This is a genomic window from Sulfitobacter sp. 1A12779 (assembly GCF_043557315.1).
GTDB lineage: Bacteria > Pseudomonadota > Alphaproteobacteria > Rhodobacterales > Rhodobacteraceae > Sulfitobacter > Sulfitobacter faviae.
Genome location: NZ_JBIFFU010000014.1, coordinates 1 through 54,851 on the forward strand (window position 1 = coordinate 1; position 54,851 = coordinate 54,851).

53 protein-coding genes, 1 tRNA gene, 1 pseudogene and 1 riboswitch (1 of these 56 running past the window's edge) are annotated in these 54,851 nt (G+C 63.5%); of the genes and pseudogenes, 21 read left to right on the forward strand and 34 right to left on the reverse strand.

Annotation, left to right across the window (positions count from 1 at the left end; translation table 11 throughout):
- Positions 1-205 precede the first annotated feature (205 nt).
- Positions 206-1,066, reverse strand: a complete 861-nt coding sequence (locus ACGYLQ_RS14965; protein ID WP_394443637.1) for a mechanosensitive ion channel family protein — start codon at positions 1,064-1,066, stop codon at positions 206-208.
- A 186-nt stretch (positions 1,067-1,252) separates the two neighbouring features.
- Here ACGYLQ_RS14965 and ACGYLQ_RS14970 point away from each other — a divergent pair, with 186 nt between their 5' ends.
- Complete coding sequence (locus tag ACGYLQ_RS14970) at positions 1,253-1,411, forward strand: YqaE/Pmp3 family membrane protein (RefSeq protein ID WP_394443638.1); 159 nt, start codon at positions 1,253-1,255, stop codon at positions 1,409-1,411.
- Between the two features lie 61 nt (positions 1,412-1,472).
- On the opposite strand, the gene ACGYLQ_RS14975 is transcribed toward ACGYLQ_RS14970, so the two are convergent.
- The 7 genes from ACGYLQ_RS14975 to ACGYLQ_RS15005 form a co-directional block, all read right to left on the reverse strand.
- Complete coding sequence (locus tag ACGYLQ_RS14975; RefSeq protein WP_082852044.1) at positions 1,473-1,646, reverse strand: CsbD family protein; 174 nt, start codon at positions 1,644-1,646, stop codon at positions 1,473-1,475.
- A 118-nt stretch (positions 1,647-1,764) separates the two neighbouring features.
- Positions 1,765-1,839: transfer RNA gene (locus tag ACGYLQ_RS14980), tRNA-Phe, on the reverse strand.
- A gap of 115 nt (positions 1,840-1,954) precedes the next feature.
- Positions 1,955-2,146, reverse strand: a complete 192-nt coding sequence (locus ACGYLQ_RS14985; RefSeq protein WP_067268003.1) for a DNA gyrase inhibitor YacG — start codon at positions 2,144-2,146, stop codon at positions 1,955-1,957.
- Positions 2,143-3,177 (reverse strand): ribonuclease E/G, encoded by a 1,035-nt coding sequence (locus ACGYLQ_RS14990; RefSeq protein ID WP_394443639.1) that lies wholly within the window; start codon positions 3,175-3,177, stop codon positions 2,143-2,145. Before ACGYLQ_RS14990 ends, ACGYLQ_RS14985 begins: the two co-directional genes overlap by 4 nt.
- Complete coding sequence (locus tag ACGYLQ_RS14995; protein ID WP_394443640.1) at positions 3,174-3,752, reverse strand: Maf family protein; 579 nt, start codon at positions 3,750-3,752, stop codon at positions 3,174-3,176. Before ACGYLQ_RS14995 ends, ACGYLQ_RS14990 begins: the two co-directional genes overlap by 4 nt.
- Before the next feature lie 89 nt (positions 3,753-3,841).
- Positions 3,842-4,060: a translation initiation factor IF-1 gene (infA, locus tag ACGYLQ_RS15000; RefSeq protein WP_005978431.1), complete on the reverse strand. Its 219-nt coding sequence runs from the start codon at positions 4,058-4,060 to the stop codon at positions 3,842-3,844.
- A gap of 81 nt (positions 4,061-4,141) precedes the next feature.
- Entirely contained in the window at positions 4,142-5,017 is an 876-nt protein-coding gene (locus ACGYLQ_RS15005; RefSeq protein ID WP_394443641.1) for a carbon-nitrogen hydrolase family protein, read from the reverse strand.
- 163 nt (positions 5,018-5,180) lie between these two features.
- Here ACGYLQ_RS15005 and ACGYLQ_RS15010 point away from each other — a divergent pair, with 163 nt between their 5' ends.
- On the forward strand, positions 5,181-6,176 hold the full coding sequence (locus ACGYLQ_RS15010) for a LysR family transcriptional regulator (protein WP_394443642.1): 996 nt from the start codon (positions 5,181-5,183) through the stop codon (positions 6,174-6,176).
- A gap of 6 nt (positions 6,177-6,182) precedes the next feature.
- Positions 6,183-6,881 (forward strand): NAD-dependent deacylase, encoded by a 699-nt coding sequence (locus ACGYLQ_RS15015; RefSeq protein ID WP_394443643.1) that lies wholly within the window; start codon positions 6,183-6,185, stop codon positions 6,879-6,881.
- A gap of 21 nt (positions 6,882-6,902) precedes the next feature.
- On the opposite strand, the gene ACGYLQ_RS15020 is transcribed toward ACGYLQ_RS15015, so the two are convergent.
- Together ACGYLQ_RS15020 and rpmB are read right to left on the reverse strand one after the other, a co-directional pair.
- Positions 6,903-8,543 carry a BCCT family transporter gene (locus ACGYLQ_RS15020; RefSeq protein WP_394443644.1) on the reverse strand — a complete coding sequence of 547 codons (1,641 nt, stop codon included), beginning with the start codon at positions 8,541-8,543 and terminating at the stop codon, positions 6,903-6,905.
- Between the two features lie 255 nt (positions 8,544-8,798).
- On the reverse strand, positions 8,799-9,098 hold the full coding sequence (gene rpmB, locus ACGYLQ_RS15025) for a 50S ribosomal protein L28 (protein WP_067268014.1): 300 nt from the start codon (positions 9,096-9,098) through the stop codon (positions 8,799-8,801).
- Positions 9,099-9,367: 269 nt separating this feature from the next.
- Between rpmB and ACGYLQ_RS15030 the strand changes: the two genes are divergently transcribed.
- Positions 9,368-10,063 (forward strand): phosphatidylcholine/phosphatidylserine synthase, encoded by a 696-nt coding sequence (locus ACGYLQ_RS15030; RefSeq protein ID WP_067268016.1) that lies wholly within the window; start codon positions 9,368-9,370, stop codon positions 10,061-10,063.
- A gap of 15 nt (positions 10,064-10,078) precedes the next feature.
- Here the strand turns inward: ACGYLQ_RS15030 and ACGYLQ_RS15035 are convergent, their stop codons facing one another.
- Both ACGYLQ_RS15035 and ileS read right to left on the reverse strand, forming a co-directional pair.
- The gene (locus ACGYLQ_RS15035; RefSeq protein WP_394443645.1) at positions 10,079-10,534 is read right to left on the reverse strand and encodes a methylated-DNA--[protein]-cysteine S-methyltransferase; all 456 of its coding nucleotides are present in this window, start codon (positions 10,532-10,534) and stop codon (positions 10,079-10,081) included.
- Between the two features lie 260 nt (positions 10,535-10,794).
- Positions 10,795-13,716, reverse strand: a complete 2,922-nt coding sequence (ileS, locus tag ACGYLQ_RS15040; RefSeq protein ID WP_394443646.1) for an isoleucine--tRNA ligase — start codon at positions 13,714-13,716, stop codon at positions 10,795-10,797.
- A 373-nt stretch (positions 13,717-14,089) separates the two neighbouring features.
- Here ileS and ACGYLQ_RS15045 point away from each other — a divergent pair, with 373 nt between their 5' ends.
- Positions 14,090-14,839: a Crp/Fnr family transcriptional regulator gene (locus ACGYLQ_RS15045; protein WP_394443647.1), complete on the forward strand. Its 750-nt coding sequence runs from the start codon at positions 14,090-14,092 to the stop codon at positions 14,837-14,839.
- On the opposite strand, the gene ACGYLQ_RS15050 is transcribed toward ACGYLQ_RS15045, so the two are convergent.
- Genes ACGYLQ_RS15050 through ACGYLQ_RS15065 form a run of 4 tightly spaced genes read right to left on the reverse strand, consistent with a single transcriptional unit; the run spans position 14,836 to position 20,111 of the window.
- A complete protein-coding gene (locus ACGYLQ_RS15050; RefSeq protein WP_394443648.1) occupies positions 14,836-15,993 on the reverse strand; it encodes a glycosyltransferase in 1,158 nt (385 codons plus the stop codon). The two genes, ACGYLQ_RS15045 and ACGYLQ_RS15050, sit on opposite strands and share 4 nt — an antisense overlap.
- Positions 15,990-16,934 carry a glycosyltransferase family 2 protein gene (locus ACGYLQ_RS15055; protein ID WP_394443649.1) on the reverse strand — a complete coding sequence of 315 codons (945 nt, stop codon included), beginning with the start codon at positions 16,932-16,934 and terminating at the stop codon, positions 15,990-15,992. The genes ACGYLQ_RS15050 and ACGYLQ_RS15055 overlap by 4 nt, the downstream gene beginning before the upstream one ends.
- Positions 16,906-18,063, reverse strand: a complete 1,158-nt coding sequence (locus ACGYLQ_RS15060) for a glycosyltransferase (RefSeq protein WP_394443650.1) — start codon at positions 18,061-18,063, stop codon at positions 16,906-16,908. Before ACGYLQ_RS15060 ends, ACGYLQ_RS15055 begins: the two co-directional genes overlap by 29 nt.
- Positions 18,060-20,111, reverse strand: a complete 2,052-nt coding sequence (locus tag ACGYLQ_RS15065) for an HAD-IIB family hydrolase (RefSeq protein WP_394443651.1) — start codon at positions 20,109-20,111, stop codon at positions 18,060-18,062. Before ACGYLQ_RS15065 ends, ACGYLQ_RS15060 begins: the two co-directional genes overlap by 4 nt.
- A 152-nt stretch (positions 20,112-20,263) precedes the next feature.
- On the opposite strand from ACGYLQ_RS15065, the gene ACGYLQ_RS15070 reads away from it, so the two are divergent.
- Positions 20,264-21,043, forward strand: coding sequence for a sulfotransferase family protein (locus ACGYLQ_RS15070; protein WP_394443652.1), 780 nt, complete (start codon positions 20,264-20,266; stop codon positions 21,041-21,043).
- Between the two features lie 4 nt (positions 21,044-21,047).
- On the opposite strand, the gene ACGYLQ_RS15075 is transcribed toward ACGYLQ_RS15070, so the two are convergent.
- Genes ACGYLQ_RS15075 through ACGYLQ_RS15085 form a run of 3 tightly spaced genes read right to left on the reverse strand, consistent with a single transcriptional unit; the run spans position 21,048 to position 23,940 of the window.
- Positions 21,048-22,052, reverse strand: a complete 1,005-nt coding sequence (locus ACGYLQ_RS15075; RefSeq protein WP_394443653.1) for a YcjF family protein — start codon at positions 22,050-22,052, stop codon at positions 21,048-21,050.
- Positions 22,052-22,516 (reverse strand): GNAT family N-acetyltransferase, encoded by a 465-nt coding sequence (locus ACGYLQ_RS15080; protein WP_394443654.1) that lies wholly within the window; start codon positions 22,514-22,516, stop codon positions 22,052-22,054. Before ACGYLQ_RS15080 ends, ACGYLQ_RS15075 begins: the two co-directional genes overlap by 1 nt.
- The gene (locus ACGYLQ_RS15085; RefSeq protein ID WP_271689454.1) at positions 22,513-23,940 is read right to left on the reverse strand and encodes a YcjX family protein; all 1,428 of its coding nucleotides are present in this window, start codon (positions 23,938-23,940) and stop codon (positions 22,513-22,515) included. Before ACGYLQ_RS15085 ends, ACGYLQ_RS15080 begins: the two co-directional genes overlap by 4 nt.
- An 89-nt stretch (positions 23,941-24,029) precedes the next feature.
- Here ACGYLQ_RS15085 and truA point away from each other — a divergent pair, with 89 nt between their 5' ends.
- Positions 24,030-24,803 (forward strand): tRNA pseudouridine(38-40) synthase TruA, encoded by a 774-nt coding sequence (truA, locus tag ACGYLQ_RS15090; RefSeq protein ID WP_394443655.1) that lies wholly within the window; start codon positions 24,030-24,032, stop codon positions 24,801-24,803.
- Positions 24,804-24,979: 176 nt separating this feature from the next.
- Here truA and gndA read toward each other — a convergent pair whose 3' ends face one another.
- Positions 24,980-26,428, reverse strand: a complete 1,449-nt coding sequence (gene gndA / locus ACGYLQ_RS15095; protein ID WP_394443694.1) for an NADP-dependent phosphogluconate dehydrogenase — start codon at positions 26,426-26,428, stop codon at positions 24,980-24,982.
- A gap of 169 nt (positions 26,429-26,597) precedes the next feature.
- Between gndA and ACGYLQ_RS15100 the strand changes: the two genes are divergently transcribed.
- Both ACGYLQ_RS15100 and ACGYLQ_RS15105 read left to right on the forward strand, forming a co-directional pair.
- The gene (locus ACGYLQ_RS15100; RefSeq protein WP_231886276.1) at positions 26,598-27,026 is read left to right on the forward strand and encodes an NUDIX hydrolase; all 429 of its coding nucleotides are present in this window, start codon (positions 26,598-26,600) and stop codon (positions 27,024-27,026) included.
- Between the two features lie 164 nt (positions 27,027-27,190).
- A complete protein-coding gene (locus ACGYLQ_RS15105) occupies positions 27,191-28,672 on the forward strand; it encodes an inorganic phosphate transporter (RefSeq protein ID WP_394443656.1) in 1,482 nt (493 codons plus the stop codon).
- A 19-nt stretch (positions 28,673-28,691) separates the two neighbouring features.
- Here the strand turns inward: ACGYLQ_RS15105 and ACGYLQ_RS15110 are convergent, their stop codons facing one another.
- From ACGYLQ_RS15110 to ACGYLQ_RS15120, 3 genes are all read right to left on the reverse strand, one after another.
- A complete protein-coding gene (locus ACGYLQ_RS15110; RefSeq protein WP_394443657.1) occupies positions 28,692-29,726 on the reverse strand; it encodes a 2-dehydropantoate 2-reductase in 1,035 nt (344 codons plus the stop codon).
- A complete protein-coding gene (gene argF / locus ACGYLQ_RS15115) occupies positions 29,723-30,628 on the reverse strand; it encodes an ornithine carbamoyltransferase (RefSeq protein WP_394443658.1) in 906 nt (301 codons plus the stop codon). The genes ACGYLQ_RS15110 and argF overlap by 4 nt, the downstream gene beginning before the upstream one ends.
- A 73-nt stretch (positions 30,629-30,701) precedes the next feature.
- Positions 30,702-31,877: an aspartate aminotransferase family protein gene (locus ACGYLQ_RS15120; protein WP_394443659.1), complete on the reverse strand. Its 1,176-nt coding sequence runs from the start codon at positions 31,875-31,877 to the stop codon at positions 30,702-30,704.
- A 363-nt stretch (positions 31,878-32,240) separates the two neighbouring features.
- On the opposite strand from ACGYLQ_RS15120, the gene ACGYLQ_RS15125 reads away from it, so the two are divergent.
- Positions 32,241-32,858 (forward strand): GcrA family cell cycle regulator, encoded by a 618-nt coding sequence (locus ACGYLQ_RS15125; protein WP_394443660.1) that lies wholly within the window; start codon positions 32,241-32,243, stop codon positions 32,856-32,858.
- 73 nt (positions 32,859-32,931) lie between these two features.
- Here ACGYLQ_RS15125 and ACGYLQ_RS15130 read toward each other — a convergent pair whose 3' ends face one another.
- A complete protein-coding gene (locus tag ACGYLQ_RS15130) occupies positions 32,932-33,738 on the reverse strand; it encodes an SseB family protein (protein ID WP_394443661.1) in 807 nt (268 codons plus the stop codon).
- Complete coding sequence (locus ACGYLQ_RS15135) at positions 33,719-34,318, reverse strand: uracil-DNA glycosylase family protein (RefSeq protein ID WP_394443662.1); 600 nt, start codon at positions 34,316-34,318, stop codon at positions 33,719-33,721. The genes ACGYLQ_RS15130 and ACGYLQ_RS15135 overlap by 20 nt, the downstream gene beginning before the upstream one ends.
- A gap of 109 nt (positions 34,319-34,427) precedes the next feature.
- Between ACGYLQ_RS15135 and ACGYLQ_RS15140 the strand changes: the two genes are divergently transcribed.
- The gene (locus tag ACGYLQ_RS15140) at positions 34,428-34,769 is read left to right on the forward strand and encodes an ArsR/SmtB family transcription factor (protein ID WP_394414264.1); all 342 of its coding nucleotides are present in this window, start codon (positions 34,428-34,430) and stop codon (positions 34,767-34,769) included.
- Complete coding sequence (locus tag ACGYLQ_RS15145; RefSeq protein WP_394410528.1) at positions 34,762-35,793, forward strand: permease; 1,032 nt, start codon at positions 34,762-34,764, stop codon at positions 35,791-35,793. Before ACGYLQ_RS15140 ends, ACGYLQ_RS15145 begins: the two co-directional genes overlap by 8 nt.
- 127 nt (positions 35,794-35,920) lie before the next feature.
- On the opposite strand, the gene ACGYLQ_RS15150 is transcribed toward ACGYLQ_RS15145, so the two are convergent.
- On the reverse strand, positions 35,921-37,396 hold the full coding sequence (locus ACGYLQ_RS15150; protein ID WP_394443663.1) for a sensor histidine kinase: 1,476 nt from the start codon (positions 37,394-37,396) through the stop codon (positions 35,921-35,923).
- 423 nt (positions 37,397-37,819) lie between these two features.
- On the opposite strand from ACGYLQ_RS15150, the gene ACGYLQ_RS15155 reads away from it, so the two are divergent.
- The 5 genes from ACGYLQ_RS15155 to ACGYLQ_RS15175 all read left to right on the forward strand — a co-directional run bounded on the left by ACGYLQ_RS15155 (position 37,820) and on the right by ACGYLQ_RS15175 (position 43,370).
- The gene (locus tag ACGYLQ_RS15155) at positions 37,820-38,413 is read left to right on the forward strand and encodes an acyl-homoserine-lactone synthase (protein ID WP_271693841.1); all 594 of its coding nucleotides are present in this window, start codon (positions 37,820-37,822) and stop codon (positions 38,411-38,413) included.
- Positions 38,414-38,642: 229 nt separating this feature from the next.
- Complete coding sequence (locus ACGYLQ_RS15160) at positions 38,643-39,302, forward strand: ABC transporter ATP-binding protein (RefSeq protein ID WP_067261436.1); 660 nt, start codon at positions 38,643-38,645, stop codon at positions 39,300-39,302.
- Positions 39,280-41,016, forward strand: coding sequence for a capsule biosynthesis protein (locus ACGYLQ_RS15165; RefSeq protein ID WP_394443664.1), 1,737 nt, complete (start codon positions 39,280-39,282; stop codon positions 41,014-41,016). The genes ACGYLQ_RS15160 and ACGYLQ_RS15165 overlap by 23 nt, the downstream gene beginning before the upstream one ends.
- Positions 41,013-41,846, forward strand: a complete 834-nt coding sequence (gene kdsA / locus ACGYLQ_RS15170) for a 3-deoxy-8-phosphooctulonate synthase (RefSeq protein ID WP_394443665.1) — start codon at positions 41,013-41,015, stop codon at positions 41,844-41,846. The genes ACGYLQ_RS15165 and kdsA overlap by 4 nt, the downstream gene beginning before the upstream one ends.
- Before the next feature lie 27 nt (positions 41,847-41,873).
- Positions 41,874-43,370, forward strand: a complete 1,497-nt coding sequence (locus tag ACGYLQ_RS15175) for a phosphomannomutase/phosphoglucomutase (protein WP_394443666.1) — start codon at positions 41,874-41,876, stop codon at positions 43,368-43,370.
- 75 nt (positions 43,371-43,445) lie between these two features.
- Here the strand turns inward: ACGYLQ_RS15175 and ACGYLQ_RS15180 are convergent, their stop codons facing one another.
- The 5 genes and pseudogenes from ACGYLQ_RS15180 to ACGYLQ_RS15200 all read right to left on the reverse strand — a co-directional run bounded on the left by ACGYLQ_RS15180 (position 43,446) and on the right by ACGYLQ_RS15200 (position 47,866).
- A complete protein-coding gene (locus tag ACGYLQ_RS15180; RefSeq protein ID WP_394443667.1) occupies positions 43,446-44,093 on the reverse strand; it encodes a phosphoribosylanthranilate isomerase in 648 nt (215 codons plus the stop codon).
- Between the two features lie 9 nt (positions 44,094-44,102).
- On the reverse strand, positions 44,103-44,453 hold the full coding sequence (locus ACGYLQ_RS15185; protein WP_394443668.1) for a lipopolysaccharide assembly protein LapA domain-containing protein: 351 nt from the start codon (positions 44,451-44,453) through the stop codon (positions 44,103-44,105).
- Complete coding sequence (ihfB, locus tag ACGYLQ_RS15190; RefSeq protein WP_067261426.1) at positions 44,453-44,737, reverse strand: integration host factor subunit beta; 285 nt, start codon at positions 44,735-44,737, stop codon at positions 44,453-44,455. Before ihfB ends, ACGYLQ_RS15185 begins: the two co-directional genes overlap by 1 nt.
- Positions 44,738-45,021: 284 nt before the next feature.
- Positions 45,022-46,716: pseudogene (gene rpsA / locus ACGYLQ_RS15195) on the reverse strand (30S ribosomal protein S1); the annotation flags it as partial.
- A gap of 397 nt (positions 46,717-47,113) precedes the next feature.
- Positions 47,114-47,866, reverse strand: a complete 753-nt coding sequence (locus ACGYLQ_RS15200) for a response regulator (RefSeq protein WP_394443669.1) — start codon at positions 47,864-47,866, stop codon at positions 47,114-47,116.
- Positions 47,867-47,996: 130 nt separating this feature from the next.
- On the opposite strand from ACGYLQ_RS15200, the gene trmB reads away from it, so the two are divergent.
- From trmB to ACGYLQ_RS15220, 4 genes are all read left to right on the forward strand, one after another.
- On the forward strand, positions 47,997-48,698 hold the full coding sequence (trmB, locus tag ACGYLQ_RS15205; RefSeq protein ID WP_394443670.1) for a tRNA (guanosine(46)-N7)-methyltransferase TrmB: 702 nt from the start codon (positions 47,997-47,999) through the stop codon (positions 48,696-48,698).
- A gap of 106 nt (positions 48,699-48,804) precedes the next feature.
- Positions 48,805-50,157, forward strand: coding sequence for a 3-phosphoshikimate 1-carboxyvinyltransferase (gene aroA / locus ACGYLQ_RS15210; protein ID WP_394443671.1), 1,353 nt, complete (start codon positions 48,805-48,807; stop codon positions 50,155-50,157).
- The gene (locus ACGYLQ_RS15215; RefSeq protein ID WP_394443672.1) at positions 50,154-50,657 is read left to right on the forward strand and encodes a hypothetical protein; all 504 of its coding nucleotides are present in this window, start codon (positions 50,154-50,156) and stop codon (positions 50,655-50,657) included. The genes aroA and ACGYLQ_RS15215 overlap by 4 nt, the downstream gene beginning before the upstream one ends.
- Positions 50,654-51,280, forward strand: a complete 627-nt coding sequence (locus ACGYLQ_RS15220) for a (d)CMP kinase (protein ID WP_394443673.1) — start codon at positions 50,654-50,656, stop codon at positions 51,278-51,280. The genes ACGYLQ_RS15215 and ACGYLQ_RS15220 overlap by 4 nt, the downstream gene beginning before the upstream one ends.
- 45 nt (positions 51,281-51,325) lie before the next feature.
- Here ACGYLQ_RS15220 and metK read toward each other — a convergent pair whose 3' ends face one another.
- From metK to ACGYLQ_RS15235, 3 genes are all read right to left on the reverse strand, one after another.
- On the reverse strand, positions 51,326-52,507 hold the full coding sequence (metK, locus tag ACGYLQ_RS15225; protein ID WP_394443674.1) for a methionine adenosyltransferase: 1,182 nt from the start codon (positions 52,505-52,507) through the stop codon (positions 51,326-51,328).
- 4 nt (positions 52,508-52,511) lie between these two features.
- Positions 52,512-52,560: riboswitch (SAM-SAH riboswitch) on the reverse strand.
- A gap of 31 nt (positions 52,561-52,591) precedes the next feature.
- A complete protein-coding gene (gene lnt / locus ACGYLQ_RS15230; protein WP_394443675.1) occupies positions 52,592-54,091 on the reverse strand; it encodes an apolipoprotein N-acyltransferase in 1,500 nt (499 codons plus the stop codon).
- Positions 54,088-54,851 carry the 3' portion of a hemolysin family protein gene (locus ACGYLQ_RS15235; RefSeq protein WP_394443676.1) on the reverse strand. It continues 139 nt past the right edge of the window, so only the last 764 of its 903 coding nucleotides appear in the window; its start codon lies beyond the right edge, outside the window — the gene reads right to left on this strand; its stop codon occupies positions 54,088-54,090. Before ACGYLQ_RS15235 ends, lnt begins: the two co-directional genes overlap by 4 nt.

Genomic DNA, 54,851 nt, shown 5'->3' on the forward strand with positions numbered 1-54,851 from the left:
GCAAAGCCGCAAGCAGAAAGTTGGGAAAAGATGAGATTTCGGGGAACTTTTCGGCAAGATGCTGAAATGGCGTGCTAATTTCCCGCATCTAACGCGCCGGAGCTGGCCTCCCCTGCCCTATCTGAGCCGATACCTTCACTGCCAGCCCTTGAAACGACCGCGATTCACGGGATCACAGGGCAAACTCGGCGACTCGCAGCGCACCCTACCCCTCCCCTGCATCCTCCTCCGCCCGACTGAGCGGAAGCGGCTCTTTGAAGGTGAGCGTGCGGTAGGGGAAAGGAATCTCTAGCCCTGCTTCGTCCAGCGCCCGCTTCACCGCGGTCACCACCTCATCCCGAGAGCGGCGCTGCTCGACCGGGGCTGAGTCTGTCCACCAGGTCACCTCGAAGTTTATGGAGGAGTCCCCGAACTCTTGGGCGAAGACCTGAATCGGATGCTCCCCCTGCTCTACCGTCTCGCAGCGCGCGACCGCTTCGGAGATCACCGCCCGCGCTTCACCCAGATTGACATCATAGGCCACCCCGCAGATCACGGTTTGCCGACGGTGCTTTTGATCCGTGCGCACATAGACGGGGTTCTTGAAAAGCATCGCATTGGGCACGATCACCAGTTGCCCGTCTGTCTGGCGGATATGGCTCTCTCTTATGGCGATATGGGTGACCTTGCCCTCGATCCCCTCGCATTCGATATGATCGCCCATGCGCATTTCCCGGCGAAAGAGGATGATGATCCCGGCGAGGAAATTCTCGAAGACATCCTTAAAGGCGAAGCCGATGGCGACCGACCCGATGCCGAGCCCCGCCAGAATGCTGGCAGGTGTGAGGCCGGGAAAGACGATCACGGCCGCGATCATGATGCCAAAGACCCAGATGAGGATAGATGTCAAAAGGGTAAAGAGGTCCTGAAGGCTCGGGCGCAGCTTGGTGCGCGACAGGGTGCTGCTGACCAGCGACCGGCCAAGCGCTGCCATGGCCCAGGTCAATATCAATACGAGGGTTGCGACAGCGATCTGCGGCAAAAGTGCGATTGCGTCTCGCGCCATCTCCATGATCTGGCGCCACATGATCCTGACTGGCTCCACCCTGCCCCTCCTCTGGCTGTTTGGTAGATTGCCGCAAAACCCATGCTGCGGCGAGTGTTAATTGCGCCCCGCTCGGCGCGTCGCCACTGGCTGTGTGATGATCGGGAGCTAGCTTAGGGCAAGGTTCAATCTGTTTGGAAAGGAGCCCGGCGCTCCCGGCGTGACACTATGGACATCATTCGCATCATCATCGCTATCCTACTGCCCTCTCTTGGGGTGTTCTTGCAGGAAGGTCTAGGCAAGCACTTCTGGATTAACATTCTCCTGACCTTGCTGGGTTACCTGCCCGGGATCGTCCATGCGCTCTATATCATCATCAAAAGGTGAGAGCGCGGGCAGCAGCCCGAATAGAAAAAGCGCGCCTCCGAGAAGAGGCGCGCTTTTGCAATCAATCGGATAGTTTGTCCTTGGCGTCACCGACACCCTTTTGCACTTTGCCTTCGGCCTGATCGGCCTGACCTTCGTGCTTCAGGTCTTCGTTACCCGTGGCATCGCCGGCTTCTTCTTTCAGCTTGCCACCGATGTCTTTCGCCTTGCCTTTTGCTTGGTCGTCATTTGCCATGGGTGCTCTCCTCTATCTAGGTAGGGGAACAACGTTGGGCAGGTGGAGCGGGTTCCGTTGTGAGGGAAATCACGCGCGTTGGGCAGCGAGGGTTACGGTCTGTCCGTTTTGGTAAAAATGGTGCCCGGGGGCGGAATCGAACCACCGACACGAGGATTTTCAATCCACTGCTCTACCCCTGAGCTACCCGGGCACGGGTCACCTCTTTCGAGGTCGGGTGAGCGGGTTCTAGGACCTGTGGCGCGGGGTGTCCAGCCCCATTTTGCCCTGAAACCCACTTCTTTTCAAAAAACGCAAATTTTCCTGTGTTAATGGGGCTTTGCGGGACGGTCTTGTGCCGCTTCGGCGGCGTCAATGGCGGCTTCCACGTCTTCGGGGTCGCGCGAGGGGACGGCGTAGCTGCCGTTGAACCAGCGGCCCAGATCGATGTCGGCGCAGCGGCGCGAGCAGAAGGGGCGATGCGCCTTGACGGTTTCGGCTTTGCAGATCGGGCAGCTCATTGGCCTGCCCCTGCCAGCACCTCCGCCAGCACCGGACGGGCACGTTTGCGTTGCAGCTCGTAATGGCCCAGAGGCGTCCAGCCGACCAGCGTCGTATCCACATCGTCGGCGCGGAAAGCGGCGCGCAGGGCGCTTTCAAACGTCCGGCGGTCCTTCTTGGGCATGGGCGCAAGGTCGAGCGTGATTTGCCCGCCAAGCCCGCGCAGACGCAGGGCACGCGGCAGCGCTTTGGCACAGGCCATATTGGCCTTCACCCCGGCGGCGAGCGAGGCATCGTTGCCGGTGTTCACATCGACCGCAACCAGCGCGCGTGTCGGCTCCACAAAGATCGACGCGCCGCCGCCGAGCGGCACCTGCGCCGAGGCCACGCGGTCGAGCTCTTCCAGAACGCCGTGGTCGTCAAAGCCGCCGGCCTCGGTCACCACCTCGGCGGGCGCGGTCCAGTCGCGCCAAGCGAGCAGGTGCGGGCCGTCGCCTTCGCTCAGCACCTCCATCTGTTGCGCGTCATCATTGGCCACGGTATCCGCCAAGCTCAGCATATTGGCGATATCCTCGGCGATATCCTCGGCATCGGCACCGGCGCAGGAGGACCGCAGGATCAGGCCCAGATCGGCCCCGCCCGCCACCTCATGGGCGATTTCGAGCAGCCGGTCGCGTTCTTCCTCGTCTTTGATCGAGCGCGAGATGTTCAGCCCCGGCGCATCCGGCGTCACGATGGCATAGCGCGACTTGAAGAGCAGCTTATTGGTCACCGGGATCGCCTTGCCCGGCTCGGCATGGCCCGAGACCTGCACGAGAATCGTCTGACCGGGGGCCAGCCCCTTGATCTGGCGCAGAAACGCCGGGCCATCGGGGGTCCTTAGGAACATGCCCCCCTGCCCCTTCACCGGACGATCCGCAATCGCACGATAAACGGTGCCGACGCGCGGCCCGTCGCTGTCGATCAGAAAGTCATCCAGCTTGCCGTCCACCATCAGGGCGGCGGCTTCGATATCACCGAGATGGTCGAGAATAATCGTACGGCCCTTCATGGCGTCCTTCCGTCAAATGGGTAGCCTGCCGCTTGCAGCAGGTTCGCAGCCTCGGCCAATGGCAGGCCGACGATTGCAGTGAATGACCCGCTGATCCAAGGGATCAACGCGCCCGCGGGGCCCTGAATGCCGTAGCCGCCCGCCTTGCCGCGCCAATCGCCGGTGGCGAGGTAGCGGCGAATCTCGGGCTCGGACAGGGATTTCATCTTCACGCTGCTTTGCACATCGCGCTGCCACAGCTTGTCGCCACGTTTGACGGCGACGGCGGTAACCACCTTATGCCGACGGCCCGACATCAGCCGCAAAAAGGCTTCGGCCTCGGCCTCATCCTCGGGCTTGCCGAGAATACGCCGGCCAAGCGCCACGGTGGTATCGGCGCAAAGCACGATGTCATCCGCGCCCGCGGGCACCGCCGCCACTTTCTCGCGCGCCATACGGGCGCAATAGGGGCGCGGCAGTTCGGCCTTATGGGGCGTCTCGTCGATGTCGGGGGCGCGAATGGCATCGGGGGTCACGCCGATCTGGGCCAAAAGCTCCAACCGGCGCGGCGATCCTGATCCAAGAATGAATTGCATCTTATGGGCCTCTTTGCCTGAGGCCGGCGGCCCGGTCGGGGCCGCGCACGGCCCCGCCTGCGCCGCGCAACGCGCGAACGCGGTGCCGCTTACTTGAAGCGATAGTTGATCCGACCCTTGGTCAAATCATAGGGTGTCATTTCCACCTGAACCTTGTCGCCAGCCAGAACACGGATGCGGTTTTTCCGCATCTTGCCTGCCGTATGCGCGATGATCTCATGGCCGTTTTCCAGCTCGACCCGAAACGTCGCGTTAGGCAGGAGTTCCTTCACGACACCGGGAAATTCGAGCGTATCTTCCTTGGCCATGGTCTCTCCTTGAGCACAAAACCCTCCAAAACGAGGGCGCAGGCTTAAATGGGCGCATTTTCGCGCTTTTTCAAGGGGGATTCAGCGCAAAGCGACGTTTATCGCCTTTCCGTCGCGGCCAATCTGGTCTTGCCAGTCCCTTCGGTTGAGCACGATACCATCCGCGCGCACCTCGGCGACCTGCGCCAAATCGGCGTCGGCCACGGTCCAGCCGGGGGCGTTGACCTCACGCACACCCAAAATCCCCGTGGGCGGGAAGCCGCGATCCGGAGGGCAGAAAATCCCGCCCGCGCCATAGGATTGCCCCAAAGCCTCGGACCAATCGGCCTTGCCCACGACCGAGGACATGGCGGTGATACACTGATTCTCCAGCGCCCGCGCCATGGAGCCGATGCGCACGCGCCAATAGCCCGCGAGCGTTTCGGTGACACTGGGTACGCAGATCACATCACATTCCGCCAGCGCACGGCCCAGCAAAGGAAACTCGCTGTCATAGCACATGAGAATCCCGATCTTGCCAATCGCCGTGTCAAAGACCTGAAGCGCATTGCCCCCGATCACACCCCATTCCTCGCGCTCGAAACGGGTCATGATCTGCTTGTCCTGCACGCCGATCTGCCCCGTGGGCGTGATCAGCCGGGCACGGTTCACCGGGCGACTCTGAGTCGCTGCAGGGCCAGAGCCTGCCACGATATGCACATTATGCTCGGCGGCGAGTTTCACATGCAGCCGGTCCGTCTCCTCAAGCTTGTCCGACACCGAAAAGAGCGAACGTTCCAAATCGCCCGCCACCTCGGCCCCGTCGAGCGTCGCCAGTTCCATCGCCGCATATTCAGGAAAAACCAGCAGTTCCGCCCCCTGCACCGCCGCCTCGGCGACCCAATGGGCCAGCTTGTCTTCGTACTGCGCCCATGATGTCAGAACATCGAGCGGATAGGCGGCTGTGGCGATTTTCATTCAAAAGGCTCCTCGTTTTCGCGCAGTCTGCGCAGCTTTACCGATGGCTTCAAGACCGGCAGCACCGCTTTCATGGAACCGCCCGAGGAGCTGCCGCTTGCTTGGGCAAAGGCTTGACCCGAGCCGCCCATGGTTTCACAAGATCCGAAAGAGATGGGACCATATGCTGAACAAGGGCATCACCCTGCGGGGCATCGAAGTGTTTGAGGCGCTGGCGCGGAGCGGGTCGGTGGCGCAGGCGGCCGAGGCCACGGGGCTCAGCCAGCCGGCCGTCAGCCAGCAGATGCGCAACCTCGAAGCGGCCATCGGCGCGGAACTGGTCGATCACACCCGCCGCCCCATGCGACTGACCCCAGCCGGGCAGATGTTCCTGCGCCGGGCCGAACAGGCGCTCAGCGAATTGCGCCAAGCGCAGAGCGAAGTCACGGTGATGGATTTGGCCCATCTGGAGGCGCTAAACCTCGGCGTGATCGACGATTTCGATGATGACCTGACCCCGCGCCTTGCCACGATCCTTGGCGACAGCCTGACCGGATGCCGCTTTCGGATGATCACCGCAGGCAGCAATGAATTGGCCGAGGCGCTGCGCGACAAAAGCCTGCATATGGCACTCTCGGCGCAGATTAACGGGCCGATGGCGGGGGTTCTGGAATACCCGCTGGCCCGCGATCCGTTTATCCTCGTCACCCCTGAGGGCACCTCCGCCGATCCCGACGCCCTGCTGCGCGGCGCCACCGACCTGCCGTTCCTGCGCTATGCCGCCGATCAATTGATCGCGCGGCAGATCGAGGCGCATCTTGCGTCTGAGGGCCATAGCCTGCCCGCCCGTTTCGAGATTGGCAGCCATCTGGCGCTGATGGCCATGGTGGCCCGCGGTATCGGCTGGGCGATGACCACCCCCTTGGGATACATGCGGGCCGCCCGTTTTCACGACCGCCTCGCCGCGCAGCCCCTGCCCGCGGCGGCACAGGCCCAACCGCCTGCGCGCACCATCTCTCTCTTCGCGGGCGCGGAATGGTCCGGCCCCGTGCCGCGCGACATCGCCCAGACCCTGCGGCAGTTGATGCAGACCCATATGATCGCCCCCGCCATCGCGCAATTGCCCTGGCTGGCCGACGGCTTTCACCTGCTTGAAGACATGGACCCTATCGGAGAATAATGCCCCATGACCAAGATCGTGATCCTCACCGGCGCGGGCATCTCTGCCGAAAGCGGGCTTGAGACCTTCCGCGCCTCAGATGGCCTCTGGGCGCAGCACCGGGTCGAAGACGTGGCGACGCCCGAAGGTTTCGCCCGCAACCCCAAACTGGTGGTCGACTTCTACAACGCCCGCCGCGCGCAGGCCGCCGAAGTGGCCCCCAACGCCGCGCACCGCGCCCTCGCACGGCTGGAGGCCGAGTTGAACGGCGAGGTGGTGGTGATCACCCAAAACGTCGACGATCTGCACGAACAGGGCGGTTCGCGGCAGGTCATGCATATGCATGGCGCGCTCAAAGGTGCGCTCTGCGCCGCTTGCGATCACCGCTGGCCCGCGCCCATGGTCATGGCACCGGGCGATCCCTGCCCCGCCTGCGGTGCCCCCGCCGCGCGGCCCGATATCGTTTGGTTCGGCGAAATGCCCTATGAGATGGACGCGCTTTTCGATCATCTGGCCGAAGCGGATATCTTTGCCGCCATCGGCACATCGGGCAATGTCTACCCCGCCGCCGGTTTCGTCGCCGAAGCGCGCCGCGCCGGGGCGCATACGATTGAGTTCAACCTCGAACGCTCCGCCGTGGGCAATCAGTTCGCCGAACATCGCATCGGGCCCGCCAGCCAGACAGTGCCGGAATGGGTGGCCGAAGTGCTTGAGGCGCGCCGCTGAGGCACAGCGCGCCCTTGGTGGTCAGCGCGGTTCGCTGCGCAGCCCCTTGTAGATCGTGTAACACATCACCAGCATCAGGATCGCGAAGGGCACCCCGGTCGCCGTGACCCCGGCTTGTAGCGCCGAGAGCCCGCCGCCGATCAGCAGCACGATGGCGATCAACCCTTCGACGATGCACCAGAAGATGCGCTGCGGCACCGGGGCATCAATCTTGCCCCCCGCCGTGATCGTATCGACAACCAGCGACCCCGAATCCGAGGAGGTGACGAAAAACACCAACGCCAGAAGGATCGCGATGGTCGAGGCGATCTTGGTAAAGGGAAGCTCATTCAGCATCCCGAAAAGCGAGAGTTCCGGCGAATAGCTGTCGATCACATTGGCTTTGACCAGCGATGTCTCGGGGCTGGCAAGGATCTGGTCAATCGCGATGCCGCCAAAAACGCCCATCCAGATGAAGATGATCAGCGACGGGATCAGCAACACGCAGATGATGAACTCCCGCACCGTGCGCCCGCGCGAGACGCGCGCGATGAACATGCCCACGAAAGGCGCCCAAGAAACCCACCACGCCCAATAGAACGCGGTCCAACCCTCACGGTAGGAATCATCCTCCCGGCCGAAGGGATTGGAGAGCGGGATGATCTCTTGCGTATAGGCCAACAGACCGGTCCAGAACCCGTCCAGCCCCACCAGCGTCGGGCCGACGAAAAGCACGAAGAGGAAAAACAGGACCGCCACGATCATATTCACCTCAGACAGGATCTTTACCCCGCCGTCCAGCCCGCGCCAGACCGACACCAGCGCCACGGCGGTCACCAAGAGAATGATGATCACCTGCACATTGGTCGAAATCTCAAGCCCGAAAGCGAAGTTGAACCCCGCATTGGCCTGCTGCGCACCAAGGCCAAGCGATGTCGCAAGACCAAAGAGCGTCGCGAAAACCGCCAGAATATCAATGATATGCCCCGGCCAGCCCCAGACCCGATCACCGAGCAGCGGGTAGAAACACGACCGGATCGAAAAGGGCAGCCCCTTGTTATAGGTGAAGAGCGCCAAGGCCAGCGCCATGATCGCATAGACCGCCCAACCGTGCAGCCCCCAGTGATAAAAGGTCGCCGCAAGACCCATGGCGCGGGCAGCCTCCACATTCTCGGGAATGATCGACCCATCCTCGGCAATCGGCAGGGGCACCCCCAGCGGGCCGGAGACGTTCATATGGTACACCGGTTCGAGCACGCCAAAGAACAACAGGCCAATCCCCATGCCCGCGGCAAAAAGCATGGCGAACCACGCCAGATAGGAATATTCCGGCACGGCCTCTTGCCCGCCGAGCCTGACCTTCGAAATCGGCATGAAGATCAGCGCGATACAGAACAGAACGAAGATGTTCACGATGATCATGAACAGCCAATCCAGCTTGGTCGTGGCGAAATCGCGAACCGCGAGGAAGACCACCCCGGCCTGATCCGGGAAGAGCATGGTCAGCAGCACAAAGGCCACCGCCGTCAGGCCCGAGACCATGAAGACCGGGTTGTGAATGTCAAAACCCAACGGGCCGAGGGATCCGTCGATATTGTCTTGGCCGACCTCGAAATCAGTCTCAATCTCATTCGTATCGGGTGGCGTAGTGGAACTGGGCGTGCCGGTTGTGGGGTCGGTCATGGGGTCTCCGATCTTGATGCACTGTCTGAACCCCGCTCGGCAGGTAGCATGGTCAGAACAACAATTGTCGGAAGATCAATTAGCGCGCCTGTCGAAGGTTTCCCGAATAAATACATGCCCCTGCGCAAGAAAATTACCCCGAGCCGCCACGGCCCTAGCCCCTGATAGGCAGGAAACCCCAACAAATTCCTAAGCCCGAAACGAAAAAGGCCCCGATCCTTTCGGATCGAGGCCCCAATCTCTATGCGGTAAGCCTTAGCTCAGCACATCGGCAGTCGCGCTGGATTTCGCGATGGCCTTTTTGATTTTCAACGCGTTGTCCGACAGTTCAACGTCTTTGGCTTTTGCCAGGAACTTGTCCAGACCACCACGGTGGTCAACGCTGCGCAGGGCTGCGGCAGAGATGCGCAGCTTGAACGCGCGGCCCAGTGCTTCGGACTGCAACGACACGTCGTTGAGGTTCGGCAGGAACCGACGGCGTGTACGGTTGTTGGCGTGGCTTACGTTGTTGCCCGTCATCGGGCCTTTTCCGGTCAATTCGCAACGGCGCGACATGGGTTCATCCTTTTGCTGTTGTGTCTTTCCAGCGATCCGGAAACACACATAACGTGGGGGCCGCGCATAGCCGACCCTGAATTGGTTCGCTGGCTTTAAGGGGAATCGCGGTAGCCGTCAACCCGGTGCGCGGGACTTGGCCATATTTCCTGTGCCCGCCGCCGATCGCGTCAAGCATAGCCGTCCCGCCCTGTCCCCGCTACGCTGGTTTTTGCCATCGGGCCCAGAGTTTCCTTTGCATCCCCTCGGCGGATTTGCGATGCAGACGCATGACCATACAGATGCGCGCCCTCTTCGTTCACCTTTTCACTGCCACCGGAGCCGTGCTGGCGATGCTCGCCATGCTCGCCGCCGTTGAAGAGAAATGGGACCTCATGTTCCTGTGGCTGGTGATCGCCTTTTTCGTCGATGGCATCGACGGGCCGCTGGCGCGCAAATATGACGTGAAGACCAACGCGCCCGAGTTCGATGGCGTCTTGATGGATCTGATCATCGATTATCTGACTTATGTCTTCATCCCGGCCTTCGCGCTCTTTACCTCGGGGCTGATGGATGGCTGGAGCGGTTGGGCGATGATCATTATCATCACCTTCGCCAGTGTCATGTATTTCTCTGACACGCGCATGAAAACAAAGGATAATTCATTTAAAGGCTTCCCCGGCTGCTGGAACATGCTGGTGCTGGTGCTCTTTGCCTTGCAGCCCGAGTGGTGGATCAGCCTGATCGTGGTCACGATCCTTGCCGCAGCGATGTTTCTGCCGATCAAATTCGTCCACCCCGTCCGGACTGAGCGTTGGCGTCCCGTGACGCTGCCCATGGCGCTGGCCTGGACCTTCTTCGCGGGCTGGTCCGCTTGGGTGAACTTCCACCCCGAAAGCTGGGCGCATTGGGGTCTGGTGATCACCTCTGTCTACCTGATCTGCGCTGGTGCCGCGCAGCAGTTGATCCCGTCGGGCGACGACTGAACCCGCCTTAGCTCCTCAAATCAACAGCCCCGCCGCGCCTTCATGGCGCAGCAGGGCGACCTTGGTCTCGACCCCGCCCGCGCCGCTGAAACCGGTGAGCCCCTTGGCACCCATGACGCGGTGGCAGGGGATGAGGATCGGGATCGGATTGCCGCCACGGGCCCCACCCACGGCCTGCGCTGGCACGCCGAGGTCACGGGCAATCTCGCCGTAGGTGCGGGTGTGGCCGAAGGGAATGGCCGCGATGGCAGCGCAGACCGCGCGCTGGAAATCGCTGCCGGTGACGCGCAGCGGCAGGTCAAAGCGCTGGCGCTGGCCTGTCACGTATTCGTTAATCTGCCTTAGAGCGGTGTCGAGCACCTCCGAGCGGTCTTGCCCCGCCGCCTGCCCCCAGCCGAGCGCCGTGATTGAACCGTCTTCTTCAGTGACGATCAGATCGCCGAAGGGCGTGGAGAGAGAGGCCTGTTTCATCGCCCTACTCTGCGCCAGAATTCACGCCTGCGAAAGAGTGCGGAGGGCATCGCCCTCCCTGGGGGGCGACACTACCTATCTGGCGGGTGTGGACTTGCAAGAGACGCTAAAGGTGCGAATTGCGCAAACGCTGCAAAATCGCCCTCCGGAGGGAGGGAGGGCGATGCCCGTAGTTCCCACGGGCGGGGCATTGGCGACCTGACAAACGAAAACGGGCGCCGGTTTTCCCGACGCCCGTTTGATCACTCACTAAAAACGCCTCAGGCTTCCGCCAATGCCTCACGAACTGCCTCATCACAGCGCCCGCAGACGCCGGGATATTCATGCGTGCCGACATCCGGCAACACCTTCCAGCAGCGCTCGCATTTCGCGCCCTCGGCCTTTTCAAACACCACAGCCACGCCATCGGTCTCCGGCATGCGGAAAGCCTCGGCAGGTGCAGGATCGCCGGTCACGGTGATGTCTGAGGTGATGCTAACATCCTCGAAGGACACGCTTTCTAGCGCCTCCCGCTGCGCCGCGTCGTCGACATGTACCACGGGGGCCGCCTCTAGCGACGCGCCGATCACCTTCTCGGTCCGCTGCACTTCAAGCGCTGCGGTTACCACCCGGCGCGCGGCGCGAACCTTGGCCCATTTCGCCGCCAGTTCCGGGTTCAACCATGCTTCGGGCGTCTCGGGCATGTCGACCAGATGCACCGAGGAGTCGTCGCCCGGGAAGCGCTCCAGCCAGACTTCTTCCATGGTGAAGACCAGCACCGGGGCCAGCCAAGTGGTCAGACGGTGGAAGAGGATATCCAGCACCGTGCGCGCGGCGCGGCGGCGCAGGGTGTCGCCGTCACAGTAAAGCGCGTCCTTGCGGATATCGAAGTAAAAGGCCGAGAGATCGACGGTGGCAAAGGTGAAGACCGCTTGGAACACGCCCTGGAAGTCGAAACGCGCGAAACCGTCGCGCACCACCTTGTCGAGTTCCGCCACCCGGTGCAGCACCCACTGCTCAAGCTCCGGCATCTCTGCCGGGTCCACGCGGTCCGCCTCGGAGAAGTCACTCAGCGCGCCCAGCATGTAGCGCATGGTGTTGCGCAAGCGACGATAGCTGTCGGCGACGCCCTTGAGGATCTCATCCCCGATGCGCTGGTCGGCGGTGTAATCGGTCTGCGCCACCCAGAGCCGCAGGATATCGGCGCCATATTGCTGCACGATCTTCTCGGGCACGATGGTGTTGCCGATGGACTTGGACATCTTCATGCCCTTGGCGTCCAGCGTGAATCCGTGGGTCACCACGTTGCGATAGGGCGCGCGGCCCGTGGTGCCGACGGATTGCAAGAGCGAGGAATGGAACCAGCCGCGGTGCTGGTCGGTGCCCTCCATATAGACATCGGCGATGCCATCCTCGGTGCCGTCCTCACGGTCGCGCAGGGTGAAGGCATGGGTCGAGCCGCTGTCGAACCAGACGTCGAGGATGTCTGTCACCTGATCGAACTCCGCCGGGTCGACGATCCCTTCGAGGAACCGCTCTTTCGCGCCTTCGGCATACCAAGCGTCTGCCCCCTCGGCCTCGAAAGCCTCGGTGATGCGCTGGTTCACTGCGTCGTTGCGCAGCAGGAAGTTCTCGTCCGTGGGCGCCACGCCCTTGCGCACGAAGCAGGTCAGCGGCACGCCCCAGGCGCGCTGGCGGCTCAGCACCCAATCGGGCCGCGCCTCCATCATCGAATGCAGACGGTTGCGGCCCGATTTCGGCACCCAGTTGACCTTGTCGATGCAAGTGAGCGCACGCTCGCGGATGGTTGTGCCGTTCTGGTCCAGACCGTCGCCGACCTCCTTGTCGATGGCGGCGAACCACTGCGGCGTGTTGCGGTAGATCACCGGCGCTTTAGAGCGCCAGCTGTGCGGATAGCTGTGCTTGATCTTGCCGCGTGCCAGCAGGCCGCCGACCTCCACGAGCTTGTCGATGATGGCGCTGTTGGCGTTGCCCTCCTTGCCGTTCGGCTTGAGGATCGCCTTGCCACCGAAGAACGGCAGATCGTCGCGGAAGCGGCCATCTTCCATCACGTTGTAGGTGATGACCTGCGGCAGCATACCCAGATCGCGGTAAAGCTCATATTCCTCTAGACCGTGCGAGGGCGCGCAATGCACGAAGCCGGTGCCCTCGTCCGAGGTCACGAAATCGGCGGCACGGAAGTCGCGCAGATCGTCCCATTCGCCGTTTGCGCCCTCGGCCCCCGCGAAGGGGTGCTGGAGCGAGACCTTGGCCAACTCATCGTTGCTCACGCCGCGCACCCGGCGCCACATGCCATTTTCCAGCCGCGCCCGGCCCAGCACGTCGGCGGCCAGATCGTCGGCCAAGAGGTAACGGTCGCCCACATTGGCCCAGCATTCCTCGGGCGTGCCGGTAACCTCGTAAAGGCCGTAGGAGATGCCCTCGCCGTAGACCACGGCCTTGTTCGAGGGCATGGTCCAAGGCGTGGTGGTCCAGATCACCACCTTGGCGCCGTCCAACTCGCTGTCGGTGCCCACGACTTTGAACTTCACCCAGACGGTGAAGCTTTCCTTGTCGTGATACTCGACCTCGGCCTCGGCCAGCGCGGTCTTCTCGACAGGCGACCACATCACGGGCTTGGAGCCCTGATAAAGCGTGCCGTTCATCAGGAACTTCATGAATTCCTCGGCGATCACCCGCTCGGCATGGAAGTCCATGGTCAGATAGGGATTTTCCCAGTTGCCGGTGATGCCGAGGCGTTTGAACTCTTCGCGCTGCACGTCGACCCATTTGGCGGCGAAGTCGCGGCATTCGGCGCGGAATTCGTTGATCGGCACCTGATCCTTGTCGCGGCCCTTCTTGCGGTACTGCTCTTCGATCTTCCACTCGATCGGCAGGCCGTGGCAGTCCCAACCGGGGATGTAGCGCGCGTCATAGCCCATCATCTGGTGGGAGCGCACGATCATGTCCTTGATCGTCTTGTTCAGCGCGTGGCCGATGTGCAGGTTGCCGTTGGCGTAGGGCGGGCCGTCATGCAGGGTGAAAGGCTCCCGCCCCTCTTTCTCGCGCAGGCGGTCATAGACGCCGATCTTTTCCCAACGCTCCAACCAGCCGGGCTCGCGCTTGGGCAGTCCGGCGCGCATGGGGAAATCGGTCTTGGGCAGGTTCAACGTGGCTTTGTAGTCGGGGGTCTCGGCGCACATGGGGGGCGTCCTTTAGGCATTTGGGGGGTTATTCAATCTCGGTCGGTGCGAATGGCTCAAGCACCTCGGCCCGGCGTCTCAATTGCTTAGAGCGCCGGGAATATAATTCGAATAATGATCGCGGTGAGGCGTGTCATGGGCCCGCTTATAAACAGCCCCCCCTGCCCCGACAAGCCCCGGAAGACGCGCGACAATCGGGGCTGAAAACACCGCCAGAGCCGCCGCCTGCCGGACTTAACATTTTTTATGATCCCCGGCCTTCGCTTGAATTTTTCGGCGAATACAGCATCATAAGGTATTCGACAAAGCTTTATTTCCGCGGGCTCCGTTTAGGGGAAACCGCGACAATTCTAATGGGCAGAAAGACCTGCGTGTGACCATCAAAGACACCTTTTATCACGATATGGCCGTAAAACCGTCGGGCATGGTCGACCATCTGAGCGGCGCGCAATGGGCCAAGCTTGCGCCGCTGATGACCCAGCACAAGCGTTTCACGCCCGGAACCGTGATCAGCCGCAGGGGTGATTTTCTGGATCACAGCCTGCTGCTGCTCGATGGGTTGATCGCCCGCAGCGTGCCGCGCGGACAGCGTGCCCGCAGCACCTTCGTCGCCCTCCAATTCCCCGGTGAGTTTGTCGATCTGCACGCCTTCCCGCTGAAGCAACTCGACCATGATGTGATCTCGCTGACCGATACCCATGTCGCCATCATCTCGCATGAGCCGCTGCGCGAGTTGCTCAATGGCGATGTTGAGATGGCCCGGAAACTCTGGCTGATGACCTTAGTCGATGCCTCCATCCACCGCCATTGGGTGATGCGCAACAGCGCCATGCGTGCGCTGGCGCGGGTAGCGAATTTCCTGAGCGAATTCGATGCCCGCATGACCGCCGCCCATGGGATGGAGCGTGAGAGCCTGCCCTTCAGCCTGCGCCAGACCGATATCGCCGATGCCACCGGCCTCACCTCGGTCCATGTCAGCCGCACCCTGCGTGAGCTGCGCGAACATGGCTGCTGCGCCGTGTCGGGCGGCAAACTGCTGATCCACGACCGCGCGGGGCTGCATAAAGTGGGCCAGTTCGAGCCTGCCTACCTTTACATGCCCCAAGCCGAAGCGGCGTTTTAGCCCGCCTCTGCCAGAGGCTGCGGCGCACCTTCCACCTGCAAAGCAATCGCCGGATAGGTTTTACGCGGCAGCGCGACATCCCTCTGCGCCCGGGCCGCGTGATAGAGCCGTTCGAACTTCGTCACCATCGCCTGCGCATCAAAGAGCCGTGCCACACGGGCGCGGGGCACCTCGGCGGGGATATCGCGCGCCTGTAGCAAGGCCTGCGCCAGGGCAGCTGCGCTATCTTCCGCCGCGATGACACCCGCCTCGCCAAGCACCTCCTCAACTGCGCCATGCGGGGTCGCGGCAACAGGCAGGCCCGTCGCCATCGCTTCCACCGCGGCAAGGCCAAAGGGTTCCTCCCACTGCGGGGTGAAGAGCGCCACCGAGGCCCGCCCATAGGCCGCCCCAAGCGCCGCCGTTTCCAGATGCCCGACATAGGCCACATCGCCATAAAGATGCGGTCTTACCATATCGTTAAAGTAATCCTGATGCTCGACCACGCCGTAAATGCGCAGGGGCACCCCTGCGATCTGCGCCGCCTCTGCCGCCAGATGGGTGCCCTTAGTCGGGGTGATCCGCCCGGCCCAAACGGCGCTGCCATTCCCCGGCCCGCCTTGGAGCCATTCGTCAAGGTCGATCCCATTGTGCACCACATGCGCCGTCTCGGGCGCGCCCTCGGGCCACCAGATGCCGCGCTGCCGGGCCGAAACGACGGAGGACAGATGCCATGGCGCCGCCCCATCCATCAGCGCGCCGCGCAACACTTTGAAGGGCGGAATGTGCAGCGAGGTCACCATCGGCAGCCGTTCCGCCCGCGACAGGCGCGGCAGGAAGCGGTGCAGCGCGTTGTTGTGCACCACGTCAAAGCCGCCCTCCAGCAAGAGCCGCGCGGCGCGGGCATAGCAGGCGTCGAGGTGGTCGTTCAGCGCATCGGTGCCGTGAAAGTCATGCCATGGAAAACGCGCGTCGTAATGCGCGTCGCAGATCGGCAGCAGCTTCACCCCCGGCGGCAGGCTCGCCGCGCTGTCCTCGCTGGCCAATAGGGTCACCTCATGCCCGCGTTCGGCCAAGATCCGGGCAAGACCGTGGGTAAACGCCTCCATCCCGCCCTTGAAGGGGGCGGCGATGGGGTGCCGAATATGGCCGACGATGGCGATGCGCAGGGTCATTCCGCCGCGATCCGCTCTTCGCCGCGCAGATAGCGCAGCACCCGCGCGGTATTGGCGTAAGGCTGGTCCGACTGCTGCTCGCAGAGCGCGAAGTCATCCGCATCCGGCTCGCGCAGCTGCACCAGCGCGTCGCCGTCGCTCCCCACCAGCCCCATCAGGCGAAAGGCGGTGAGCCAGTGGTTCATGGTGCGATGGCCCCATTTATCAGCGAAAATCTCGGTATTGCGCAGAATCGACGGGATGTGGTGGATCGGCGGCATGCAATGCGGGTGATGCTGGTGAAAGACCTTCGCGCCCTTCGCCCAGTGAATCGGCACGCCGCGTTCGTCCAACTCACGGCCAAAGTCCGTATCCTCCCCCCCGTAGCCGGTGAAACGCTCGTCAAAACCGCCGGAGCGGTCCCAATCTTCGCGGTGGATGGCAAAGTTGAGCGACCAGAAGCAGCGGTAATCGTTGCAGCGTTTCAGCCCCTCGGCGGGCGGCCCCTGACGGTCGGAATGGCGCACGGCGACGGCTTCCAGTTTGGGATAGCTCCAACCTTCGGTAGCCGTGCCTGCGGGGAGGTAGTTGACCTCGCCCATGATCAGCCCGTTGCCCGGCACCGCATAGCCCATATAATCGGCGATCAGTTCCGGCGCCGGGATGCAATCCACGTCGAGAAAGACCAGACAGTCGCCCTTGGCCTCTGCCGCGACGGTATTGCGCGCGCGCGACAGCGGCAGTTCATTGCCCGTCACCTGAACCTGCCGGATCGGGAAATCGGTCTGCGGCAGGTCGTCGTAAAGCCTGTCCTGCATGACCCCGATCACCAGCTCATCCGGCTGCCGGGTCTGACGGGTCAGGCCAAGGATCACATTGCGCAGATGCGCCGCCCGCCCCCGCGCGAGCGTCAGCGCGCTAACTGTGGTATTCTCAGGCACGGATGGGGTGAACGACGTCATGTAAGTCTCCGGTATCTTTGGGTGTTTCTGATAGCAGCTGGTCGGTCAGGCCGATCAGCCAATTGGCCGTCTCTGTGGCGGCATCCTCGTTGACCAAGGCCCGTTGCAGGGCGGGGTCATGGGCATCAAAGGTGTCTTGGATCGCGCGGCGCCATGCCGCGACGGAAGACGGGAAATGCGGCAGGTGATGCGCCGCCCCCGCCCGCGCTAGCGCCTCGGCCTTTTCGACCTGTTCGTCGAAATAGCGCCACTCCGGCACGGCAAGCCACGGGGTCTCTGCCGCGAGGACCTGGTGGCAGGTGGTGTTCCCGGTCGAGGCCACGACCATATCCGCCGCCGCCAGATAATCCGCCGCGTTATCGACCCAGCCGTGATGGCGCAGGTTGGCAGGCTCGGTGGCATGCCAATCGCGTGCCATGCGCCCGATGGTGATGAAAGCCGTCTCGGGCATCGCCCGCGCCGCGATGCCGAAGGGGGCGGAGGCGAAACCCGTGCCGCCCCCGCCCGACATGACCAGCACCATGCGCTGCTCTGCCCCGACGCCAAGCCTCTCGCGCAACCTATCCCGCCGCGCGGGATCGGGGCGTTTCACATCGACGCCCAAGCCCCCGGCGAAATGCGTCTTGGCCATATGCCGCGCAGGCCAGTCCGGCTGCGCCAGCGCCTTGGCGGCGGGACAAAGCAGCCCGACCGCCCCGTCATAGGCCGCCTGATGCCCCGGATCACCGCGCTGACCGTGTTGCAGCACCTTCACATGCGGCACCGAACAAATCCGGGCAAGCTGCGCCACCTCAGCCGAGACGTCGCTAATCATCAGCACCGGATTGGCGTTGGCGAACCAAGCGGCCAGTTGCGCCATGGCCTGCCGGATGCCGGGCCAGCCAAGCGGTGCGCAATGCACCGTATCCGGCGCGCTGGTGGTGTCGTTGATGTCCTCGGCCCCCGTCGCCTCGAAAAGCGACGGAAGGGTGATGACCTCCACCGCCCGGGTGAAGGCGGGGAAAATGTCAGGTTTCGCGCAGAAGACGGTCACCGGCTGGCTCTCGGGCAGCGCGTTGACGACCGCAGCACAGCGTTCCGCATGGCCGCGCCCCTGATGGTGGACGAAGTAACCGATGGGCCGCGTCATTGCGCCACCATCTTCACCGGCGGCTCCATCGCGTTGAGGGCGAAGCCGAAGGTTTCCAACCCCTCCAAGACCCCAGCCGCATGGGCCGCGCGGGCGTGGTAGAGCCGTTTGCCGCTTAGGCGTTCGCGCAGCCCGTCCATCGCATTGCCGACCAAGATGCCCCGGCCCGGGCCATCCTCCACCGCCTGCAACATGTCGAAATCATTGCCACTGTCCCCGGCCACCACGACCCGGTCCATCGGCATGCCCAACCGCCGCGCGGCGGCACAGACGGCAGGCCCCTTGCCCGCCGCCAAGGGTAGAACATCGATCAGCCGCCCATGCGAGGCCACGATCTGCGCCGCAGCACCGCGCCGGGCCAGATGCCGCTCCAACCGGCGCGCGGTGCGCATGTCGCCAAAACCGCTGAGCTTCCACCGCCGCTGCTCAACCGGCGCTTGCCAGTTAAAGCCGAAGTCCTCCAGCGCCCGCTCCACCCCGGCACGGTCCCATCCGGCGTCAAGCTTTTGGGCGAAACGCTCATCCAGACACAACCGCCCCTCGGCGTCGGGCAGATAGACCTCGGTCCCGACAGAGGTGATGAAAACGCGCGGGCTGGGTAGGTTCCAATCGCGCAGGATGCGGCGTGCTTCCGGCAGGCTGCGCCCCGTGGCCACTGCAAAAAGCGGGCGGTCCCGGGCGATCCATGCGTCGAACAGGGCAGCGGAAGGTGCACAGCCCGTCAGCGTGTTGTCGATATCGCTGGCCAGCAGGACCGGCGCAGGCGTCGTCACTGGCGCCGCGAAGCGGATATCCTCGCAGATGTGCTGCACGTCCTCGGCCCATTTCGACCAGTCGTAGCGCCCGACATGGGCGCGCCCGGCCTCAGATGCCTCGGCCCAGAACGCGCGATCGTCCAACAGCTTCAACAGCGCCGCCTCAATCGCATCCATGTCACGCGGCGGCACGCAGAGACCATGGCCAAGGTCCGCCACGATATCGGCAGGGCCGCCTTCGCGCGTGGCCACCACCGGCAGGCCATGCGATGCCGCCTCCAACATGGTCAGGCCAAAGGGCTCATGCAGCGCGAGGTTGACGAAAACCCCACCGGTCTGCGCCGCGCGGTCATAGAGGGCCGCCACATCGCCCTGCGTATGGCTCGGCGGCAGCGCCACTTTGCCGCGCAGTTCCGGCACTTCCAACGTCTCCCGCAGGTGGATCAGCTCCGCGCGGGCTTCTGCATTCGCCTGTAGCGCATCGCCATGCTGGCCGGCGAGGATCACAAGATTTGCCCGCGCCTGCAAAGCGGGGCTTTGCGCATAGACCCGCGCCAAGGTCGCAAGGTTCTTGCGGGCCACGGGGCGCGCCACGGCGAGCACAGTGGGGCGGTCGGGGTCGCTCAACTGATCGGCCAAGAGGGCACGGCCCGCCCCGGCCTCAGCCGGGCGGCGCAGCGACACGCCCGGAGAGACGCGGTGCACCCGCGCCTGCGCATCCGCCCCATAGGCCGCGACCTGCACCTCGGCCTCATCGCGCGAGGAGAGCACCACCGCATCGGCCTCCAACAGCGCGCGCCGTTCCGCCGCCACCCGCGCGGCATCCACCTTAGCCCCCGATTTGCTCAAGGCCAGCGAATGCGGGGTATAGATCACCGGAATGCCGAACCGCGCCCGCGCCGCCAGCGCCAATTGCGCCGCATCGGCGAAATGCGCGTGGATCACATCCGGCAGCCGTTTGGCCTGCGCCAAGTCCTCAAGGAACGCCTCAACCAGCGCGGGGATTTCCGCGGCGAGGTTTTCCTTGCTCAGATACCCCCGCTTCGCCGTCCAAAGCCGCCGGATCGACAGGCTGCGGCTGACCTGCTGCTCGGTCTGGGCGTGCACGGCCCCAAGGCTTGGTTCATCGAAAGCACGGGTCACGATCTGCACCGCATCCACATCGCCCCGCGCCGCCTGCGCGCGGGCCGCCCCCAAGATATAGGCGATGTGACCGCCGGTATCTTCGGTCACGCCATAGTTGACAGACGGGGCCGTGAGGCAGCCCCCGAGGGCAATGTGACAAATGAACATGAATGGGTCTCCTTATGGAGGGGTGACCCCCCCCACGGCCCATCCGTTCCGATAACAAATGTTAATGCATACATCGCTGGACAGCGCGGTTGGACGTCCTAGCTGCCTGCCATTGAACCCCGCCTCTCTCTCCCCCAATCAGAGCCGTCGTGATGCCCTCAGAAATCCCCCCGCGCTACCTGTTCATCGGCGGGCTGCACCGCTCTGGCACCTCGCTGGTCAACCGCTTGGCCAATGCCCTGCCCGGCGCGGGTGGCATCACCGGATCGGCGGCGCCCGAGAATGAGGGGGTCTACCTGCAAGGGGCCCTTCCCCATACGGCGCAATCCGGGCGGCCCATGCATTTCGCGACCAACCCTGAGGAACATCTGACCGAGGCGCATTCGCTCAACAGTTTGGAGACGAAGACCCGGCTGGCGCAGGATTGGGCGCCGTGGTTTGCCCCGGACCTGCAATGGCGGGTTGAGAAGTCGCCGGTGAACCTGACCCGCATGCGGCTGATGCAACAACTTTTTCCCATGTCGCAATTCATCGTCGTCCTGCGCCACCCTGAGGCCGTCGCCGCCTCGGTCGCGTCATGGGTCGATGCCCCGGCGCAGGCGTTGATCGACCATTGGATCGCGGCGCAGGCGCAGATGCTGGATGACCTGCCCTATCTGCATGCGGTGTTGGTTCTGCGTTACGAGGATATCGTCGCCGACGCCCCCCGCGCCCTGCGCCGGATCGCGCGTTTCATCGATCTGCCCGAGGCGGCATTGCCCGAAGGCATTGCGGATGGAAACCAGACCTACGCCGGGGCCACGCAGATGACGAAGGGACAGGCGGCCAAGGCCGCGCGGTGGGGCTATGCCCCCGGGTTGCAGGTCTCGCTTTGGCCCGGCCTGATCCAGCACCCGCTGCGCGCGGTGCGCGAAGCGGTCGAGGCAGCGTGATCGGTTAACCCTCGCCGAGCACCCCGGTCAGCGCGCGTTTGATGATGCCCCGCACGCCGGGGCGTTTTTCGCGGGCAAAGGGCAGCGGGCGGCAGACCTCGATCGCGGCCACGCCAACGCGCGCGGTCAGCGCACCGTTCACCAGCCCCTCGCCGAAACGGCGGCTTAGCTTGGCGACGATGGACCCGCCCAAGAGCGGCTCGATCAGATCATCCCCCACGGCCACGGCCCCCGTCGCCACCAGATGCGACAGCACCGCGCGGGTCAGCCGCCACGAGCCAAAAAAACCCGACCGCCCGCCATAGATTTCCGCAATGCGTCGGATCATGCGCAGGTTGCTGCTAAGGGCCGCGGCGACATCGGCCAGCGCCAGAGGCACCAGCGCGGTCACGGCGGCGACCTGCCGGGCTGCGGCCTCGACCTCGCGGGTGGCGGCACGGTCCAGCGGGGCCAGAACCTCGCTCTCAGCCAGCCCCAGAAGCGCTTCGGCATCGAATTGATCGCCCCGCAGCTCCGTCAGCCGGTCGCGGCCCCAGCGGGTATCCTCACGGTGTTTGTAAAGCGCCTCAAGCCGGTCCGTGACGCTGCGCGCGGCGGTCAAATCCCCCTGCGCCAGCGCTTCGCCCGCGTCATGGCGCAGCCCGTCGAGCCGCGCGAGCCGTCCAAAGGCCGCCATCTCGCGCAGCGACAGCAAGAGCAGCACCAGCAGAAACGCCCCGATCAGCAGCGTCATCGCCCAGCCGAGCAGCGGGTAGCGCGCCATCAGGTCGGTGACGAAAGTCCAAGCCGCGATTGACACCAGCGCCGTGACCAATGCCCCCGCCAACGCCCAGAACAGCCGCAGCAAGCGCGACGGTTTGCGCGCGGCGAGCCGGGCGGCGATCTGCATCGCTTGGCCCTTGGGCGGCGGCGCCTCGACGTCCAACTCGGGCACGGCAGGCGCATCGGCGACCGAGGGCTGCGGCTTGGTGTCTTCCTCAAGGTCGAACAGGATCGGTCCGCGGGCCATCAGGCGGCCTCCCTTTGCCAGTGCAATGTCAAATCGGGCAGCCCTTCATCATTGGCGCGGCCATCGCTGCGCGCGGTCTCGGCGAACCCATGTTGGCGGTAGAAGGCGATGGCCCGGGCATTGGCCTGAAAGGTCCAACAGGTCAGCGACTTATGCCGCGTCTTTAACGCGCCCAGAAGGGCCGAGCCGATGCCCTGCCCCCGGGCCGATTGCGCCACAAATAGCGCATCCAACGCGCCGCCCTCGCAGGCTGCGAAACCGGCCACGCGGCCCTCCCGCTCGGCCACCGTGACCCAGCCCCGGGCGATCATTGCATCCGCATGGGCGATATCCTCGGCACCGGTATGAATGCGCGGCAACCACGCCGTGTTTCGGGCGAAATCGCTCATGATGCCGCCCACGGCGCCTGCGTCGAGGGGCTGCGCCGGGCGCAGGGTGGCCGGGCCTGTCACAACCGCGCTCACAGCCGGTCCCCAATCAGGAATTCCGCCGCACGGTCGAGCCGGATATGCGGCGGCCCATCGCCGGGGCGCAGGTCCAACACAGCCGGGGCAAAGCGCATGATCTGATAATCCGCCCCCAGCCATTCCTGCGCGCCCTGCCGTGCGGGGGTCAGCAGATGGGCCGGGTCTTCGGGCAGTTCACCAGGGTAAAATGCCGCCTGCCGCCCGCGCGTCTCATCCTCGTTCAAAAGCGTGCCGCGCACCACGTCGAGCGGCTCTCCCCCATGGGTCATCACGTCTTCGGTCGTGGCGCGCAGGCTGGCGATGGCCATGGCCCGCGTGCCCGCCCCCGCATATTGCGCCCGGTCCCGCGCCTCGCGGATCAGCGCCTGCATGATACCGCTCAGGCGGGGGTGCTGGCTGTGGTGCAGATGGTCGGCCTTGGTCGCGGCAAAGAGGATTTTCTCAACCCGTTTGCCCCGCAAGAGGGTGGTCAGAAAGTTGTTCGTCCCCGGCCGGAACGCGCCCAGAATATCGGCCATGGCGCCGCGCAGGTCTTCGACCGCCTGCGGCCCTTGGTGGATCGCGCCAAGCGCGTCAACCAGCACCACCTGCCGATCGATCCGCGAAAAGTGATCGCGGAAGAAGGGCTGCACCACCTGCTTCTTATAGGCCTCGAACCGCCGCGCCATTTCGCGGATCAGCGATTTGCGCGGCGCGCCTTCCGATCCCGGCAGTGGCGCGAAGGTCAGCACCGGTGAGCCTGCAAGGTCACCGGGCAGTAGGAAGCGCCCCGGCGTGCAGTCGGAATAGCCATTGGCGCGGGCGGTTTGCAGATAGTCGGCAAAACTGTCGGCAAGCCTACGGGCGGTGGTTTCCTCCAACTCGGCATGGGGGTCGGTCCGCTCAGCCAGCGCGCGGTAGCCCGCCGCCTCTTCACGCGACGCAATGCGTTCAATGACCTGTGCCGACCATTCGGCATAGGTGACATCCATCAGGGCCAGATCCAACAGCCATTCGCCGGGGTAATCCACGATATCCAGATGCAACGTGCGCGGCCCTTGGAAGCCCGCCAGCAACCCATTGGGCCGCACCTTGAGCGAGAGCCGCAGTTCCGAAATCGCGCGCGTGCTTTCGGGCCAATGGGGCGTCTTTCCGGTCAGCGCGGCAAGGTGGGTCTCATACTCGAACCGGGGCACGGTATCGTCGGGCTGGGGCTGCAAAAACGCCGCCTCGATCCGCCCTTCTGAGGCCGCGAGCAGCCCCGGCATCCGGCCTCGGTCCAGCAGGTTGGCCACCAGCGAGGTGATAAAAACCGTCTTGCCCGAGCGCGCAAGCCCCGTGACCCCAAGCCGGATCACCGGCTCGAAAAACGTCTCGCCCACCGTGTCGGTGACATTCTCAAACTGCCGCCAAATCCCGTCGGCAATGCCTGTGATACCCAAAGCTGCGCCCGTCCTTCTTTCTTTGGCCTCAACATAGGGCCGGCAGGCAGGGATTGCCAGAAGCGCCCGCCCGCGCTAAGGCCCCGGTCATGCCCAGATATGCCCTGAAAATCGAATACCACGGCGCGCCCTTCAACGGGTGGCAGCGTCAGGTTGACCAGCCCACAGTGCAAGGCGCGATCGAGGCCGCTTTGGCGAAGCTGGAACCCGGTGACCACACAATCGCCGCCGCCGGGCGCACCGATACCGGGGTGCATGGGCTGGCGCAGGTCGCGCATTGCGACATGGCCCGCGATTGGTCGCCCTTTCGGCTGGGCGAGGCGCTGAACTATCACCTCAAGCCGCAGCCCATCGCGATCACCGATTGCGTGCTGGTGCCCGAGGATTTTCACGCCCGCTTTTCGGCGCTTGAGCGGCGCTACCACTTCCGCATCCTCAGCCGCCGCGCCCCGGCGGTGCATCAAGCGGGGCTGGTCTGGCAGATCAAACACCGTCTAGATGTCGCGGCCATGCAGGCGGCGGCGGATCTTTTGGTGGGCAAACATGATTTCACCACCTTCCGCTCGACCGTTTGTCAGGCGGAAAGCCCGGTGAAAACGCTCGACCGGTTACAGGTTTCTGAGGTCGAGACCATGGCCGGGACGGAGTATCATTTCGACGTGCGCGCGCGGTCCTTCCTGCACAATCAGGTGCGCAGTTTCGTCGGTTCGCTGGAGCGTGTCGGCGCGGGGTCTTGGAGCGTGGCGGATATGGGTGCAGCACTTGCGGCGAAGGATCGGGCCGCCTGCGGGCCAGTCTGCCCGCCGCAGGGGTTATATTTGGCGCATGTGAGCTATCCGGTGGACCCGTTCGCTAAGGCGTGACGAGGACCATCGGCTGCCCGCGGGGTGGCGATGCTTCAGTCGGTTCATGCCACTTTATCGTGCAGCCTAGGGGCGCTTTACCCAGAGGACACCGCCCCTGGCGAAATCCCCTCCCCGACCGGGCGGGCAGGCGATGGTCCGGCGCCTTTTGCTTGATTCCGGACCTATAAACCCTCTTACGGCAGAGGCGTCCACGTCCCGTGAAACTTGCCCTCTTCGCTTATCCGCTCAAACCCATGCGCACCAAAGAAATCGCGCTGCGCTTGGATCATATTCGCCGTGCCCCGCGCCCGGCGCATGCTGTCATACCACGCCAGCGCCGCCGACAGCGCGGGCAGCGCAACACCGAGCAACGCGCCCGCCGCCACCACCCGGCGCAGCGCCGGAATGCTCTCTTCCAAGCGTTTGCGCATCGCGGGGGCGAGGATCAGATGCCCACCGGGCAATTCGCCCCGGAAGGCATCGGCGAATTCGTCCAGCAGCGCCGAGCGGATGATGCAGCCTGCCCGCCAAATCTCAGAAATACGCGCCATGTCGAGCGACCAGTCAAACTCCTCCGACGCCGCCGAAAGGATGCGAAAGCCCTGCGCGTGGCCGATGATCCGCCCCGCCAAAAGCGCCATCTCCAGATCCGCCTCTTCGGGCAGCGGCGCGTCCTGCACACCTTCGGGCAACAGCGGCTCGGCCATTTCGCGCACAGACTTCTCGCTCGACCATCCACGCGCGCCGACGGCGGCTTCGATGGTATTGGCCGATTGCCCCATCTTGAGCGCTTCGATCAAGGTCCAGCGCCCGGTGCCCTTTTGCCCAGCCTGATCGCGGATCACATCGACCATCGGCGTCCCGGTCTGGGTGTCGACCGACAAGAGCGCCGCGGCCGAGACTTCGATCAGATAGGAGTTCAGCGGCCCCTTGCGCCAATCCGCAAAGAGATTGCCAATTTCCACCGCGCCCTGCCCGCCCGCATCGCGCAGCAGGCCGTAGACTTCGGCGATCATCTGCATGTCGGCATATTCGATGCCGTTATGCACCGTTTTGACGAAATGCCCCGCCCCGTCGGGGCCGAGATGCGCCACGCAAGGCGTGCCCTCGAATTGCGCGGCAATCTTCTCGGCCATCGGTTTGAACTGGGTCCAAGAATGCGCGCTGCCGCCGACCATCATCGACGGGCCATTCCGCGCCCCGGCCTCCCCACCTGACACGCCCATGCCGACGAAATGCAGCCCCGTGCCTTCGAGTTCGGCACTGCGGCGGCGGGTGTCGTGGAAATCGGCGTTGCCGCCGTCGATCAAAGTGTCGCCCTCATCCAGCAGCGGTTTGATCGCCTCGATCATCGCATCGACCGGCGCGCCGGAGGGGATCATGAAAAGAATGCTGCGCGGGCGGGCGATGGCGGCGACGAAATTTTCCAGCCGCTCGGCCCCGATCAGACGCTCGGCCAGCGGTCCGGCCTCATCAAGGAAAGGCGCAATCCACTCTGCCTCACGATTGCTCACCGCCACGGTAAAGCCATTGTCGGCCAAGTTCAGCGCCAGTGCCGAGCCCATGGTGCCCAGACCGTATACCCCGATATCGGCGCCTGCGCCCTGTGCCGCGCCCCCGTCCGCCTGCGTGCCAGTTGCCATAACGATCATGCCTCATTTCTAGCCGGTCATACTGCCAAGCCCGCCAATCCGGCGCGCCGCAGTTTGATTTGCGTTCGGGAACACTATATAATGTGCCGATAACAAGAAAAACACCCGACCGAGGCATAGTTCTGTAATGACACAAGTATTTAGACGCGCATGGGAGGATATGGTCCTTCCTATTTTCAAACGTCCCCGCCGTGTGCAGGTTGCCGCCCTGTGCTACCGCGACACCGAGGCAGGCAAAAAGGTCCTGCTGATCACCAGCCGCGACACGGGCCGCTGGATTTTGCCCAAGGGCTGGCCGATCGACGGGCTGGACGGTGCCGGAGCCGCCTTGCAGGAAGCATGGGAAGAGGCCGGTGTGACCAAAGCGGATATCGAATCCGATCCGATGGGTATTTTCGACTATGACAAGGGTCTCGGCGAAGGCTTGACCGTGCCCGTGACCACACAGGTCTATCTGACCCGCGTCCGCGATCTGAGCGAGGAATATCCCGAAGCGGGCATGCGCAAACGCGCGTGGTTCACCCCGCAAGAGGCATCGGAACTCGTGGATGAGCCTGATCTTAAAGCAATCTTGTCCGCCTTCCATTAAGCCCCTTCGGCACCGGGCAACTGTCCGGTGCCATATTGCCCTTGCCCTACCGCCAATATTGCCCGTTTCGGGATGTTACAATTTTGTGACAGGGTGACTTGCGCCCTCGATAGCCTTATGTCACCCCCCGCTGAACGTTAGGATCGTTGGGAGATCATACAGGAATGGCAACGGAACCGCAGGGCAGCCAGTGGAAGACACTGGACAAGGACCTCAACCGCATTTCGCAAGTCGAACTGGCCGCGACCTATGTCGCCCGCCCCCTCGTGGCGCCGGGCATCGCGCTGGCCTTTATCGTGGTGGCAGGTGCCGTTGCGGCGGTATTCTTCGGGCAGCAGCCCTCCAGTTTTGTCGTGATCGCAGCGGCGGTTTTCGGTGCCTATATGGCGGTGAACATCGGCGCGAATGATGTGGCCAACAACATGGGCCCCGCCGTGGGGGCCAACGCGCTGACCATGGGCGGCGCCATCGTCATCGCGGCCCTGTGCGAATCCGCCGGGGCGCTTCTGGCGGGCGGCGATGTCGTCTCGACCATTTCCAAGGGCATCATCGACCCGGCGAGTGTTGCGGACACGCGCATCTTCATCTGGGCGATGATGGCCGCGCTGGTCTCTTCTGCGCTCTGGGTCAACCTTGCCACATGGGTCGGCGCGCCGGTCTCGACCACCCATTCGGTCGTCGGCGGGGTCATGGGCGCGGGCATCGCGGCGGCAGGCCTTGGCGCGGTGAACTGGAGTTCGATGAGCATGATCGCCGCAAGCTGGGTGATCTCGCCCGTATTGGGCGGCGCCGTGGCGGCGATGTTCTTGGCCTTCATCAAGGCGCGCATCCTCTACCAAGATGACAAGATCGCCGCATCGCGCACTTGGGTGCCGGTGCTGGTGGGGCTAATGGCCGGGGTCTTTGCCGCCTATCTGGCGCTCAAGGGGCTGAAAAAGATCATCAGCATCGACATGCCGGTCGCCCTGATCATCGGGCTTGTGACCGGGCTGGTGGTCTATGCCATCTCCGCCCCGCTGATCCGCCGCGCCTCGGAAGGGATGGAGAACCGCAACCGCTCGGTCAAAACGCTCTTTGGCCTGCCGCTGGTCCTCTCCGCCGCGCTGCTCAGCTTTGCCCATGGGGCCAATGATGTGGCCAATGCGGTCGGCCCTCTGGCGGCGATCGTCCATGCGACCGAGTTCGGCGGTTTCGAGGATAAGGTGAGCATCCCCACATGGGTGATGATCATCGGGGCCTTCGGCATCTCCTTCGGTCTGTTCCTGTTCGGGCCGAAACTGATCCGCATGGTCGGCAGCCAGATCACCAAACTGAACCCGATGCGCGCCTATTGCGTGGCGCTTTCGGCGGCGATCACGGTGATCGTGGCAAGCTGGCTGGGCCTGCCCGTGTCCTCCACCCATATCGCCGTGGGCGGGGTCTTTGGCGTGGGCTTTTACCGCGAATGGCATATGGAACGCCGCCTGCGCCGGATCGGGGCCAAGACCGGTGAGGTCAAGCGTATCGCCAAGGAGGAGCGCCGCCGCCGCAAGCTGGTGCGCCGCTCGCATTTCATGACCATCGTCGCGGCTTGGGTGATCACCGTGCCCGCAGCGGCGCTGCTCTCTGGCATCGTCTTTTGGGTGCTCAACGCCTTTGTGAACTAAGGTCAGGCGCGGGCGCGCCTCACCCCTCTTGCCGGTCCTGCCCTGCCGCCATTTCGGCCCGAAGGGCGGTGACCGGCAGATGCGGCAGCCCTTCATCCGCAAGCTCTGCCCAGCCCATCACCCGCAGCACCGTATCCGTCACCGGCGTCGCCCGGCCAAGCGCCCTTGCGCGGCGCTGCACCTCGCCCTGAAGCGCATCGATCTCGGTCGGGCGGCGCGCGGCGAGGTCTTGCGCCATGGAGGTCCGCGCCTGCGGGTCGATCTGCAACATGGCCGCAGCGACTCGGGTGAAAATCGGCGTCGGCAGGCGCAGGAGTGTCGGCACCAGCCGCGCCGGGATCGGCGTGGTCATGGCGGGGCGGATCTTGTCGGCGCGCAGAACCGCCAGCGCCTCGGCCCATTGATCGGCCATCAGACGCCGCCACGCCCGATCCTGCAACTGCGCTTGCAACGGCAGACCGCTTAAAGCGTTTAGGGCATTGTTGAGGTTCATCAGGAACTTGCCCCATTGCAGGGCGGTGATATCGGCGCGTTCCTCTACCTTTAGGTCCGGCAGCGACAGCCGCGCGGCCAGATCAGCCGGGCCCGCCTCGATCACCAGATCGCCCGAGCTTGCCCGGTGGTAGCAGCCCTGCCCCATGGCCACGACGTTGAACGGCACCAGCCCCGCGCGCAGATCATGCTGCGGCAGGTGCCGGGCCAAGGCCGCGCGGTTGCCCATGCCGTTTTGCAGGCTGATGACCTGCACGCCCGGCGCGCTGTGGCGGGCGATCAGCCGGGCCATGTCTTCGGTGTCGCGCGATTTGACCGTGACCAGCACGATATCGGCATCGCGCAGGCAGGTCTCATCCCCTGCGAGGCTCAGATCATCCGGCGAGAGGTAGCGCGCCATGCCGCCGAAATCCGTCAGGGTCAGCCCATGGGTGCGGATTTCGGCCTGAATGCGGGGCCGCGCCAGCAGGGTCACGGCATGGCCCGCCCCCGCCAGCAGCCCGCCGACAAAGCAGCCCACCGCCCCCGCGCCCGCAACAACGATGCGGGGGCCGTCGCTCATGCGCCCAGACACCAGCGCATGACGGCTTTCTGCGCGTGAAGACGGTTCTCGGCCTCGTCAAAGATTACCGAATGCGGCCCATCCATGACCGAGCTTGTCGCCTCGTCATCGCGGTGCGCGGGCAGGCAATGCATGAAAAGCGCGTCCGGCTTCGCCAACGCCATCAGCGCATCGTTCACCTGATAGCCGCGCAGCTGGTTGTGCCGCCGCTCGCGCGCGGACTGCGGATCATGCATGCTGACCCAAGTATCGGTGACCACCAGATCGGCACCCTCCACGGCCTTCTGGGGATCGCGCTCAGTGGTATAAAGCCCGTCGAGCGCGCGCTCGGGGTCGAGCGGCTCCGGCCCGGTGAAGACAAGGTCGAAGTCGAGCTGCTTGGCCGCATGGGCGAAACTGGCGAAGACGTTGTTGCCGTCGCCCGACCAGACCACCTTGCGCCCTTTGATCGGGCCGCGGTGTTCTTCAAACGTCTGAATATCGGCCATGATCTGGCAGGGATGCGTGCGGTTGGTCAGCCCGTTGATCACCGGCACGGTGGCATATTCCGCCATCTCCAGCAGGGTCTGCTCCTCAAAAGTGCGGATCATGATCATGTCGACATAGCGCGACAGCACGCGGGCGGTGTCGGCGATGGTCTCACCATGGCCGAGCTGCATATCGGCACCCGAAAGCACCATGGTCTGCCCGCCCATCTGCCGCACGCCCACGTCGAAGGAAACACGCGTCCGGGTCGAGGGTTTCTCGAAGATCAGCGCGACCATGTGATCCTTCAACGGCTGGTCATCATCCGGCGCGCCGCGCGGGCGGCCATTGCGCGCGGCTTTCATGGCGGCGGCATTGTCGATGATCTGCCGCAGATCGGCGGGGGCGGTTTGGTGGATATCGAGAAAATGGTTCATCTGTCGTCTCTGTCTTGCGGGGTCCAAGGCCACGGCCTTGAAAGCCCGGGGAATGTTTGGGGGTGAATGGCGCTCAGGCCGGGGTCAGGTCACGCGCGATGGCATCAAGGCGGGTCACCGCCTCGGCGATCTCATCGTCGGAAATGGTCAGCGGCGGCAGCAGGCGGATCACATTGTCGGCGGCGGGCACGGTGATCAGCGCATGGGCATAGCCCGAGGTGACCACATCGGCATTCGCCACCTTGCATTTCAGCCCCAGCATCAGCCCCGCGCCGCGCACCTCCTCAAAGACCTCCGGGTGCTCGGCCACCAGCCCTTCGAGACGCTGACGCAGCAGCCCCGCCTTGCGGCTCACCTCAGCCAGAAAGGCCGGGTCGGCCACCACATCCAGCACGGCACAGCCCACGGCACAGCCCAGCGGGTTGCCGCCATAGGTCGACCCGTGGGTGCCTGCCGTCATGCCCGAGGCCGCCTTTTCCGTGGCCAGCACCGCGCCCAGCGGAAAGCCCCCGCCGATGCCCTTGGCGACCATCATGATGTCGGGGCTGATCCCGGCCCATTCATGGGCAAAGAGCCGCCCGGTCCGGCCCACGCCGCATTGCACCTCATCGCAAATCAGCAAAAGCCCATGGGCGTCGCAAAGCGCGCGCATCTGTTGCAACTCGGCATCCGGCACGGCACGGATACCGCCTTCGCCCTGTACCGGCTCGACCATGATGGCGGCGGTCTTGTCGGTGATGGCAGCCTCAAGTGCGGCGCTGTCGCCAAGGTCGAGATGCACGAAACCCGGCAGTTGCGGGCCGAAGCCTTTGGTCATCTTCTCAGATCCCGCCGCCGCGATCCCGGCGGAAGAGCGGCCGTGAAAGGCCCCGTTGAAGGCGATGATCTCGACCCGCTCGGGCTGGCCCGCCTCATAGAAATACTTGCGCGCCATCTTCACCGCCAACTCGCAGGCCTCGGTCCCCGAATTGCAAAAGAAGGCGGTGTCGGCAAAGGTCTCGGCCACCAGCCGGTCGGCCAACGCCTCTTGCTGCGGAATGTGGTAGAGGTTCGACGTATGCCACAGCGCCTGCGCCTGATCGGTCAGCGCCTTCACCAGCGTCGGATGCGCATGGCCAAGCGCGTTCACCGCGATCCCCGCGCCCAGATCAAGAAAACGTCGCCCATCCGCCTCGATCAGCCAAGTGCCTTCGCCTTTGACGAAGGTCAAAGGAGCGCGATTATAGGTTGGCAGAACGGAAGGGATCATCTGTTTGTCCTTGAAAGAGGGCCGTGTCACGCCGGTAAAAGGGCATGGGGCTGGCGCAGGGTCAATGGGATTTGCTTGTTTTTGAAAGGATGCAGCACGCAGGCTGCGAGATCAGGCCATCACGCCGCCCCAAGGGGGGGCACCATGTTATCGGACGAAGCGTCGTCGGATGGAATATGCGGCAGATTTGATCATGGCTCTTGCATAGCCGCCCTTCATCCCCCACGTAAAGCCCCAATCGCAGCGCCCCGTGCCCGGAGGGCATCGGCGCTTGCACCTGCGGCCCCAGAAGATAAAATGGGGGCCGATACACTGACAAAGCGGTCCGGGCTAGGGGGCCGCTTTTTAACTGGGGAACCCCGTATGTCCTGGACTGATGAGCGCGTAGAGACACTGAAAAAGATGTGGGGCGAAGGCCAGTCCGCCAGCCAGATCGCGAAGGAACTGGGTGGGGTGACGCGCAACGCCGTGATCGGCAAGGTGCACCGTCTGGGCCTGTCGAACCGCACCGCGGGCGCGCCTGCCGCCGCGGCGACGACTGCCAAGCCGGAGCCCAAGGCCAAGCCCGCAGCCCCCAAGGCCGAGGCCAAGGCAAAGCCCGCCGCCAAAGCCGCGCCCGAGCCGGAGGCCGAAGCCGCCCCCGCGCCCGAAGCCGAAGAGCCCGCCGCAGCCCCGGCACCCAAGCCCAACCTGCCCGCGCGCAAGCAGATCATCCCCGCAGGCCAACCCCTGCCGCCGCAGCCGTCGGCGAATGAGATCAGCCCAGAGGCGCTTGCCAAGGTCAGCGAAGTCGAGAAGAAGGCCAAGAAGATCGGCCTGATGGAACTGACCGAACGCACCTGCAAATGGCCCGTGGGCGACCCGGCGACCGATGATTTCTGGTTCTGCGGCCTGCCCGTGCAGCAGGGCAAACCCTATTGCGAGGCCCATGTCGGCGTCGCTTTCCAACCGATGAGCGCCCGGCGCGACCGCCGCCGCTAAGTCCGGCGGGATAAACAAAAAAGGCGGGCGGCTTGAGTGCCCTGCCCGCCTCTTTCTTTGCCTGAGGCCTAGATCAGCGCAGTTTCGGCGGTTTCGCCGGATCGCTGCCCGGGGCCATCCGGGGCGTGTTCTGCAAAGGCTCCATCTGCGGCAGGTCAAAACGCAGGCCGACGCGGGCCAGCTTCTCCACTACCGCGTCATTGGGACCGAAGAAGCCGACATCCATTGCCCCCGCCTCGATCCCCGAAAAGGTCAGCGCCTCGGACGCCGCGCGCACGAGCGCGTCTTGCGCCCGGGGGATCGCCCCGACGAAGGCCAGCAGATGCCCCCGCCCGCCGCCGCTGTATTCGACACCGACAAGAAAGGCCCCTGCCGCCATGCCGGTGGCCGTGGCGAGCTTTGCGTCAATCGCGGCGATCAGCGTCTCAGGCAAGCCCTGCGGCGGGAACACGCGGTCGATGCCCGCCTCCACCTCTCCCGGCGCATGGGCCAGGGTGTTGCGCAGCCAATCCATCGCCTCGGCAGGCAGCAGGATCTCGGACGGGGCCACGCCGATGTTCACCGCCATGCCCAAGGGCTGCCCCTCCAACATCGCGGCAATCGCACGGCCCGAGAGCGCCACATAAGGAGACGCCTCCCCCACATGGGCCGAGAGCCGCGCCGCGCGGTCGAAGACCATGACATAGCTATTATCAAGCAGTACCGGGCTGATCTGATCGCCCTGCGGCTCATCCTCGAGCAACATGAACAGCTCGACATCTGCGATACGCTCGTAAAAGCGCAGCCGCGCCGCGTCGTCGTCGGGGGCGGAGGTCATCGCGGCATGGGCTTGGTCGAGCGGGGTCGGCTCGGTCTTGGGGTCAGTTTGGCGGTCGGTCATTCATCACCTCGGACACGGCGGCGCGCAGACGGGGCAAGACCTCTTCCGCGAACCAGGGATTCTTGTTCAACCATCCGGTATTGCGCCACGACGGATGAGGCAAGGCAAAGACCCCCGGTGGATGATCCCGCCAGCCGGCCACGGCCTCGGTCACAGTGCGAAATCCGGGCAGGTGATATTTCATTGCATAGGCCCCAATCAACACCGTGAGCCGCAGATCGGGCAGCATCTCCAGCACCGGTTTGCGCCAAGTCTGCGCACAGATACGCGGCGGTGGCAGGTCACTGCCCTTGGCATCATAGCCCGGAAAGCAAAAGCCCATCGGCACGATGGCGACCCTGTCGCGGTCATAGAATGTCGCCTCATCCAGCCCCAGCCAGTCGCGCAGGCGGGTGCCGGACATATCCCAGAACGGCTTGCCCGCCTCATGCACCCGTTTGCCGGGCGCTTGGCTGGCGATCAGCAGCCGCGCGCCGGGTTTAAACCAGACGATGGGCCGCGGGCGATGCTGGGTGGCGGTCACCGCGAAACGCTCGGCACAAAGGCGGCAGGCCGCCAGATCATCTCGGATATCCTTCATGAGCAGGAGATAAGCGGTAGGGCGAAAAGATAAAGGGCAGCGGGCCATCACTTCGACAATTATCGAAATAAACCTTGCATCGCGCTAACATTTCGATATTTCTAGAATCATGAAACAAGAATCCGCAACCCCCGCCCTCACCCTTGCCGCCAGCAGCTTTGCGGCGCTTGGATCGGAACAACGCCTTCTGGTGCTGCGCACGCTGGTGCGCGCCGGATCAGAGGGGCTGAACATCGGCACGCTGGGCGAACGCACCGGCGTGACCGGCTCGACCCTGACACATCATCTGAAACTCTTGGCCTCTGCCGGTCTGGTGAAACAGGAAAAACAAGGCCGCAGCACCATCTGCGCCGCCGTCGCCTATGAAGAAGTGCAAGCCTTGGCGAATTTCCTGCTGACCGAATGCTGCGCGGACGCAATCGACGGCTGCACGGAGCATAACCATGGCTGATACCACACAAACCCTCCCCGCGCTGCACCGCTTGGCCTTTCTAAAAGGCGCTTGGGGCATCACGCTGGCGCTCTTGGCGCTGATCGCGCTGTTGGATCCGCCACAGGTCATGCCGACGGTCATCTTCGCGTCCGAGGCGCTTTTGCACACCGCCCCCTTCATCGCCTTCGCGGTGCTGGCGGTGGCCTATCTCAAAGCCAGCGGGGCGGAGAGCCTGCTTGCCCGCGCGTTCGAGGGCAACCCGGCGCGGATGGTGGTAATGGCAGCGGCGCTCGGCGGCCTGTCCCCCTTTTGCAGCTGCGAGGTGATCCCCTTTATTGCTGCGCTGCTGGCGGTCGGTGCCCCGCTCGGCGCGGTGATGGCCTTTTGGCTGGCCTCCCCGCTGATGGACCCGGCGATGTTCGCGATCACCTCAGGCACGCTCGGCTTCGACTTCGCCTTGGCGAAAACCATCGCGGCGCTTGGCGTCGGCATGTTCGGGGGCTTCACCGTCATGGCCCTGTCCCGCACGCCGATTTTCAACGACCCCCTGCGCCCTCAGCCCGCGAAAAGCAGCTGCTGTTCTTCGGCTAAACCCTTCTCCGGCGCGCCGGTCTGGAAGTTCTGGCAAGAGGCCGAACGCCGCGCGAGCTTTGCCGACACGGCGCTGACCAATGCGCTGTTCCTCGTCAAATGGCTGACCCTCGCCTATGTGGTCGAAGCCCTCATGCTGACCTATGTGCCCGCGGAATGGATCGCCAATGTCTTGGGCGGCACCGGGATCATGCCGATCATTCTGGGCGCATTCGTGGGCGCACCGGCCTACCTGAATGGCTATGCCGCCGTGCCCCTGATCGACGCGCTGCTGGCGCAAGGGATGACCCAAGGCGCGGCCATGTCCTTTGTCGTGGCGGGCGGGGTAAGCTGCATTCCGGCGGCCATCGCGGTCTGGGCACTAGTGAAACCGCATGTCTTTGCCGCCTATATCGGCTTTGCCTTCGTCGGGGCGATCTTTGCGGGTGTAATCTGGCAGTTGGTCGCATGACCGCATCAAACTGACGGCCCGAATGCGGGGGCGGTAGAAATGCCGCCCCCTTTCCCGTTTCGACTGTTACTGAAGCGAGGGCAGATGCCGCCCGCGCAGCGAGGCTCGGCAGCGAGGCGCTCGCGAGCTACGCCGCCGCGCGCTCCCCATCTGGCTTGTCAGAAGCCTCATCCCCAATCGGCCCCTCGCCATTCACCATGTCTTTGACAGCCATCCCATGGGGCAGCTCCTTCCCCGTACCGTTGCCCAAGGGCATATCGATATAGAAGGTCGTGCCGGGGCCGTCGTTCTTGAAATAGTCGATCTGCCCGCCCAAGGCTTCGATGATCCGTTTGGAGATGTTCATCCCCAATCCAGTGCCGCCAACGGCCCGCTGGTCCGAGGAATCGATCTGCGAGAATTCGTCAAAAACCTTCTCGCGCTCGGATTCGGCAAGGCCGATCCCCTCGTCGATCACGCTGATCCGCACCTTGTCGCCACGGTTGACCGAGGTAACCTTGACCGTCGACCCTGCGGGCGAGAATTTGGCCGCGTTCGACAGAAGGTTGGACATCACCTGTTGCAGGCGCTTTTCGTCCGTGGCGATCCCCGCAGGCTCCGACGGTTTGGCATAGCGCAGCGTCACGCCAAGGTTGCCCGCAAAGGATTGGTTCAACTCAATCGCGTCTTCAATGATCGTCTGCACCTCAAGCGGCTCGATATCAAAGCTGACCTTGCCCGCCTCAAACTTTTGCAGGTCGAGAATCTCGTTAATGATCGACGTCAGCCGCGCCGAATTGCGCTGCGCAATCTTTAGAACTTTCTCCATCTGCGGGGTCATTTCGCCCAAAACCCCGGCGCAGGCCATATCGAGCGACCCTTTGATCGAGGTCATCGGCGTGCGCAGCTCATGGCTGATGGTCGAGACGAATTCGGTCTTCACCTTGAACGCGATCTTGGTTTTCTCATGCTCGACCTTCAGTTCTTCAAGCTGGCGCAGATTGGTGCGGTACATCTTCAGGAAGATGCGTGAGCAATCGACGATAAAATAGAGGACGAAGACCACGGTGAACAACTGGGTCCAAAGCTCGGATTCGATGCTCGCCCCCGTGCGCACGATGTCCCAGATCGGGATGAAGAGGAATGTCGCGCCATAGATCGCAAGCCGCAGCATCAGCACCGGCAGGATATGGTGGTTGTTCATCGAGGCGAAGAGCGCCGCGGCGAAAAGGAAGAAGAGCGGCAGGAAATGCGTCGTCGCCCCCTGCTGAAGCGCGATCCCAAGGGCGAAATAGCTGATCACCCCGGCGCTCAGCACCGTGCCGATATAGATGCGGTTCATGAACAGCCGCGCCAAACGGGGGCTGCGTCCGCGCCAGCGGGTGATGCGCAGGAAAAGCAGATAGTCGAAAGTCTCGGAAATCGCGATCAGGATCACCGTCGAGATCGACAGCCAAAGGTCGTAGTAGAAAGCCGACAGGCAAATGGCCGCCGCAAAGATCATCTGCCGCTGCCAGAACAGGTTAACGCCGACTTGGGAGTAGTCCCGCATCTGCTGCACCTTTGTCGCGTCTGCCAGATGCGGCGTATGAATCGGGCCGTATGTTACTTTTTCCTGCGACATCGCTCTCGTTTTCTTCGGTCGGCTGCTCGAATGCCGGCGTTCTGCCGATAAACGCCTTTAACATGTTGCATTTCGGCATCGAAGCACATGTTAGACGCGATCATCTTCCCTTCTACACCCGGAAATGGGACATAAGTATGGCCATTTCATGCAACTAGAGGTTAGCCTCTTGATAAGAGGTATCTTTACAGCGAATTTTCGAGGTCCAACATGAGTCTGCAAGGACGGAGCTTCAGTGGAAAATCTTGGCAGGATGTTCTTCCCGAACTGACGCCACAGGACGCTAAGGCGCTGGAAGTAAAGAACAACCGCTTCCCACGGAAACTGCTTAACAGCAAATCGACAGAAGCCGACCCCTATAGCCCCGAGGCCCTTGCCCGGGCCAACCCCTATATGCGTGCCACAACTTTGTCATTTTTGAACATGCATCAGCACGGGGAATTATTCGTTAACTTCCTCCGGGCGCGGCGCCGAATCTTCATCGACGACAAGCAATGGGATCTCCCTCAGGTTGATGGGATGGAGTTTGACCAATACGACACGCCCCGCGCGCGCTGGATCGTTTTGCATGAATATGGGGAGGTCATGGGCGGCGTCCGCCTGATGCCCACAACCTCGACCTGCGCGCAATACAGCTACATGCTGCGCGATGCGCAACTGGGGATGCTGCCGGACATTCCGCAGGACGTGCTGTTCTTCAAAGCCCCCGTGCGCGACGACATCTGGGAAGCCACCCGCCTGTTCCTCACCAGCGCCGTTCCTGCCCAACGCCGCATTGCCGTACAACGTATGCTGATGAACCAGATGGCCGGTGCCGCCTATGCCATGGGCGCCAGCCATGTTCTGGGCATCGTGCCCGCAACCTTCAGCCGCTGGATGACCCGGCTTGGCCTGATGAGCGCCGTGCCCGTGGGCCCGGTGCAAAACATCGACGGTGACCGCACGCAGGCGGCCTTGATGAACGTCAGCTACATCGGCGAGATGGCCCCGACCGAGAGCACTCACACGTTGCACTGACCCGCACGGGCGCGGGCCGATATGCCCCCCTCTTATGCCCCCTCTCCCGCAGGATACCCGTCCTGCGGGCAGCAGATTTTACCGCCACCAAACAGCCCCGCACGGCGCCCTACCCCAGCGAACGCCCGCGTTTCGACATATTGTGGTCAAATTCCGCGAATAAACGGTTAAGATACCTCTGATACCAGAGGCGCCGCGACGCCCCGCTTAGCACCAACCGGAGCAGCGAATGCTGGAATTTGAAAATGTGTCCAAGTCCTTTTGGACGGGATCGCAGCACAAGGTCATTCTCGACCGGGTGTCTTTTCGCGTGGAGCTTGGCAACTCCTTGGGCATTCTGGCCCCCAACGGCACCGGCAAAACGACCCTGATCAACATGATGGCCGGGCTAGAAAAACCCGACGAAGGAGAGATCAGGCGCGGCTGTAACATCTCGTTCCCATTGGGTTTTATGGGCGGGGTGGTCAATAAAGTCTCAGCCATGGAGAACGCCCGCTATATCGCGCGGCTCTATGGGCTTGACCCCGATTACGTCGAAAGCTTTTGCCGCTGGCTTTGCGGTTTGGGGGAATATTTCGACCAGCCGCTCGGCACCTATTCTGCAGGGATGCGGGCGCGTTTCTCTTTCGCGCTGATGTTGGCGCTGGATTTTGATATCTATCTGATTGACGAAGGCATGCCCGGCACGACAGACGTGGAATTCAACCGCAAGGCGGGTGATATTCTGAAAGAACGGCTGCGGACCACGACGATCATCATCGTCTCGCATCAGGCCCATACGCTTGAGAAATTTGCCCGCTCCGCCGCTGTCCTTTTGGACGGCAAGCTACATATGTTCGACACCTTGGAAGAAGCGAAACAGCTCTATGACTACGAAACCCAAGGCTAGAAAATTCCGCATCCGCAAGGCGCCGCCCCCCTCGGGCAGCAGCGCCGCGCCGAGCAGCGCCGAGAAGGCGCAGGCGGGCCAAAGCGATGCCGAAAAGGCCGCACGCAAGGCCAAGTTGCGCGCCGTCGCCGATGCGACCGAGGTGGAACCCTCGCACAGCAAGGAAGCCTTGGAACATGCTGCGCGCAGCGGCAAAGCGCCCCATTCCGAAAGCGCCCGCTCGGGCGAGGTGTCTTCCGCCAATGAAGTCTCTGCCGAGCAGGACATCGACGCGATCCGCCGCGAAGGGCTGACAGGCCGCCAATTGCGCATGGCGCGCCGCGTGGCGCAGAAACACGGGTTGGCGCCGACCTCGGATTTCGACGCGGTGCGCCTTTTGCGGGCCAAGGGGATCGACCCGTTTCAGCGGTCCAACATGCTGGAACTCGTGGTGCCGCAGCCGGGTGATCCGGCGGACAGCGGCCTGCCCGCCACCCGCGGCCAGCCCGGCGACCCAAAGGTGCAACTGCCCCAGACCACGCCCCGCGGCCCGCGCGGCCTGCCCTCGACCGATGTCAGCCCCGCCGAGCGTCGCCAGCGCGAGATCTCGGACATTCAGCGCGACATCACCCGCCGCCGCCGCCGCAAAGCGGCCATGCTACTGGTCCGGCTGGCCTTTTTCGTCATGCTGCCCACCATCGCCGCGGGTTACTATTTCTACAAGATCGCCACACCGATGTATGCCACCGAAAGCCAGTTTCTGATCATTCAGAACGAAGGTGGCGGCGGCTCCAGCCCCTTTGGCGGGCTGCTGCCCACGCAATTCGCCAATAGCGCCGACAGCATCGCCACGCAGGCCTATCTGCAATCGAAAGACGCGATGCTGCGCCTTGACGAAGACGCAGGGTTTCGCGCCCATTTCGCCGACCCTGAGATCGACGCCATCCAACGGCTTTCGGAAAACCCCAGCAACGAAGAAGCCTATAAGACATACAAGAAGAACGTCAAAATCGGTTACGACCCGACCGAAGGCGTGATCCGGATGGAGGTAATCGCCGCCGATCCCGAGGTCTCGGAAGAATTCTCGAAACGTCTGCTCACCTATGCCGAAGAGCGAGTGAACAACCTGAGCAAGCAAAAGCGCGAAGACGGGATGCGCGACGCGCTCGAGGGCTATGAAACCGCGCTGGAGAACCGCCGGGCGGCGCAAGAGGCGCTGATCAAACTGCAGGTCGACAACAACGTCGACCCTGAGGCGATGATCGCCTCGATCCGCACGCAGATCACCAATTACGAGACCCTGTTGATCGAAAAAGAACTCGAACTCGCCGCCTTGCTCGACAACCAGCGCCCGAACCAAGCCAAGGTCGATGGCGCGCGCGGTGATGTGCGACGGCTGCGCGAACAGCTCACCAAACTGCGCGAGCGGATGACCGCCGCCAACGAAGGCGAAAACTCGCTGGCGCAACAGGCGGTCGCTGCACAGCTTGCGCAGGCCGATCTGGCCTCTGCCGACATGGTGCTGCAAAGCGCGCAAACCGCAATGGAACAGGCCCGAACCGAGGCCGGGCGGCAGGTCCGCTACCTCACCGTGGCCGTGAACCCCGTGGCCCCGGACGAGGCGACCTACCCCCGCAAGTTCGAAAACACGATATTGGCTTTCCTTATCTTTGCAGGCATCTACCTGATGTTGTCCCTGACAGCGTCCATTCTAAGAGAACAGGTAACTTCATGACCCAGCTGCGCATTGGCAATCTGACCGTCGGCAATGATCGTCCCCTCACCGTGATCGCTGGCCCCTGCCAGTTGGAGAGCGAAGACCACGCGCAGATGGTCGCGGGGGTGTTGAAAGAGGCCTGTGACGCCGCAGGCGCGCAGTTCATCTTCAAGGGCAGCTACGACAAGGCCAACCGCACCTCCCTCTCGGGCAAACGCGGTTTGGGCATCGACAAGGGGCTGCAAGTCCTGCAATCCGTGGCCCGTGCCAATGACGTGCCGGTGCTGACGGATGTGCATAATGAGGCGCAATGCGCACAGGCCGGTGACGTGGTCGACGTGCTGCAAATCCCCGCCTTCCTCTGCCGCCAGACCGACCTGCTGCTCGCCGCCGGGGAGACGGGAAAGGCGGTAAACGTGAAGAAGGGTCAGTTCCTCGCACCTTGGGAGATGCAGAACATCGTCGACAAGATCGAAAGCACCGGGAACCGCAATATCCTGCTGACCGAACGCGGCACGACCTTCGGCTACAACACGCTGGTCGCCGACATGCGCAGCCTGCCGCAGATGGCCCAGACCGGCTACCCGGTGGTAATGGACGCGACCCATTCCGTCGCCCAGCCCGGCGGCAAGGGTGGTTCTTCAGGCGGCCAGCGGGAGTTTGCCCCTGTCATGGCCCGCGGTGCTGCCGCCATCGGCGTTGCGGCGATCTTTATGGAAACCCACGAAGACCCCGACCGCGCCCCCAGTGACGGGCCCAATATGATCTACCTCGACCAGATGCCGGGGCTGATCAACCTACTGATGCAATTCGACGCGCTGGCCAAAAGCCATCCGCTGACTTTCTAAATTTAACTTAAAAAGCGAGTATTTGACGTGAGCAAACCGGCCTCCACCGTGACCCCGAACACTTGGGAGTTTCTGCGTGATGCGATGATCACCCCCACAGGTTTTCGCGAATATGACGCGCGTTGGAAATACCCCGACGATATCAATCTGCCCGGCATCACCGCGCTCGGCCTCGGTCTTGGCACACAGATGCATGCGCGTGGGATTGAGCCTGTCATCGCCGTGGGCAATGACTATCGCGACTATTCGCTCTCGATCAAAAACGCGCTGATGCTGGGGCTGATGCAGGCCGGGATTACGGTCAAGGATATCGGCCCGGCGCTTTCCCCAATGGCCTATTTCGCCCAGTTCCACCTCGATGCCCCCGCCGTTGCCATGGTCACGGCGAGCCACAACCCGAACGGCTGGACCGGCGTCAAAATGGGCTTTCAGCGCCCCCTCACCCACGGCCCGGACGAGATGGCCGAGCTGCGCGACATCGTCCTGAATGGCCGCGGCGAACGGCGTCCGGGCGGGGGTTATGAGTTCGTCGACGGCGTGCGCGAAGCCTATCTGGATGACCTTGTCGGTGACTTCAAAATGACCCGCAAACTGAAGGTCGTCTGCGCCACCGGCAATGGCACCGCATCGGCCTTCGCGCCCGAATTGTTCCGTCGCTTGGGGGTCGAGGTCGTCGATAGCCACAACACGCTCGACTACACCTTCCCCCATTACAACCCGAACCCCGAAGCCATGGAGATGCTGCACGACATGGCCGACAGCGTCCGCGCCTCCGGCGCTGATCTGGCGCTTGGTTTCGACGGAGACGGCGATCGCTGCGGCGTGGTGGATGACGAGGGCGAAGAGATCTTCGCCGACAAGATGGGCGTCATCATGGCCCGCGATCTGGCCAAACTGCACCCAAACAGCACTTTCGTCGCGGATGTGAAATCCACCGGGCTCTTCGCCTCGGACCCTGAGTTGCAAAAGAACGGGGCCAAGGCGGACTACTGGAAAACCGGCCACAGCCACATGAAACGCCGTGTCAAAGAACTGGGCGCGCTGGCGGGGTTCGAAAAATCCGGCCACTATTTCTTGGCCGAGCCGATTGGCCGGGGCTATGACTGCGGCATGCGCGTCGCGGTGGAAATCTGCAAGCTGATGGACCGCAACCCCGACAAATCCATGTCGGACCTGCGCCGCGCCCTGCCCCAGACCTATTCGACGCCCACCATGTCGCCCTATGCCTCGGACACCGAGAAATACGACATCCTCGACCGGATCGTGGAGAAGCTCACCGCCAAGGCCGATGCCGGGGACAAGATTGGCGGTCGCGCGATTGCCGAGGTCATTACAGTCAACGGCGCACGCGTCATGCTCGACAACGGCGGCTGGGGCCTTGTGCGGGCCTCCTCCAACACGCCGAACCTCGTCGTGGTCTGCGAAAGCCCCGAATCTGACGCCGAAATGCGCGCGATCTTCGCCGATATCGATGCGGTGATCCGCACAGAGCCGGGCGTGGGCGATTACGATCAATCGATCTGATCGCCAGTTACGGCACCAGAACGACAAAGGCCCGGGGCATCGCCACCGGGCCTTTCTTCTTTGAACTAAAAGAGCTTACTTCAGCGCCGCTTCACAGAAGGCGCGAATGCGCTCGGCATCCTTCACCCCCGGCGCGCTCTCGACACCCGAAGAGACATCGACCTGCCGCGCCCCGGTGAGGGCAATCGCCTCCCCCACATTCTCAGCGTTCAGCCCCCCGGCGAGCATCCAAGGCTTCGGCCAGCGCCGCCCCGCGATCAGCCGCCAATCAAAGGCCAGCCCGTTACCCCCCGGCAGCACCGCGTCCTTGGGCGGTTTGGCATCGACCAAAAGCTGATCCGCGACGGTGACATAGTCGTTCAGCAGCGCCAAATCATCGCGATCGGCCACGCCGACGGCCTTCATCACCGGCAGCCCATAGCGCGCTTTGACCTCGGCCACCCGCGCCGGGCTTTCGCTGCCGTGCAGCTGTAGCATGTCCAGAAAGGGCACCGCGGCCAGCAGCGCATCCAGCGCCGCATTGTCGGCATTAACGGTCAGCGCGACTTTGCAAATGCCATCAGGCACTGCCTCGGTCATATGCGCCGCCGCCTCAAGCGATAGATGGCGCGGGGATTTCTCGAAAAAGACGAACCCCAGCGTCCGTGCGCCCGCCAGAAGGGCGGCGGGCACATCAGCGGGGTCGGTCAGGCCGCAGATTTTTACGTTAACGTTCTCAGGCATGGCTGGGGTTTAGCCTGCTTCGTCGAGCAGCGCCAGCACCTCATCCTTGCCCTGATGCTTCTCTTCCTTGAGGCGGATCACCTCACGCTCCAACCGACGTCGCTCGCGTGCCTGCCGCGCCAGTTCGGCCCGGTGGCCATGTTCGCGGATCCACTCCCAAACAAAGCCCACCAAAAGCCCTACGATGATCCCGCCAAGGATCACGATAAAGAGCGGCAGTTCGATAGAAGGGTTCACGGCAAACCAACCTGAAATCTCGCTCGGAAGCACTTGAAGTGTCACGATATTCCGGTTCGCCAGAGCAACGGAAACCAGCGCAATCGCGAAAAGCGCGATGCAGGCATAACGAATGTAACGCATCAGCTTTTCCCGTTCAGCCGGTCACGCAAGAGCTTGCCCGTCTTGAAGAAGGGCACATGCTTTTCTTCGACATTCACCGTCTCACCGGTGCGCGGGTTGCGCCCCACACGGGCATCGCGTTTCTTAACGGAAAATGCACCGAAGCCGCGCAATTCGACCCGGTCCCCACGCGCCATGGCGCCCGTGATCTCATCAAAGACCGTGTTTACGATCCGCTCAACATCACGTTGATAAAGATGCGGATTGTCGTCAGCGATCTTCTGGATCAGTTCCGACCGGATCATGGCACGTCCCCCGAGAATTTATTGATGTCTTACCCGACTATAGGAAATAACGCCCCACACGGGAAGGTGTTCCACCAGCGCCGCGATAGATTTTTCGCAGCGAAACCTCTGTTATTTCGGCCCTTTTCCGCCGCCTGCCCCCGCTGAAGACCATGGCGCGTAGGGATTGGGCATAAGGGCCAAAACCCGCGTCGCGATTCGACCCGGCCCCCAGAACAGCAAAAGGCCCCGCATGTCGCCATGCGGGGCCTTCGCTAAGATTACATATTCAACGTGGAATATGCTTACTCGTCGTCGCCTTTCAGCGCCGCACCAAGGATGTCGCCCAAGCTCGCGCCGGAGTCGGAGGAACCGTACTGCTGTACCGCCTCTTTCTCTTCCGCGATCTCGCGTGCCTTGATGGAGACGCCCAGACGGTGTGCTTTCGCGTCAACGTTGGTGATACGCACGTCGACCTTGTCACCGACCGAGAAACGCTCGGGGCGCTGTTCGGCACGGTCACGGCTGAGGTCGGAACGACGGATGAAGCTCTTCATGCCTTCGTATTCGACTTCGATGCCGCCATCTTCGATGGAGGTCACGGTCACGGTCACGATCGAGCCGCGCTTCACGCCGCCCACGGCTTCGGCGAACTTGTCACCGCCGACGTTCTTGATCGAAAGCGAGATGCGCTCTTTCTCAACGTCCACTTCGGAGACAACGGCCTGAACCACGTCACCTTTGCGGTAGTCTTGGATGGCTTCTTCGCCGCGCTGGTCCCAGCTGAGGTCGGAGAGGTGAACCATACCGTCGATGTCGCCGGGCAGGCCAACGAACAGACCGAATTCGGTGATGTTCTTGACTTCGCCTTCGACCTCGGTGCCCTCGGGGTGAGTCTCAGCAAAGACTTCCCATGGGTTGCGCATGGTCTGCTTGAGACCAAGGGAAACGCGACGCTTGGCGCTGTCGATTTCCAGAACCATGACTTCGACTTCTTGGCTTGTGGACACGATCTTGCCGGGGTGCACGTTCTTCTTGGTCCAGGACATCTCGGAGACGTGAACCAGACCTTCGACACCGGGCTCCAGCTCGACGAATGCGCCGTAGTCGGTGATGTTGGTCACGCGGCCGCTGTGCACGGAACCGAGGGGGTATTTCGCGCCAACCAAATCCCACGGATCTTCCTGCAGCTGCTTCATGCCGAGGCTGATGCGGTGGGTCTCTTTGTTGATCTTGATGACCTGAACCTTGATGGTCTCGCCGATCGACAGGATCTCGGAGGGGTGGTTCACGCGGCGCCATGCCATGTCGGTGACGTGCAGCAGGCCGTCGACACCGCCAAGGTCAACAAACGCACCGTATTCGGTGATGTTCTTGACCACACCATCGACGGTCTGACCTTCGGTCAGGTTGCCAATGACTTCGGCACGCTGTTCGGCGCGGGACTCTTCGAGGATCGCACGGCGCGATACCACGATGTTGCCACGACGGCGGTCCATTTTGAGGATTTGGAACGGCTGCTTGAGACCCATGAGCGGGCCTGCGTCGCGCACGGGGCGCACGTCGACTTGGGAGCCGGGCAGGAATGCAACTGCGCCGCCGAGGTCGACGGTGAAGCCACCTTTGACACGGCCAAAGATCGCGCCTTCGACACGCTCTTCTGCGGCATAGGCTTTTTCCAGACGATCCCAGGCTTCCTCACGGCGAGCCATTTCGCGGCTGATGACGGCTTCGCCACGCGCGTTTTCGACTTGGCGAAGGAAAACTTCGACTTCGTCGCCAACTTCGATTTTGGGGGATTCGCCGGGATCAGCAAATTCTTTCAGCTCAACGCGGCCTTCCATTTTGTAGCCGACGTCGATGATGGCTTGGCCCGCTTCGACAGCGATCACCTTGCCTTTGACGACTGTGCCCTCTTGGGGCGTGTCCATTTCAAAGCTTTCGTTAAGAAGCGCTTCGAATTCGTCCATTGCTTTGGTCATGTAGCTTTTCGTATCCTTATCAAATGTTTCTGGCCGCGCGGTTGTCTCCGCCGGTCTGGAGTTGCAATTGGTCGTTGTGGTGGCACCGTGCCGATCTTGTCAGAGAAGCTCCGACATAAAAGCACAGCGGTTGACCCGCAGCCGAACGCAAACAAAAGAGGGCCGGTTAGTACCGACCCTGCCCGCTATATCGCGTCCGAAGCTGTAACCGCCCCTTAGACAAGGCGCGTATAGGCGAATTTTGACGCTCCTGCAAGGGCTATGGCGTGCTGGCCGGGGGATATGCGGGGTTCTGCCGGGCAAGGGTTCCGTAGCGCGCCCGGGGATAGAGGGGACCACAACGCATCAGGGCCATCGCGGCGCTGCAACCTTTTCCTAGCGATCTGCACGGCCTCTGCGGCGGCAAGCCTGCCGCTCACCCGCTCCAGCCCGCGCCCAGCCCCGGCGCGGGTTTCGGCGGATCGGCAAGATCGCCTTCGGCAAGGTCACTGCCTTGATAGCTGGCAAGGTCCTCAACAAACTCCCACAGACGCAAGAAAGTGTAATCGACCTTTCCAAACGCCTCCGCCACGGCGGCGGGGTTCGACCGGTCCAAGGCGCATAGCGCGCGCATGCTTTCATTCACCATCGGCTTGATATCCTGCGCGCATTCCTCGGTGAACCGCCGTAGAACGCTTTGCAGTTCAGACCGTTTTTGCTCCTGCGTGGCCACGCCCAGTTGCAGCGCGGTCTTGTGAAGTGCGTGAAAGGCAGAGCGTCTGAGTGTGCTTTGCGACAGTTCATCCTTGGCGATATAGTCACTACAGCCGCCGCGCAGCGCTTCGATCGCGACGTCACTCTGCTCCGTCCCGGTGACCATCACCGTGGCGACACCGCCGTTGCGCGGGTGGGCGCGGATCATCTGCAAGCCGCGCAGGCCATCCCCATCGGGCAGGTTGTAGTCCAGCAAGATCAGGTCGAACGCCCCCTCATCCAACTGCTGAGCAAGGGCGGCGAGGCTCTCCGCCTCGGTCAAAGAAACCGGAAAGTCCAAGCCCCCGCAGAGCCGTTTGATCCGCATCCGGTCAAAGCGCTGGTCATCCACGACCAGGATACGCGCCGCCGCCACAGGTTTAGCCGCGCCATCCGCCCTATTGCCTGCACCGTTTCCGCGCCTTGCCACGCTCATCAGCCGTCCCCCTGCTTTGCCTCGGCATTTACGCCCACGGAGCCTAACAAATCGTTAACCCGCCCCTATTCGCCGCCAGCCTTGCAGAGGAATGTTGCGGTGGCGCGGCGGGGCCGCTACATGAGCCGCCATGAGTGATACAACACGCCCCCGCCGCAACTTCTATGGTCGCCTCAAAGGCAAAGCGCTGAAGAAGTCGCAAAAGACCTATATCGACGAAGACCTCGACGCGTTGTCGCCGGGGGCCGTCGATTGGGAGAGCAATCCCGACCGTAGGCCCCTCGACCTCGATACGCTGTTTGGCGGGCGCAAGGTCTGGCTGGAAATCGGCTTTGGCGGTGGTGAGCATCTGGTGCATCAGGCCGGGCAGAACCCCGATGTAGGCATCATCGGCTGCGAGCCTTACATCAACGGCGTCGCCATGTTGCTGGGCAAAATCCGGCGCGCGGGCGTGGACAACCTTGCCATTCATCCCGGTGACGTGCGCGATATGTTCGACGTGCTGCCCGAAGCCTCCATCGACCGGGCGTTCCTGCTCTATCCCGATCCTTGGCCGAAAACCCGTCACCACCGCCGCCGTTTTGTCACGCCCGAGCATCTGGAGCCCTTGGCCCGCGTGTTGAAACCCGGCGCGATCTTCCGCGTGGCGACGGATATCGAGGATTACGTCCGCCAGACGCTCGAACAGGTGCCGCAGCATGGGTTTGATTGGCTGGCCGAAGGGCCTGACGATTGGCGCGCACCTTGGGATGACTGGATTTCGACCCGCTATGAGCAAAAGGCGCTGCGCGAAGGGCGCCCCCCGCATTACCTGACCTTCCGCAAACGCTAAGTATTTGCGTCTGACACCACCCCGTTTACAATCCATCGCACGCGCGGCGATGGACGCTGCCGCCCGCCTGCGATAATAGGAACCTTGAGCAGATCAGAGGTACCTCATGTCCAGTCACGGCAGCCCCATTCCCATGTCATCGCGCGCCTGCGGGCCGCTTAGCGGCACCGCCGAAGTGCCCGGCGACAAGTCGATCTCGCACCGTAGCCTGATCCTTGGCGCAATGGCCGTGGGCGAGACCACGATCACCGGGCTTTTGGAAGGGCAAGACGTGCTCGACACCGCCAAAGCCATGCGCGCTTTCGGGGCCGAGATGCTCGACCACGGCGGCGGCTCTTACTCAGTGCACGGCGTGGGCGTCGGCGGCTTTGCCGAGCCGGACAATGTGATCGACTGCGGCAATTCCGGCACCGGCGTGCGGCTGTTGATGGGGGCGATGGCGACCTCTCCGATCTCGGTTACCTTCACGGGCGATGCCAGCCTCAACAGCCGCCCCATGGCGCGGGTGACCGATCCGCTGGCGCTGTTCGGCACGCAATCGGTGGGCCGCGCCGGGGGCCGCCTGCCGATGACGCTCGTGGGTGCCGCCGAGCCTGTGCCGGTGCGCTACACCGTGCCCGTGCCCTCGGCGCAGGTGAAATCCGCTGTGCTGCTGGCAGGACTGAATGCGCCGGGCAAAACCGTGGTGATCGAGGCCGAGGCCACCCGCGACCATACCGAGCGGATGCTGGCGGGCTTTGGTGCCGAGATCACGGTTGAAGAGACTGACGAGGGCCGCGTCATCACCCTGACCGGCCAGCCCGAGTTGAAGCCCCAGCATATCGACGTGCCGCGCGACCCCTCCTCCGCCGCCTTCCCCGTTTGCGCCGCGCTGATCGTGCCCGGCTCGGACGTGCTGGTGCCGGGCATCGGGTTGAACCCCACGCGGGCGGGGCTGTTCACCACCCTGCGCGAGATGGGCGCGGACCTGACGTATGAAAACGAACGTACCGAGGGCGGCGAGCCTGTGGCCGACCTGCGCGCAAAGTTCTCGCCCAACCTCAAGGGGATCGAAGTGCCGCCCGAACGTGCGGCGAGCATGATCGACGAATACCCCGTGCTCTCGGTCGTGGCGGCCTGTGCGACGGGCGAGACCGTGATGCGCGGCGTCAAGGAACTCCGCGTCAAGGAAAGCGACCGGATCGAGGCCATGGCCAGCGGGCTGCGCGCCAATGGGGTCGCGGTCGAAGACGGGCCGGATTGGTGGACCGTCAAAGGGCTGGGCCACGGCAATATCCCCGGCGGTGCGACCTGCCAAAGCCATCTCGACCACCGTATCGCCATGTCGTTCCTGATCCTTGGCATGGTCGCACAACAGCCGGTGCAGGTGGATGACGGCGGCCCCATCGCCACCTCCTTCCCAATTTTCGAGCCGCTGATGGCCTCCTTGGGCGCGCAGGTCGAGCGGCTGCCTGCGTGACAGGCGACCGGCTGATCTGGCTCAGCCTCTGCGCTGCACTGGCCTTTGCAGCCCTTGCGGGTTTTGCCGAGACACATCTGCGCGCGGCGGGCATGGGCGTCTTGGACGGGCGGCTTCTGGGCTATGATCTGCCCGAGGTGCGCGCCTATCTGTCAGCACTTAGCCCCGCGCAGACGGCGCTGTATCTCGGCCAGTTCCGGCTGGCCGACACCGCCTTCCCCGCCCTTTTGGCGCTGGCCCTGCTGCTTTGGTTCCGGCGCTGGTCATCGGGCGGGCTGCGGCTGGGGCTGACGCTGGCCGTGGCGCTGTATCTGGGGGCGGATTACACCGAAAACATGCTGATCGGGCGGCTGGTCGAATTGGGACCGGACCGGATCACCGCACAGGCCGTCGCAACGGCGAGCCTGTTCACAAAGGCGAAATGGGTGATACTGGCGGGCTGTTTCACGGCGGCCCTGCTGCTTGGCCTGCGGGCCCGGAACAAAAGGAATTTGCAATGACGGACAACAAAACCAACGGCATCACCGTTGCCATCGACGGCCCCGCCGCGGCGGGCAAGGGCACCGTGGCCAAGGCCGTGGCGGCGCATTTCGGCTTTGCGCATCTCGACACCGGGCTTTTGTACCGCGCGGTCGCGGCCAAAACCCTCACCGGGATGGACCCGGAAGAAGCGGCCCGGACCCTCGCCCCCGTCGATCTGGAAGACCCTACTCTGCGCAGCCCCGAGGTTGCCCAAGAGGCCAGCAAAGTGGCGGTGATCCCCGCGGTGCGTGCCGCCCTCGTTCGGTTCCAGCGCAGCTTTGCCACCCGCGCGGGGGGTGCGGTGCTTGACGGGCGGGACATCGGCACGGTGATCTGCCCCGACGCGCCGGTCAAACTCTTCATCACCGCCAGCCCCGAAGTGCGCGCACAGCGCCGTTTCGCCGAACTGTCGGGCAAGGGGATCGAGACCAGCTATGAAGATGTGTTGGAAGACGTGCGCCAGCGCGATCTGCGCGACATGAGCCGGGACCAAGCGCCGCTGAAACCCGCCGAGGATGCGAAACAGATCGACACGACGGAAATGGCGATCGAAGATGCGGTGGCCGCCGCCGTGGCCTTGGTCGAGGCGAAACGGGGCTGACCTCCGCCGCGAAAGGGGGGGCGCTGTCGCCCACCCCCTCAATACTTACACAGCCGCTTTCAACTGATCGACCAGATCGCGGCGTTCCCAGCTGAAACCGCCATCCGCGTCGGGCGCGCGGCCAAAGTGGCCATAGGCCGCCGTGCGCTGGTAGATCGGCTTGTTCAACTGCAGATGCTCACGAATGCCGCGCGGGGTCAGGTCAATGATCTGACGGATCGCTTTTTCGATTGCCGCGTCATGCACGTCACCGGTGCCATGGGTGTCGCAATAGATCGACAGCGGCTCGCTTACCCCAATCGCATAGCTCAGCTGGATGGTGCATTTGTTCGCCAGCCCCGCCGCCACGACGTTTTTGGCCAGATAGCGCGCCACATAGGCCGCCGAACGGTCGACCTTGGTTGGGTCTTTGCCCGAAAACGCGCCGCCGCCATGCGGTGCGGCCCCGCCATAGGTGTCGACGATGATCTTGCGGCCCGTGAGGCCCGCGTCGCCATCCGGCCCGCCGATCACGAAGACGCCGGTGGGGTTCACATGCCAAACGGTGTCGGCATTGATCCACCCCTCGGGCAGAACCTCTCGGATATAGGGCTCCACGATCTCGCGGATATCGGCGCTGGTCTGGCTTTCGCTCTCATGCTGGGTCGACAGCACGATGGAGCTTACGCCCACCGGTTTGCCGTTCTCGTAACGCACCGAGAGTTGGCTTTTCGCATCGGGCCGCAGGGTCGGCTCGGTCCCGTCTTTGCGCACCTCGGCCAGACGGCGCAGGATCGCATGGGCGTAATGGATCGGGGCGGGCATCAACTCGGGCGTCTCGTCGGTGGCGAAACCGAACATGATGCCCTGATCGCCTGCGCCCTCTTCCTTGCCATCGGCGGCATCGACGCCTTGGGCGATATGCGCCGACTGCGGGTGCAGCAGATTGGTGATCTCACATGTCGCGTGGTGGAACTCGTCCTGCTCGTAACCGATGTCTTTGATGCAGGCGCGGGCGATATCCTCGACACCCGCCAGATATTCATCAAGCTTGGTCTTGTTGGCCAGCCCGACCTCGCCCCCGATCACGACGCGGTTGGTGGTGGCAAAGGTTTCGGCGGCGACCCGCGCTTCGGGTTCCTCGCTGATGAAAGCGTCGAGGATGGCATCGGAAATTCGGTCGCAGACCTTATCCGGGTGCCCCTCGGAAACGGATTCCGAAGTGAAAGTATAGTTCTGACGGGACATGTAGTGCTCCAATAAAAATTACGCACCACGTCAGGAAGCCGTTGTGGTGCTCTCCCAACGGCTTAGACAACCGCTGGTGGATGGTCAATCGGCATTCCCCGGGCTGCGACGGCGGGCCACGGCAAGCCCGCCAAGGCAGAGGGTCAGAAGCAGGATCAAAGGCAAATCACCGCTGCGGCTATAGAGCGTGGGCGCCAATGGCGCAGGCAGCGGCGCGTCGATGAAGCCCGCGGAATTGAGCGGCAGCGAAGCGATCACCCGCCCCTGCGGGTCGATCATCGCCGAGATGCCGGTATTGGCCGCCCGGGCCATGGGCAACCCCTGCTCAATCGCGCGCATCCGCGCTTGGGCCAGATGCTGACGCGGGCCTGCGGCCTTGCCGAACCATGCATCATTGGTGACCTGCATCAGAAAGGCGGGCCGCGCCGGGGCGGCGTTCACGTCATGGGCAAAGACGGCCTCGTAGCAAATCAACGGCAATGCGGCACCGAGCGGCCCCAGATCCAAAACCTGCGCGCCCGGCCCGCTGGAAAAGCCGTTCCCCTCCTGGGCGGCGAGGCCGTGGATCCCGAAACGCGCCATCAGATCCCCCAAAGGCATATATTCGCCAAAGGGCACGAGGTGATGTTTGTCATAAAGCTGATCGACCGCGCCGCCTTCGTCGAGCAACACGAGCGAGTTGAAATAGCGCATGTTCGACCGGCGCTGCACGCCCAGCACCACCGGCACGTCCGAGGCCGCGCCGATCTCATCCAAAGCGCTGCCTGCCATGTCCAACGACCATGGGATCGCGGTCTCGGGCCAGATCACCAGCTCGGGGGCGGCGCCTTCGTCTTGCGGCGCGGCGGCGGTGTAGTCGAGCTGGCGGGCGAAATAGAATTCAAAGGTATCGGGGTTCCACTTGTCACGTTGCGCCGCATTGGGCTGCACCAAACGGACCACGTTCTCGGTCAGCACCGCGGGCGGCGCTTGCGGGGGCAGCAGCAACAGCAGCACCGTCGACAAGGCCAGCGCCCCCTGCCCCAACCGCAGGCTCAAAGGGCCACGCAGCAGCAAGATCGCGGCAATGGCGAATAGCCAGAGGTTCAGCGCATAGGGGCCGACCCAAGCAAGGCCCTGTCCCGCCATCACGCCGACCAGTCCTTGAGCGGGCATGGCCCATGGGAAGCCGGTGAAGATATAGGCACGCAGCAGTTCCACCGCCGCCCAAGTCAGCGCCAGCGCCAGCCCGCGCTTCGGCGCGATCCAACGGGCGAGGCCAAAGGCCAGCCCCCAGAACAGCGCCATGCCAGCGGCCAGAAGGATCAGCGCGAAAGGCGCCATCCACCCATGCCGCGCCACATCGACCATGAAGGGCGACACGATCCATTGCAGCGCGTGCAGAAAATAGCCAAAGCCAAAGCCCCAGCCCAAAAGCGCCGCGCGCATTGGACCGCCGGATTGCGCCCGAAACAGCCAAAACGCCGCCACCAGCCCGGCAAAAAGCGCAAGTGGCAGTTCATAGGGCGCTTGCCCGAAGGCTGCGATGGCCCCGGCGAGGGGGGCCAGCAGCAACCGGCCCCGCATCGCCAGCCGTTGCCTCATCCCCCGGCCCCTTGGGTGCGGACCCGCAACCGTTTGATGCGGCGCGGGTCGGCGTCGATCACCTCGAACTCCGGCCCGTCGGGGTGCAAAACCACCTCGCCCCGCGCGGGCACGCGGCCCGACAGCATGAAAACCAAGCCGCCAAGCGTGTCGATCTCTTCTTCGTCGACGGTTTCATGGTCGGTCAGGGAATGGCCAATCTCAGCCTCAAAATCCCCCAGCGGGGTCTTGGCGAGCGCGAGATAAGTGCCGGGCTTTTCGACCGTCCAATAGGTGCCCTCGTCGACGTCATGTTCGTCTTCGATCTCACCTATGACCTGTTCGATCAGGTCTTCGATGGTCACCAGCCCGTCGACACCGCCATATTCGTCGATCACCAGCGCCATATGCCGCCGCTCGGCCTGCATCTTGGTGAGCAGCACGCCGATGGTCATCGACGGCGGCACATAGACCAAGGGCCGCAGCAGGGTGCGCAGATCGAACTTGGTGTTTTCGCCATTGAAACCGTGATTTAGCGCAAGGTCTTTGAGGTGGACCATGCCCACGGGCGTGTCGAGCGTGCCATCATAGACCGGTAGGCGGGTCATCCCGCTTTCCTTGAAGACCGAGACCAGCTCATCCAGCGTGGCGCTGACCGGCACGGCGGTGATATCCGCCTTTGGGATCGCCACGTCATCGACCCGCATCCGGCGCAGGTTCATCATGCCATGGCCCGTGGGCCGCTCGGCCTCTGCCGAGGTCTCTGGCGTGTCGTCCTCAC

Coding starts and splice junctions, on each gene's coding strand:
- ACGYLQ_RS15060 (WP_394443650.1), bottom strand. CDS start 18,063: ATGACGCGGCCCATCGGTTACTTCGTCCACCATCAGGGGCGCGGCCAT.
- ACGYLQ_RS15100 (WP_231886276.1), top strand. CDS start 26,598: ATGGTCCTTCCTATTTTCAAACGTCCCCGCCGTGTGCAGGTTGCCGCC.
- ACGYLQ_RS15010 (WP_394443642.1), top strand. CDS start 5,181: ATGCTGAACAAGGGCATCACCCTGCGGGGCATCGAAGTGTTTGAGGCG.
- ACGYLQ_RS15120 (WP_394443659.1), bottom strand. CDS start 31,877: ATGATCCCTTCCGTTCTGCCAACCTATAATCGCGCTCCTTTGACCTTC.
- ACGYLQ_RS15125 (WP_394443660.1), top strand. CDS start 32,241: ATGTCCTGGACTGATGAGCGCGTAGAGACACTGAAAAAGATGTGGGGC.
- ACGYLQ_RS15070 (WP_394443652.1), top strand. CDS start 20,264: ATGCCCTCAGAAATCCCCCCGCGCTACCTGTTCATCGGCGGGCTGCAC.
- aroA (WP_394443671.1), top strand. CDS start 48,805: ATGTCCAGTCACGGCAGCCCCATTCCCATGTCATCGCGCGCCTGCGGG.
- ACGYLQ_RS15105 (WP_394443656.1), top strand. CDS start 27,191: ATGGCAACGGAACCGCAGGGCAGCCAGTGGAAGACACTGGACAAGGAC.
- ACGYLQ_RS15130 (WP_394443661.1), bottom strand. CDS start 33,738: ATGACCGACCGCCAAACTGACCCCAAGACCGAGCCGACCCCGCTCGAC.
- ihfB (WP_067261426.1), bottom strand. CDS start 44,737: ATGATCCGGTCGGAACTGATCCAGAAGATCGCTGACGACAATCCGCAT.
- ACGYLQ_RS15185 (WP_394443668.1), bottom strand. CDS start 44,453: ATGCGTTACATTCGTTATGCCTGCATCGCGCTTTTCGCGATTGCGCTG.
- ACGYLQ_RS15180 (WP_394443667.1), bottom strand. CDS start 44,093: ATGCCTGAGAACGTTAACGTAAAAATCTGCGGCCTGACCGACCCCGCT.
- ACGYLQ_RS15055 (WP_394443649.1), bottom strand. CDS start 16,934: ATGACGTCGTTCACCCCATCCGTGCCTGAGAATACCACAGTTAGCGCG.
- ACGYLQ_RS15160 (WP_067261436.1), top strand. CDS start 38,643: ATGCTGGAATTTGAAAATGTGTCCAAGTCCTTTTGGACGGGATCGCAG.
- lnt (WP_394443675.1), bottom strand. CDS start 54,091: ATGAGGCAACGGCTGGCGATGCGGGGCCGGTTGCTGCTGGCCCCCCTC.
- ACGYLQ_RS15075 (WP_394443653.1), bottom strand. CDS start 22,052: ATGGCCCGCGGACCGATCCTGTTCGACCTTGAGGAAGACACCAAGCCG.
- rpmB (WP_067268014.1), bottom strand. CDS start 9,098: ATGTCGCGCCGTTGCGAATTGACCGGAAAAGGCCCGATGACGGGCAAC.
- ACGYLQ_RS15145 (WP_394410528.1), top strand. CDS start 34,762: ATGGCTGATACCACACAAACCCTCCCCGCGCTGCACCGCTTGGCCTTT.
- ACGYLQ_RS15200 (WP_394443669.1), bottom strand. CDS start 47,866: ATGAGCGTGGCAAGGCGCGGAAACGGTGCAGGCAATAGGGCGGATGGC.
- truA (WP_394443655.1), top strand. CDS start 24,030: ATGCCCAGATATGCCCTGAAAATCGAATACCACGGCGCGCCCTTCAAC.
- metK (WP_394443674.1), bottom strand. CDS start 52,507: ATGTCCCGTCAGAACTATACTTTCACTTCGGAATCCGTTTCCGAGGGG.
- ACGYLQ_RS15015 (WP_394443643.1), top strand. CDS start 6,183: ATGACCAAGATCGTGATCCTCACCGGCGCGGGCATCTCTGCCGAAAGC.
- ACGYLQ_RS15030 (WP_067268016.1), top strand. CDS start 9,368: ATGACCATACAGATGCGCGCCCTCTTCGTTCACCTTTTCACTGCCACC.
- ACGYLQ_RS15150 (WP_394443663.1), bottom strand. CDS start 37,396: ATGTCGCAGGAAAAAGTAACATACGGCCCGATTCATACGCCGCATCTG.
- ACGYLQ_RS14970 (WP_394443638.1), top strand. CDS start 1,253: ATGGACATCATTCGCATCATCATCGCTATCCTACTGCCCTCTCTTGGG.
- kdsA (WP_394443665.1), top strand. CDS start 41,013: ATGACCCAGCTGCGCATTGGCAATCTGACCGTCGGCAATGATCGTCCC.
- ACGYLQ_RS15065 (WP_394443651.1), bottom strand. CDS start 20,111: ATGTTCATTTGTCACATTGCCCTCGGGGGCTGCCTCACGGCCCCGTCT.
- ACGYLQ_RS15155 (WP_271693841.1), top strand. CDS start 37,820: ATGCATCAGCACGGGGAATTATTCGTTAACTTCCTCCGGGCGCGGCGC.
- ACGYLQ_RS14965 (WP_394443637.1), bottom strand. CDS start 1,066: ATGTGGCGCCAGATCATGGAGATGGCGCGAGACGCAATCGCACTTTTG.
- ACGYLQ_RS15165 (WP_394443664.1), top strand. CDS start 39,280: ATGACTACGAAACCCAAGGCTAGAAAATTCCGCATCCGCAAGGCGCCG.
- ACGYLQ_RS15035 (WP_394443645.1), bottom strand. CDS start 10,534: ATGAAACAGGCCTCTCTCTCCACGCCCTTCGGCGATCTGATCGTCACT.
- ACGYLQ_RS14985 (WP_067268003.1), bottom strand. CDS start 2,146: ATGAGCTGCCCGATCTGCAAAGCCGAAACCGTCAAGGCGCATCGCCCC.
- ACGYLQ_RS15140 (WP_394414264.1), top strand. CDS start 34,428: ATGAAACAAGAATCCGCAACCCCCGCCCTCACCCTTGCCGCCAGCAGC.
- ACGYLQ_RS14990 (WP_394443639.1), bottom strand. CDS start 3,177: ATGAAGGGCCGTACGATTATTCTCGACCATCTCGGTGATATCGAAGCC.
- ACGYLQ_RS15135 (WP_394443662.1), bottom strand. CDS start 34,318: ATGAAGGATATCCGAGATGATCTGGCGGCCTGCCGCCTTTGTGCCGAG.
- ACGYLQ_RS14975 (WP_082852044.1), bottom strand. CDS start 1,646: ATGGCAAATGACGACCAAGCAAAAGGCAAGGCGAAAGACATCGGTGGC.
- ACGYLQ_RS15220 (WP_394443673.1), top strand. CDS start 50,654: ATGACGGACAACAAAACCAACGGCATCACCGTTGCCATCGACGGCCCC.
- argF (WP_394443658.1), bottom strand. CDS start 30,628: ATGAACCATTTTCTCGATATCCACCAAACCGCCCCCGCCGATCTGCGG.
- ACGYLQ_RS15110 (WP_394443657.1), bottom strand. CDS start 29,726: ATGAGCGACGGCCCCCGCATCGTTGTTGCGGGCGCGGGGGCGGTGGGC.
- trmB (WP_394443670.1), top strand. CDS start 47,997: ATGAGTGATACAACACGCCCCCGCCGCAACTTCTATGGTCGCCTCAAA.
- infA (WP_005978431.1), bottom strand. CDS start 4,060: ATGGCCAAGGAAGATACGCTCGAATTTCCCGGTGTCGTGAAGGAACTC.
- ileS (WP_394443646.1), bottom strand. CDS start 13,716: ATGTGCGCCGAGACCCCCGACTACAAAGCCACGTTGAACCTGCCCAAG.
- ACGYLQ_RS15005 (WP_394443641.1), bottom strand. CDS start 5,017: ATGAAAATCGCCACAGCCGCCTATCCGCTCGATGTTCTGACATCATGG.
- ACGYLQ_RS15020 (WP_394443644.1), bottom strand. CDS start 8,543: ATGACCGACCCCACAACCGGCACGCCCAGTTCCACTACGCCACCCGAT.
- ACGYLQ_RS15050 (WP_394443648.1), bottom strand. CDS start 15,993: ATGACCCTGCGCATCGCCATCGTCGGCCATATTCGGCACCCCATCGCC.
- gndA (WP_394443694.1), bottom strand. CDS start 26,428: ATGGCAACTGGCACGCAGGCGGACGGGGGCGCGGCACAGGGCGCAGGC.
- ACGYLQ_RS14995 (WP_394443640.1), bottom strand. CDS start 3,752: ATGCAATTCATTCTTGGATCAGGATCGCCGCGCCGGTTGGAGCTTTTG.